The 51685-nt window shown below is 57.6% G+C and carries 36 protein-coding genes and 5 pseudogenes; 26 read left to right on the top strand and 15 right to left on the bottom strand.

The features are described 5' to 3' along the window. Positions 1-288: 288 nt before the first annotated feature. From AC0L2X_RS28070 to AC0L2X_RS28010, 13 genes and pseudogenes are all read left to right on the top strand, one after another. Positions 289-966: pseudogene (locus AC0L2X_RS28070) on the top strand (transposase); the annotation flags it as partial. Between the two features lie 336 nt (positions 967-1302). Next, positions 1303-1782: a hypothetical protein gene (locus AC0L2X_RS28065; protein ID WP_473600747.1), complete on the top strand. Its 480-nt coding sequence runs from the start codon at positions 1303-1305 to the stop codon at positions 1780-1782. Between the two features lie 134 nt (positions 1783-1916). Continuing rightward, positions 1917-2162 (top strand): hypothetical protein, encoded by a 246-nt coding sequence (locus AC0L2X_RS28060; protein ID WP_473600746.1) that lies wholly within the window; start codon positions 1917-1919, stop codon positions 2160-2162. Positions 2163-2288: 126 nt separating this feature from the next. Then, positions 2289-3098 carry a tyrosine-protein phosphatase gene (locus AC0L2X_RS28055; RefSeq protein ID WP_473600745.1) on the top strand — a complete coding sequence of 270 codons (810 nt, stop codon included), beginning with the start codon at positions 2289-2291 and terminating at the stop codon, positions 3096-3098. After that, positions 3098-3886, top strand: a complete 789-nt coding sequence (locus AC0L2X_RS28050; protein ID WP_473600744.1) for a polysaccharide biosynthesis/export family protein — start codon at positions 3098-3100, stop codon at positions 3884-3886. The genes AC0L2X_RS28055 and AC0L2X_RS28050 overlap by 1 nt, the downstream gene beginning before the upstream one ends. Before the next feature lie 46 nt (positions 3887-3932). Continuing rightward, complete coding sequence (locus AC0L2X_RS28045; RefSeq protein ID WP_473600743.1) at positions 3933-6317, top strand: GumC family protein; 2385 nt, start codon at positions 3933-3935, stop codon at positions 6315-6317. Beyond that, the gene (locus AC0L2X_RS28040; RefSeq protein ID WP_473600742.1) at positions 6205-7461 is read left to right on the top strand and encodes a tetratricopeptide repeat protein; all 1257 of its coding nucleotides are present in this window, start codon (positions 6205-6207) and stop codon (positions 7459-7461) included. The genes AC0L2X_RS28045 and AC0L2X_RS28040 overlap by 113 nt, the downstream gene beginning before the upstream one ends. Continuing rightward, positions 7458-8780 (top strand): O-antigen ligase family protein, encoded by a 1323-nt coding sequence (locus AC0L2X_RS28035; protein WP_473600741.1) that lies wholly within the window; start codon positions 7458-7460, stop codon positions 8778-8780. The genes AC0L2X_RS28040 and AC0L2X_RS28035 overlap by 4 nt, the downstream gene beginning before the upstream one ends. Before the next feature lie 335 nt (positions 8781-9115). After that, the gene (gene cysD / locus AC0L2X_RS28030; RefSeq protein ID WP_473600740.1) at positions 9116-10021 is read left to right on the top strand and encodes a sulfate adenylyltransferase subunit CysD; all 906 of its coding nucleotides are present in this window, start codon (positions 9116-9118) and stop codon (positions 10019-10021) included. Between the two features lie 2 nt (positions 10022-10023). After that, on the top strand, positions 10024-11961 hold the full coding sequence (gene cysN / locus AC0L2X_RS28025; protein WP_473600739.1) for a sulfate adenylyltransferase subunit CysN: 1938 nt from the start codon (positions 10024-10026) through the stop codon (positions 11959-11961). A gap of 10 nt (positions 11962-11971) precedes the next feature. Further along, positions 11972-12760, top strand: a complete 789-nt coding sequence (gene cysQ, locus AC0L2X_RS28020; RefSeq protein ID WP_473600748.1) for a 3'(2'),5'-bisphosphate nucleotidase CysQ — start codon at positions 11972-11974, stop codon at positions 12758-12760. 785 nt (positions 12761-13545) lie between these two features. Continuing rightward, positions 13546-14742 carry a carboxylate--amine ligase gene (locus AC0L2X_RS28015; RefSeq protein ID WP_473600738.1) on the top strand — a complete coding sequence of 399 codons (1197 nt, stop codon included), beginning with the start codon at positions 13546-13548 and terminating at the stop codon, positions 14740-14742. Beyond that, complete coding sequence (locus AC0L2X_RS28010) at positions 14739-15605, top strand: metallophosphoesterase family protein (protein ID WP_473600737.1); 867 nt, start codon at positions 14739-14741, stop codon at positions 15603-15605. Before AC0L2X_RS28015 ends, AC0L2X_RS28010 begins: the two co-directional genes overlap by 4 nt. Here the strand turns inward: AC0L2X_RS28010 and AC0L2X_RS28005 are convergent. From AC0L2X_RS28005 to AC0L2X_RS27995, 3 genes and pseudogenes are all read right to left on the bottom strand, one after another. Further along, positions 15537-15767 (bottom strand): GDP-mannose 4,6-dehydratase, encoded by a 231-nt coding sequence (locus tag AC0L2X_RS28005; protein WP_473600736.1) that lies wholly within the window; start codon positions 15765-15767, stop codon positions 15537-15539. The two genes, AC0L2X_RS28010 and AC0L2X_RS28005, sit on opposite strands and share 69 nt — an antisense overlap. Continuing rightward, the gene (locus AC0L2X_RS28000) at positions 15719-16702 is read right to left on the bottom strand and encodes an IS630 family transposase (RefSeq protein WP_352491739.1); all 984 of its coding nucleotides are present in this window, start codon (positions 16700-16702) and stop codon (positions 15719-15721) included. The genes AC0L2X_RS28005 and AC0L2X_RS28000 overlap by 49 nt, the downstream gene beginning before the upstream one ends. A gap of 54 nt (positions 16703-16756) precedes the next feature. Beyond that, positions 16757-16972 (bottom strand): annotated as a pseudogene (locus AC0L2X_RS27995) (transposase); the annotation flags it as partial. A gap of 16 nt (positions 16973-16988) precedes the next feature. On the opposite strand from AC0L2X_RS27995, the pseudogene AC0L2X_RS27990 reads away from it, so the two are divergent. The 4 genes and pseudogenes from AC0L2X_RS27990 to AC0L2X_RS27975 form a co-directional block, all read left to right on the top strand. Further along, a pseudogene (locus AC0L2X_RS27990) lies at positions 16989-17209 on the top strand (IS5/IS1182 family transposase); the annotation flags it as partial. A 260-nt stretch (positions 17210-17469) separates the two neighbouring features. Next, positions 17470-18498 (top strand): GNAT family N-acetyltransferase, encoded by a 1029-nt coding sequence (locus tag AC0L2X_RS27985; RefSeq protein WP_473561301.1) that lies wholly within the window; start codon positions 17470-17472, stop codon positions 18496-18498. Between the two features lie 98 nt (positions 18499-18596). Further along, on the top strand, positions 18597-19487 hold the full coding sequence (locus tag AC0L2X_RS27980) for a polysaccharide deacetylase family protein (RefSeq protein ID WP_473600735.1): 891 nt from the start codon (positions 18597-18599) through the stop codon (positions 19485-19487). 535 nt (positions 19488-20022) lie between these two features. Beyond that, complete coding sequence (locus AC0L2X_RS27975) at positions 20023-21732, top strand: calcium-binding protein (protein WP_473600734.1); 1710 nt, start codon at positions 20023-20025, stop codon at positions 21730-21732. 82 nt (positions 21733-21814) lie between these two features. Here AC0L2X_RS27975 and AC0L2X_RS27970 read toward each other — a convergent pair whose 3' ends face one another. From AC0L2X_RS27970 to AC0L2X_RS27955, 4 genes are read right to left on the bottom strand one after another with little or no spacing between them, the layout of a single operon-like run. Further along, positions 21815-24550, bottom strand: coding sequence for a glycosyltransferase (locus AC0L2X_RS27970; RefSeq protein WP_473600733.1), 2736 nt, complete (start codon positions 24548-24550; stop codon positions 21815-21817). Continuing rightward, the gene (locus AC0L2X_RS27965; protein ID WP_473600732.1) at positions 24519-25697 is read right to left on the bottom strand and encodes a glycosyltransferase; all 1179 of its coding nucleotides are present in this window, start codon (positions 25695-25697) and stop codon (positions 24519-24521) included. The genes AC0L2X_RS27970 and AC0L2X_RS27965 overlap by 32 nt, the downstream gene beginning before the upstream one ends. Continuing rightward, on the bottom strand, positions 25633-26838 hold the full coding sequence (locus AC0L2X_RS27960) for a glycosyltransferase (RefSeq protein WP_473600731.1): 1206 nt from the start codon (positions 26836-26838) through the stop codon (positions 25633-25635). The genes AC0L2X_RS27965 and AC0L2X_RS27960 overlap by 65 nt, the downstream gene beginning before the upstream one ends. Next, positions 26838-28187 carry a polysaccharide biosynthesis/export family protein gene (locus tag AC0L2X_RS27955; RefSeq protein ID WP_473600730.1) on the bottom strand — a complete coding sequence of 450 codons (1350 nt, stop codon included), beginning with the start codon at positions 28185-28187 and terminating at the stop codon, positions 26838-26840. Before AC0L2X_RS27955 ends, AC0L2X_RS27960 begins: the two co-directional genes overlap by 1 nt. Before the next feature lie 465 nt (positions 28188-28652). Here AC0L2X_RS27955 and AC0L2X_RS27950 point away from each other — a divergent pair, with 465 nt between their 5' ends. The 3 genes from AC0L2X_RS27950 (at position 28653) to AC0L2X_RS27940 (ending at position 33307) form a co-directional block, all read left to right on the top strand. Next, positions 28653-30647, top strand: a complete 1995-nt coding sequence (locus AC0L2X_RS27950; protein WP_473600729.1) for a GumC family protein — start codon at positions 28653-28655, stop codon at positions 30645-30647. 74 nt (positions 30648-30721) lie between these two features. Further along, the gene (locus AC0L2X_RS27945; protein WP_473561288.1) at positions 30722-31876 is read left to right on the top strand and encodes a glycosyltransferase family 4 protein; all 1155 of its coding nucleotides are present in this window, start codon (positions 30722-30724) and stop codon (positions 31874-31876) included. Positions 31877-31903: 27 nt separating this feature from the next. After that, positions 31904-33307 (top strand): O-antigen ligase family protein, encoded by a 1404-nt coding sequence (locus AC0L2X_RS27940; protein WP_473600728.1) that lies wholly within the window; start codon positions 31904-31906, stop codon positions 33305-33307. An 845-nt stretch (positions 33308-34152) separates the two neighbouring features. Here the strand turns inward: AC0L2X_RS27940 and AC0L2X_RS27935 are convergent. From AC0L2X_RS27935 to AC0L2X_RS27925, 3 genes are all read right to left on the bottom strand, one after another. Beyond that, a complete protein-coding gene (locus AC0L2X_RS27935) occupies positions 34153-35514 on the bottom strand; it encodes a phenylacetate--CoA ligase family protein (protein WP_473561284.1) in 1362 nt (453 codons plus the stop codon). A gap of 16 nt (positions 35515-35530) precedes the next feature. Next, on the bottom strand, positions 35531-37099 hold the full coding sequence (locus AC0L2X_RS27930; protein WP_473600727.1) for a lipopolysaccharide biosynthesis protein: 1569 nt from the start codon (positions 37097-37099) through the stop codon (positions 35531-35533). 175 nt (positions 37100-37274) lie between these two features. Next, positions 37275-38432 carry a CapA family protein gene (locus AC0L2X_RS27925; protein ID WP_473600726.1) on the bottom strand — a complete coding sequence of 386 codons (1158 nt, stop codon included), beginning with the start codon at positions 38430-38432 and terminating at the stop codon, positions 37275-37277. A 46-nt stretch (positions 38433-38478) separates the two neighbouring features. On the opposite strand from AC0L2X_RS27925, the gene AC0L2X_RS27920 reads away from it, so the two are divergent. Continuing rightward, positions 38479-38808 (top strand): hypothetical protein, encoded by a 330-nt coding sequence (locus AC0L2X_RS27920; protein ID WP_473600725.1) that lies wholly within the window; start codon positions 38479-38481, stop codon positions 38806-38808. 320 nt (positions 38809-39128) lie between these two features. Here AC0L2X_RS27920 and AC0L2X_RS27915 read toward each other — a convergent pair. Further along, positions 39129-39960: pseudogene (locus AC0L2X_RS27915) on the bottom strand (IS256 family transposase); the annotation flags it as partial. 710 nt (positions 39961-40670) lie between these two features. Between AC0L2X_RS27915 and AC0L2X_RS27910 the strand changes: the two are divergent. Next, on the top strand, positions 40671-42107 hold the full coding sequence (locus AC0L2X_RS27910) for an MBOAT family O-acyltransferase (protein WP_473600724.1): 1437 nt from the start codon (positions 40671-40673) through the stop codon (positions 42105-42107). Then, on the top strand, positions 42082-43050 hold the full coding sequence (locus tag AC0L2X_RS27905) for a hypothetical protein (RefSeq protein ID WP_473600723.1): 969 nt from the start codon (positions 42082-42084) through the stop codon (positions 43048-43050). The genes AC0L2X_RS27910 and AC0L2X_RS27905 overlap by 26 nt, the downstream gene beginning before the upstream one ends. 306 nt (positions 43051-43356) lie before the next feature. On the opposite strand, the gene AC0L2X_RS27900 is transcribed toward AC0L2X_RS27905, so the two are convergent. Beyond that, positions 43357-44943 carry an adenylate/guanylate cyclase domain-containing protein gene (locus AC0L2X_RS27900; RefSeq protein WP_473561274.1) on the bottom strand — a complete coding sequence of 529 codons (1587 nt, stop codon included), beginning with the start codon at positions 44941-44943 and terminating at the stop codon, positions 43357-43359. 308 nt (positions 44944-45251) lie between these two features. Between AC0L2X_RS27900 and AC0L2X_RS27895 the strand changes: the two are divergent. Continuing rightward, positions 45252-45428: pseudogene (locus AC0L2X_RS27895) on the top strand (inositol monophosphatase family protein); the annotation flags it as partial. A gap of 165 nt (positions 45429-45593) precedes the next feature. After that, complete coding sequence (locus AC0L2X_RS27890) at positions 45594-45827, top strand: DUF6429 family protein (RefSeq protein ID WP_473600722.1); 234 nt, start codon at positions 45594-45596, stop codon at positions 45825-45827. A 339-nt stretch (positions 45828-46166) separates the two neighbouring features. Here the strand turns inward: AC0L2X_RS27890 and AC0L2X_RS27885 are convergent, their stop codons facing one another. From AC0L2X_RS27885 to AC0L2X_RS27875, 3 genes are all read right to left on the bottom strand, one after another. Beyond that, a complete protein-coding gene (locus tag AC0L2X_RS27885) occupies positions 46167-46715 on the bottom strand; it encodes a class I SAM-dependent methyltransferase (protein ID WP_473600721.1) in 549 nt (182 codons plus the stop codon). Between the two features lie 124 nt (positions 46716-46839). Then, complete coding sequence (locus AC0L2X_RS27880) at positions 46840-47670, bottom strand: PA3715 family protein (protein WP_473600720.1); 831 nt, start codon at positions 47668-47670, stop codon at positions 46840-46842. 819 nt (positions 47671-48489) lie between these two features. Beyond that, entirely contained in the window at positions 48490-49584 is a 1095-nt protein-coding gene (locus AC0L2X_RS27875; protein ID WP_473600719.1) for an autotransporter outer membrane beta-barrel domain-containing protein, read from the bottom strand. Positions 49585-49984: 400 nt separating this feature from the next. On the opposite strand from AC0L2X_RS27875, the gene AC0L2X_RS27870 reads away from it, so the two are divergent. Further along, positions 49985-51454, top strand: coding sequence for a caspase family protein (locus tag AC0L2X_RS27870; RefSeq protein WP_473600718.1), 1470 nt, complete (start codon positions 49985-49987; stop codon positions 51452-51454). The last annotated feature ends 231 nt before the right edge of the window (positions 51455-51685 follow it).

The following is a 51685-nucleotide window of genomic DNA, read 5'->3' as shown; positions in this document are numbered from 1 at the left end:
GCCAAGACCGGCGACATCATCGCCCCGATCCGGGATACAACGGGGCTGAACTCCCGTCTCGACGACGCGGGCGTCGCCGCCGTTGCAAAGGCGGTCGTCGCCATCCGCTCGTACTTCATGCCCCAGCGAGTCAAAGCGGCCCGCATCTGACCCTGCCTCTGTCAACCAAGGACAGCCGTGTGGTGCTCGTGACGCTTACCCTCTGTCGGTGAGGTGGCTCGGCCTAGACTGCGCGTCCGCGGGTTACTTGGGCGGTCCGAGCCGATCCTCATCACAGGAGGACGAGCCATGGCAGATTATAGGGAAGCATTTGTCGGAATTGATGTCGCGAAGCTGAGGAACGCCATCGCGATTGCAGACGCCGGCCGGGAGGGAGAGGTTCGCCTCTTCGGGAGGTTGATGCGACGGACACGAGCATACACCGCGTTATCCAGCGGATCGCCTCCAGATTTGATCGAGTTCATTTCTGCTACGAGGCAGGCCCGACCGGTTAAGGTCTCTATCGGCTGATCCATTCGTTTGGCGACGAAATGCACCGTGCTAGCGCCGTCGCTGATACTGAGAACTTACCTTGGTTTGGCTTTTTGACGAGAGTCACGAGGCCATGCGGGATTTCGTCTGCGCCCGGGCGGCCGCAGTTGAGACGCCTCGTGTTCACCGCCAGCACATGAGTTCCTTCATGCTCAAGCATGGACGAAATCTATCCTCGCAAGAGGGCTGGATGATGCGCTGTCTCTGCTGGCTGCAGGCGCAGCAGTTCGATCATCCCGCGCATCAGATCGCGCTCCAGGAGATGGCCGAGGCGGTTAGCATCTCGAAAGAGCGGATCGAGCGGCTAGAGCGTGTGATCGACGAGTTCGTTCGAGTCTGGTCGCAGGCGCCGATCATGCGGGCGCTGCAGACATTACGTGGTGTGGATCTATTGCTACCGAGATTGCCGACGTGCGCCGTTTCGAAAGCCCGCGCGGCCGAGCGCGCCGATCGCCATCGCCGACCTTTAGCCGACCTCTAATCGAGGACGGCGCTTACCCCACAACACGTCACCGCTGTTGCGGCGAGGAGAAGTGCTGGAGGCGGCACCTTCGCAGCCGCCAATTGTGGCCAACTGTAAATTGGTGGATTACGGCATTCTAATGTGGATTACGGCATTCTAATAGTGTGTTCCCTCAACCACACCGAAACCAAAAATTATCTCGCATGTGCGAAATGAGTTGGAATTGGTGCTGAAAGCTGTTACGCGCTTTTGAGTATTTTGGCGGTTGGGTGGGCCTCAGGTAACGTGGGACAGAAGGATTGATGCGGATGAACCTAGTTTTGAAGAGTGCGTTGGCCGGAGTTGTTGTGTTGGCCGGCTTCGCCCCGGTGTCGTCTTTCGCGCAGGATGGATCGTGCACCTGTGCGACCGCCTATAACGGCGTAAATCCGATTGGATCGCTCGGCCACGTTAATGGCGACGTAATGATCTCGCAGGTGGCTGGCTATGGCCCGGCGAAAGCAGGCGGCGCGCTGGATTTCGGCAGTCGTGTCGTGGTTGGCGCCAAGGGCTCGGCTTCGGTTCAGGTCGGTGGCTGTAATCTGAGCGTCCCGGCGAATTCGACACTCGATATCTCGCGCGTTGACAATAAGATTTGTCTCAATGTCTTGGGTTCTGAGAAAACCGCCCAAACGGAGAATTCCAACAACAACAAGAGCAAGGTGCCGCTTTTCATTTTTGGCGGCATGGCGCTTGGGGCAGGTATTTTGGCGGCAACGGCGGACAAAGATCACGGCGTCAGCAACTGAGCTGGCTGTAGACAGCGGGATAATGCCAGCGGAGGCGCAGAGTGCTTCCGCGGTGTTTTTGTTGCTGACGGAGTGTCTTGGGCTAAACGGTGGTGCAAACGTTCGGAGGGGCTTAGGTCCGAGGCGACGTGCGGATGGCTGAGGCCGGCGGATTGTCCGCAACCGGGCCGAAGTATTCGGTTTTGCGGCGTGTCGGCGTGAATTGCAGGCTCGACAGTGTGGCGACTATCAAAGTAGATCCAGTAGTAGGCGGCATGAGCGGAGCGCTGGATATATTAGGCGTAAGGCTTGGTCTTGGTCCAGTTCGGTTGGGCAGCGCTGATATCGGTGGTGCGGCGGTGATCATCGGCCTGCATGATGACTACTCTGTCAGCCAGTAGCTGGGATCTGGCATTTACCCTATTCCATGAGCTTGATAAGCGAGTCGCTCGCAGCCCAGCGGGTGATGCATTTGCGGTTTTTTGCTATGGCGCCGCCAAGTTGCTTCGTTGTAGTCACAAACGCCCATGATCGATCTGCATTCCCACATTTTGCCCGGCCTGGACGACGGCTCACCCAATCTTGCCGAATCGCTGGAAATGGCTCGACTGGCGGTGGCCGACGGAACGACCCACATGGCGTGCACACCGCACGTGACGCCCGGCGTATACAAAAACGAAACACCGAACATTGTTCGGGCCGTTCAAGAGTTGCACCAGGCGCTGCGCGACGCTGCCATACCACTTGCTCTCTACGTCGGTGCAGACGTTCACGTAGCGCCGGATCTTCCGGACCAATTGGGGGCGGGCAGCGTGCCGACCTTAAATAGGTCCCGCTATTTTCTGTTCGAGCCGCCACATCATATTCTACCTCCACGAATGGAGGATCTTGCTCTACGCCTGATAAATGCCGGTTTTGTCCCGATTCTCACTCATCCAGAGCGTTTGACCTGGATCAAAACGAATTACGACGTTATTGAGAGATTGAATGCAGTCGGATGCCTTATCCAGCTTACCGCAGACTCGATTGTTGGTGCTTTTGGACGCACGGCGCTTTACTATTCGGAAAAGCTGATTGACGAAGGCAGGGTGGATATCATCGCATCGGATACTCATAGCGCTACGCGCCGGCGTCCTGGGCTTTCGCAGGCGGTTGCTGCTGCTGCCAAGCGGTGCGGGGAACACGAGGCCCGCAACATGGTGTTGAAACGTCCAGGCGAAATATTGGCGAACCGGCCCATCGAGCCGGTTGGAAAAGGGCGTCCTAAAAACCCAGGCGCCGGAAGCGTCGGCCGTTTTGGAGGATTGGGCCGCCTATTCAAGGGCGGGACAGCGTGATGGGCATTGTTCGTTTCGTAGGAATCCATATCGGCACGGTATTGGTCCTGCTCTCCTCACTCGCAATGTCGGCCTGCACGAGCACATCGTCGACGACACCTTCATCCGCGAGTTCGGTCGATGCACTGCAATTGACATCATCGTCGACGCCACTTGCGGGCGGTGGTGCTCTGCGAGTGGTAAAGGACCTACCTGCTCCGCAAAACACCCAGAACGGCAGCGAGCAGCCTTTGTCTCCGAACGATGTGCTCGAGGTGAATGTGTTCCAGGTCGATAATTTGAACCGAACCGTTCAAGTGGATTCCGGCGGGCAAATTTCGCTTCCGCTTATTGGGACCGTCACCGCGGCAGGAAAAACCGTCCGCCAGTTGGAGCAGGAAATCGAAACTGCCTATGGCGCCAAGTACCTGCAATCGCCGGACGTGACAATTTTCGTCAAGGAATCGATTGGACAGCGCATAACGGTCGATGGCGAAGTCAACAAGGCTGGCATTTATCCGGTGTCGAGCAATTCCTCTCTCATTGATGCGATCGCCCTTGCTGGAGGATTCAATACTGTTGGGGATGCAAAGAAGGTCTTTATCTATCGCAATATCGGTCCAAACACCTTGGTTGCAAATTACAACGTCGAGGAGATTCGGGGTGGCAAAATCCGCAATCCACGCATCTATGGCGGCGACAAGATTGTAGTGTTCGCCTCGGCATCGAAAATTGCGATGAACAATCTTAAGGACGCCCTCGGTGTCGCGTCAAGTGCAGCCCGGCTTGCTGTGGTCCCTGGGTTGTAGTTCACGGCCGGTCAGAATGTAGACGAAGTTAGGATGATCTCCCGTCATGCTCGATCGCAACAGGCAACATCAAATAGCAGGTCCAGGACACGGCCAAGCCCTGTCTGCCGACCTCTATTATGACGGCGCGCAAAATTATAGCCCGTATGGTCGCGACTACTCCGAACAGGATGAGGGCTTTAACCCGCTAAAGCTGCTCTTTTACGTTGTCCAGTACCGCTGGCTGATCGTCATAATGGCGGCAGCCGGGCTTGTCGCCGGCGTCGTTGTTACGATGATGCAAACGCCAAAGTATCAGGCAACGACGCAATTGGAGGTGCTGGTTCCTTCGGCCAAGGTCTTCCAGGACATTGAGGTGGTTTCTGAAGACAGCGACGTACGAGCCTTCCTGACGGCTCGTGAAAAGCTCAAGAGCCGTGCATTAGCCCAGCGCGTTGTGTTTCAATTGGGACTTAGCGAAAAACCGGACTTTCTGTTTCCCACGCCGAGCTTTTCCCTCAGCAATATTTTCTATCGCGCATTTGGAATTTCAAAATCACCGTCCATCCAGTCCAAAACGCCCGAACAACGTGAGGCAATTGCTATCGGGCGCATTCTAAATGATCTCAGCGTCAACCTGGTCACCAATACGAGCCTGCTGTCGATCACGTTTGTCGATCAGAATCCCAAATATGCTAGTGACGTAGCCAATCAGGTTGCTCAAAGCTTCATCGATCAGCGTCTTGACCAGACCAGCGAAACGTCCGATCTGGCACGGCAGTTCATCCAGGAACAGGTTCTGCAGGTAAAGCAGAAGCTCCAGAAATCAGAAGAAGAGCTGGTCGCCTATGCAAAGGATGCCGGCATCACCATAACCGGCGACGACAAATCGCTGATAGGATCGAACATCGAAGCCCTGAATACTGCGCTGGCGACCGCGATCCAGGACCGTCTCGATGCAGGGCGGGTGGTAGATCAGATAGATAAAGGCCGCGGTTCGAGCTTGGCCCCCGTGCTGGAAAGCGAAGGTCTGCAGAAACTCAGCGAAAAGCTGGCGGATTTGACCAGCCAATACCAGCAGAAGCTAGGCATTCTCAAGCCCGGCTTTCCCGAAATGCAGCAGCTCCAATCGCAGATTAAGGAGCTGCAGCGAGTCTACAATAACGGCGTCCTTGCTATAACGGACTCTCTGCGATTGAAATACCAGGAGGCACAGAACAAGGAGGCTGATCTAAAGGCCAAACTTGCCGAAATGGAAAAACAGCAGGTCATATTCAACGACAAGAACATCAAATACACGATCCTAAAAAGGGAAGTTGATTCGAACCGATCGCAATACGACAACTTGATCGCCAAGCTGAACGAGGTCGGTGTCAGCTCTGAACTGAAGACACAAAGCGCGGCAATCACGGATTTTGCCACACAACCGGATCGCCCATATTCGCCGCGTCTGAGTGTCAATCTCGCAGTTGCGCTCGCATTGTTTCTGGCTCTGAGCGCCTCTGTTATTTATATCATAGAATTATTGAACAACACCTTCACCAATCCCGAGCAGGTCGAAAAAGAGCTGGGCTTGGCTATGCTCGGTATCTTGCCTCTCGTTGATGAGCGCGAACTCACAAGCAGTATTGCCGATCAAAAGTCCGGCTTGTCCGAGGCCTACCGTTCACTTCGAACATCGCTGCAGTTTTCCGGTGCGGAAGGCGCCCCACGATCGCTGGTTGTCACGAGTTCGGAGCCTTCGGAAGGCAAGTCGACCACGTCCTTTAAACTCGGGCAAGATTTTGCAGCACTGGGCGCAAGGGTTCTCATTGTGGACGGCGATCTCCGGAAACCGAACCTTCATCGCCTGTTTGGACTCGACAACACAATCGGCCTAAGCAATCTGCTGACGAACACCGTCCGCAAAGAGGATTTAGCGAACATCTTCAGGGCGACGAAATATCCCAACGTGACGGTTTTGACGTCAGGAACGATTCCTCCAAATCCCGCGGATCTGCTTTCCTCACCGAAGATGGCCCTGATCATCACCAACCTCGGCAAACGCTTCGATCTTGTTATCATCGACGCACCGCCGATCGTCGGTCTTTCGGATGCCCCCATCCTCAGCCGGCTCGCTGAGGGCACATTAATGGTCATTTCCACAAATCAGGTGACGCGCAAGTCGGCCAAAACGGCGTTGAAGCGTCTACGAGCTGCGGGCGCGAACGTAGTCGGAGCGGCGATGTCCAAGTTTGCGGTAAACAAGTTCGATTACAATTATGCCTACAAATACATGAACTATCAGTACTACAACTATGGCACGGACACGAGTACTCTAAGGGTTGAGGGCAAAGTGCATGATGGAGCAGGCCAGCCCGCTTATGCAAAATCTGCGGCATTCAATCGTTTGGTTCGTCGCATCCGTTCTAGTGTTGGTGGCTTCCTCGATCGGGCTAAGTCGATTTCTTGAGACCGAAACGCCAGCGGTTTCTATTGCGCTTGACCCATTCAACGCGGATGCGTTAGTAGCCGAAATCACCAGCGACCTGAACGATACGAACAGTCCTCCCGATCTCGATGCCTTGCTGGCCAGGGCCCGAAGAGCGCTCGTCTTTGATCTGGCGGACGCGCGCCTCTATAGCCTGCTCGGTGAGATCAAATATCGGCAGGGCGAAAAAGTCGAAGCCTATAAACTCTTCGACCAAGCCCGAAAACTGTCCAAAACAGAAATTCATGCGCTGCAGAGATCCATTAGCCGCGCAGTAGAAACGGATGATTTGACAAGAGCCGTTGGCGAGATCGACATTTTGCTGCGGAGATGGCCAGGCGAATTTGCAAAGATCGCCGACGGTATGCCGGCAATTCTTTCTAACCCGAATGGATACCGGGCAGTGCTGACGGCCATCAGGGCGGAGGCGCCCTGGAGAACCAGTCTTTTGTTCGCTCTCACTGGAACCTCTGAGGGCCTCGATTTGGCAAATCGGCTGCTACTTGATTTGACCGGATCACCAGCGCCGCCTAAATCGAACGAGCTAACCGCCGTGATCAACGGCTATATTCGTCAGAAACAATATGAACCTGCGTATCGATTGTTTCTCTTCAGCCTTTCTGATCAAGAGCAGAAGTTGGTTGGATATATTTTTAACGGCTCGTTTGAGCCCGTCACTGTCGGCAAGCCGTTCGATTGGCAAGTTCGCGATCAATCGGGCCTGGAAGTTACATTTGCAACATCCAAAGATGCGGTTGAGGGCGAGGGAGGCGCGACAGTCCGTTTTTTAAACACGCCGGTTAAGAACACAGCCCTTCAGCAATACATTTCGCTGCCTCCAGGTTCGTACAGGATATCGCTGGTTGCATCGGCAAGAAACCTGAAGCTTCCCAAGGAATTGTTCTGGTCAATCAGCTGCCTGGGTCCGGTCGGTGAAATTGCCCGGTTCAACATTCCAGAGGGCACATACAACCGCCTAAATCTGAATCAGGATTTTTCGGTTGGGGCGACCTGTTCCTTGCAACTGTTGACGCTGCAGACCGCCGCCATTGCCGAGAGCTGGCGATTTCGATATGTCGGCACATTGGTAATGCACAAATTGAGCGTTGAGAGACTTCCATCTTGAGCGTCCGGCCGTCGGAATGGGATAAATATCTCCTCGGCACGGTCTTGTTTGTGTCGCTGCTGATCGGCGGTGGTACTGCGAGTGGCCTTTACACGGACACTCTGATCGAGATCGCTGCAATATTTTCGGCCGCGGCCGTTTTTTCGCAAACCCCCGGCCAGGACCAGAGAATCCCCCGGCCTGTTCTGTGGCTGCTGGTCTTCGCCGTGGCGTTGATCGTTCTACAAATCGTCCCGCTGCCGGCGGCCATATTCAACGAGTTGAGGCCGGAGTTGCTGCTCGGAGATCCCTGGGTGGAAGAAAGCCGATTTCGCTTCGTCAGCGTTGGCGTCGGCCGCACGATCGAAAGTTTGCTCTCCCTTTTGGCCGCAGCAGCATTTTTTTTAGCGGTATTGCGTTTGCGTGCCGAGCAGGTCAGCGCACTTCTCCCATTTTTTTTGATGGGGGTGATCTGCAACAGTCTGGCAGGAGCCATTCAATACTCGCTCTCGGACAACGTCGCAATCGAGGGATTATTGCCCTTTACGATAAACGCAGGGCTCTTTGCCAACCGGAATCATTTTGCGGCCTTACTTTTTGTCTCCATTCCCTTTGTCGTTTATTACAGTCTGTTTCGCGGGCATCTTTTGTCGGGTTCGCTCGGCTTGATCACGCTTTTGCTGCTTCTTTTAGCCGCCGGTTCTCGCGCGGGAATTCTGATTGGGTTGGCGATTACTGTCTTGTCCATCGTCTTTCTTTCGGCCCGCTCCAGGGCGAGTGGATTGAGCATCCTTGCCATTTTCATAACACTCTCGGTCTATACGATAGGCGCGTGGACGAAAATAGACGTGGAGGCAATCGATCCCGCGTTCGGGCGAGGAGAATTCGCCCGAACCACCATCGAGGGGATCAAGGACAATTGGGCGACAGGTGTCGGATTTGGGAATTTTCAAAACGCCTACCAAATTTATGAAAGGGAGGGCATGATTTTCAAGCAATACGTCAATCATGCCCATAATGACTATCTTGAAATAGCTTTCGAAGGAGGAGTTCCGGCTATCCTGCTGATGGCAGGTTATTTTGTACTGCTATTCGCTGCATTAGCCAGGGTTCGCCGTGACCCGCTTCAGAAGGCCGCATTCCTTTCGGTATCGTTTCTTCTCATTCATTCTCTGGTCGATTATCCGCTGCGAACCGAGGCGCTGGCGATCACCTTTGCCTATATGAACGCCATCATTTTTCACAAAGGATTTGCGGAACGCTTGGGCCGCAAGAACGAGATGATCGAGATCGACCACAATGGTGACAAGCTACTTGTTCCCATCGAAACTTCGTCCTAGGGACCCAGTCGCTGCGCCGGCGTCGCCTGAACGAGGCGGCCGACTCTCAGGAGAGCGCTCCTGGCTCTCGCGCTCAAGCCGACCCATATTTGCCTGTCTTACCCAAGCGCAACGGTTTGCTGAGCAGAAATTTCCCGATTTTGCCTACGGCATGGAAAATTCATTCCCGAACCATTCGGCTGCAAGCCTGTCTTGCATTGTTCTGGACCGGAACGATCTGCTAGAACGCCCGCACGAGGATAGATTGTCCGGAAGTGCAGTTTGAATCGGGCGGCTGAAGGTCGCCTCCGATGCAGGCCCTTCCGTGGATCGGTACGAAAGAACGCTCGCAGTCCATGAACATCGCACTTACGCACCTTCAGCGGCTTGAGGCCGAATCCATCCATATTTTTCGCGAGGTGGCCGCAGCCTTTGCCAAGCCGGTCATGCTCTATTCGGTCGGCAAGGATTCGTCCGTGCTCATGCACTTGGCTATGAAGGCGTTCTATCCGGCCAAGCCGCCCTTTCCCTTTCTCCATGTCGACACGACCTGGAAATTCCGCGAGATGATCGCCTTTCGCGACCAGATGCAGCAAAAGCTCGGTTTCGACCTTCTGGTCCATGTCAACGAAGACGGCGTGCGCGACAACATCAATCCGTTCGACCACGGCTCCAACACCCACACGCATGTGATGAAGACGGTGGCGCTGCGGCAGGCGCTCGACAAATACGGGTTTGACGCAGCCTTCGGCGGCGCCCGTCGTGACGAGGAGAAGTCGCGCGCCAAGGAGCGCATCTTCTCGTTTCGCAATGCCCAGCATGCCTGGGATCCGAAGAACCAGCGGCCGGAGATGTGGAAAATTTTCAACACCCGCATCGCTGCCGGTGAATCGATCAGGGTGTTCCCGTTGTCGAACTGGACCGAGCTCGACATCTGGCAGTACATTCTCCAGGAAGACATCCCGATCGTGCCGCTGTATCTGGCCAAGGAGCGGCCGGTCGTCGAGCGCGATGGCATGCTTATCCTGAGGGATGATGAGCGCATGCAGCTGCGGGCTGGCGAGACAGTGGAGAACCGGATGGTGCGGTTCCGCACGCTCGGCTGCTATCCGCTGACCGGCGCGATCGACTCGGAGGCCGACACTCTGGAGGCGATAGTCGGCGAAATGCTCACGGCGCGGACTTCCGAGCGGCAAGGTCGCCTGATCGACCGCGACGAATCCGGCTCGATGGAAAAGAAGAAGCGCGAGGGGTATTTCTGAGTATGCGCCACATCATGGCCAAAAGCCTCGCCCCGACCGACGGCGTCCGCGACTATCTGGCGGCGCAGGAACGAAAGTCGCTGCTGCGCTTCCTGACCTGCGGCTCGGTCGACGACGGCAAGTCGACGCTGATCGGGCGCCTGCTTTCCGACACCAAGCAGATTTTCGAGGACCAGCTGGCCACCCTTGAGCGCGATTCGCGCAAGCACGGCACCACCGGCGACGACGTCGACTTCGCGCTACTGGTCGATGGCCTCGAGGCCGAGCGCGAGCAAGGCATTACCATCGACGTCGCCTATCGCTTCTTCGCCACGCCAAAGCGCAAGTTCATCGTCGCCGACACACCCGGCCACGAACAATACACGCGTAACATGGCGACGGGTGCATCGACGGCGGATCTCGCCATCGTGCTCATCGATGCCCGCCAGGGCGTACTGCGCCAGACAAGGCGGCATTCGATCATTGCCTCGTTGCTTGGTATTCGCCACATCGTGCTCGCCGTCAACAAGATCGATCTTGTCGGCTTCGACGAGGCGGTTTTTGAACGGATCGTCGCGGATTACGGGCAGTTCTCACGTGAGCTCGGCTTCCAGACGATCGTGCCCATTCCGATGTCGGCCCGGTATGGCGACAATGTTACCGGCCGTTCCGACACGACGGACTGGTATTCCGGCCCGACGCTGATCGAACATCTCGAAACCGTCTCGGTCGACGAGGCCGCGGTCGAATTGCCGTTCCGGTTTCCCGTCCAGTATGTGAACCGTCCCAACCTCGATTTTCGCGGTTTCGCCGGCACCATCGCCTCCGGCTCGGTTGCGCCGGGCGACGAGGTGGTCGTCGCCAAATCCGGCAAATCCTCCCGTGTCAGGCGCATCGTCTCGCATGGCGGCGATCTTCAGCAGGCAATCGCCGGCCAAGCCATCACCCTTGTCCTCGACGACGAGGTCGAGGTCTCGCGTGGCAATATGCTGGTGTCGCCGGCAGCGCGGCCGCAGGTCGCCGACCAGTTCGCCGCCAACATCGTCTGGTTCGACGAACATGCGCTGCTGCCCGGCCGCTCCTATATCCTGCGCACCGAGACCGACCAGACCAGCGCAACCGTCACCGACCTGAAGTACCGGGTCAACGTCAACGATTTCGCCCATGAGGCGGCCAAGTCGCTTGAAATGAACGAAGTCGGCATCTGCAATATCTCGACGCGCTCGCCGATCGCGTTCGATCCGTTTGCCGAAAACCGCACCACCGGCGCCTTCATCCTGATCGACCGCATCACCAACGCTACGGTCGGCGCCGGCATGATCCTGCATTCGCTGCGCCGCGCCGAAAACATCCACTGGCAGTCGCTCGATGTCGGCAAGCGCGCCCGCGCCGATATGAAAAACCAGCGGCCGGCGGTGTTCTGGTTCACCGGGCTTTCGGGCTCGGGGAAGTCGACCATCGCCAATCTGTTCGAAAAGAAACTGTTCGCCACCGGCCGCCATACCTACATTCTGGACGGCGACAACGTCCGACACGGCCTCAACCGCGATCTCGGCTTCACCGACGCCGATCGTGTCGAGAACATTCGTCGCGTCGCCGAAGTGGCGCGCCTGATGGCCGACGCCGGGCTGATCGTCATCGTGTCGTTCATTTCGCCGTTCAGCGCCGAGCGGCGCATGGCGCGCGAACTGATGGCCGACGGCGAATTCATCGAGGTGTTTGTCGACACACCCTTCGAGGAATGCGCCAGGCGCGATCCGAAGGGTCTCTATGCGCGGGCGTTGAACGGCGAGATCAAGAATTTCACCGGCGTCGATTCACCGTATGAGGTGCCGGAAAAGCCCGAGATCCATCTCAAGACACTCGGCAGATCGGCCGAGGAGATGGTGGACGCCCTGGAACACTGGCTGAACGAGCGGGACATTGCCGAAGACCAATATGACAGTGGCGGCGGTATCTGACGACGAAGCGATGCTCGCCGTCTTCGAGCACCTTGCCTTGACGGCAGGGCGCGAGGTAATGCGCGTCTATCGCGCCGGCTGTGCGGTCGACAGCAAGTTGGATAGTTCGCCGGTGACTGAGGCGGATCGCGAGAGCGAGAAGATCATCCTTGCCGGGCTGCGTGCCGCATTTCCGGAGATCCCATGTGTGGCCGAGGAGGAAGCCTCTGCCGGCATCATGGCGCCGGACCTCGGCGACGCCTTCTTCCTCATCGATCCGCTCGACGGCACCAAGGAGTTCGTCAATCGCAAGACCGATTTCACTGTCAACATCGCGCTAGTTCGCCATGGCGTGCCTGAGATCGGCGTTGTTTTCGCGCCTTGCACCAGCCGCTTCTTTTCCGGCCGGCCGGGCAAAGCGGAAGCGATTGAGATCAATGACGACTATGAGATCGTCGATCGCCAGCCGATTTCGGCGAGGGCCGGTATGGTGCCGCTGACCGTTGTTGCCAGCCGCTCCCACAACACGCCGGAAACCGACGCCTATATCCGCGCGCTTGGCGCTGCCGAGATCGTCTCGGTCGGCTCCTCGCTTAAATTCTGCCTCGTCGCCGGCGCCGAGGCCGACGTCTATCCGCGTTTCGGACGCACCATGGAATGGGATACTGCTGCGGGGGACGCGGTGCTACGCGCTGCCGGCGGCATGACGCGCACGCTGGATGGTGAGCCGCTCGCCTATGGCAAGCGCAACCAGAGTGACGACGAGGATTTCGCCAACCCGCATTTTATCGCAAGCGGCAAGGCTGCTGGATCTGGCTAGACGATGACTGCGCAGTTCCAGACTCGTAGGAAAGTGCGGGTGTACCAGCGGCTTATGGAAGCGACCTCAGATACTGCTCGAGATCTATAAACACAAAGATACGATCCCCATCCGGCCTAAGTCGGGTCGGCGTGGCCGATTCGCCTCGTGGCCGCTTGATGCTGGGTGGCATTCACTCGGTGTATCGGTGTATCCAAATTGCTATAAACCGATACACTGATACACTTGAACGGCTATACGTTCGAGTGATGGAGTGATGGCGTTCCGCACCAAGAATCCCGAGACCGACGCGCTGGCCCCCCGGGTTGCCGCGCTTTAGAGGACTGGTTTGACAGAGGCCGGCCATGCCGCGCTCAAGCATGAGCTTGAGCGCGAACAGGCCAGAGCGTCCCTGGTGGAGATCGGCGTCAGGTTCTGCCGGGATCTGCGAGCCCAGGGCAAGCCTGATCAAGGCAGACCCGTTCCACGGTCGACGTTGGCCATGCAGCGTTGGAGTGCTGGCCGCGGGGGCTCCGGACCAGGGGTGCTGATCCGACGCGTGTCGCACCCAGGGAAGGCGGTCGGGCGTTTTTCCAGGGGCCTCGACAATAGCACAAGTTGTGGCCAAAGCGACGATGTAGGTGCATTTGTCCAGGAAAGACTACCAGCACGTACCACCCCGATTGTACCATTACCAAGTGTGCTTCACGGGTGTACACTGTCCTGAGGGTTCGGCGGGTCGTAGCTGCGCAAACGGAATTGGAATGCATCGCGCTCGCGTTCCTCAATAGACAGGAGGAGCTCCTGTGAATGGCACGTCGGTCGTCGGCCCGATGGCTTGCGTCATGGGCGATATGAACTTGGTCCGGCCTCTCGGACTCGCCGGCGTTTCTTGCGCGGTTGTGGTGCCGCCTGGCAACCCGGCCACCTATTCGCGGTTCGTCCGGGCGGTTCTCCCCTGGGAGAGCTTCTCAAAGAACCTGGACGGTTTGGCGGATATGTTGCTGCGCTTCGGCACTGTACAGCAGGAGCGCCCCGTCCTTTTCTTCGAAGAGGATTCCCATCTGCTGTTCGTGTCGCGATACCGCGAGCGGCTGGGGCAGGCCTTCCGTTTTATCCTGCCCGAAGTGCCGCTGGTGGAAAAGCTCGTCGATAAGGCTCGTTTCCAAATCTTGGCCGAACGCCTGAGCCTTCCCGTTCCGGCATCGCGAAGGATTCGCCCACGTCCAGGCTCGACGCCCGTTTCCCTTGATCTGCGCTTTCCGGTCGTCATCAAGCCCCTCAGACGCCGATCACCTTGGGACCAGATCGCAGGTAGTCACAAGGCAATCGAGGTCGCCACAGAGAAGGCATTCCGAGAGCTGTGGCCCCGCTTGGCCAACAACGAGATGGACCTTCTCGTCCAGGAGATGATACCGGGGCCGGAAAGCCGCATCGAAAGCTACCATGTCTATGTTGATCATCGGGGCGAAATTGCCGGCGAATTTACGGGGCGGAAAATACGAACGTATCCAACGTCATGTGGTCACAGCACGGCATTGGAGACTACGGATGCAGCGGATGTCGCGTCACTCGGCCGCACGCTGGTTCAGAAGCTGGATCTACGAGGCGTCGCCAAGTTCGATTTTAAACGGGATCCAGACGGTGCACTTCACCTTCTGGAGGTTAATCCGCGCTTCAATCTTTGGCATGTCTTGGGTGCACGCGCAGGTGTCAACATACCAGCGCTGGTCTATGCGGATCTAACTGGCCAACCCCGCCCGCTTCCTGCAAAAGCCCATCCGGGTGTCCGATGGTGCACTCTCCCCAGCGATTTCATTGCTGCCCGCTCCACCGGGGTATCTCTGCTGTCGTGGTTGCCCTGGGTTATCGGCTGCGAGACGATTTCGCATTTGAACTGGGATGATCCGGTCCTGCTCCGAACTGCGTGGCACCGGGGCATCTCGAACGCTAGCAAACGACTTTCTCATCTTGTGCAATCCGCAACACGGAGGGCAGCATGAGGCTGGCGATCATCTCCGATGTTCACTCCAATCTCGAGGCACTCCAGGCGACTCTCGACGACATCTCTACGCAAGGGGCGGACCGTATCATATGCCTTGGCGATATCGTCGGCTACAATACAGACCCGGCAGAGTGCATAGCCCTGCTACAAAAAAACGGAGTTGTATGCGTAGCTGGAAATCACGACAGGGCCGTCTGCGAACAGATCACCACCGACGATTTCGGTTTTGTCGGCGCTCGCGCGATCCTGTGGACACGCCGGCGACTCGGTTCTGAAGCTGTATCATTTCTTGCCGGACTGCCTCTTAAGGCCGAGATTAGTGACGGGTTGATTGCGGTTCATGGCGCGCTGCACCCGGAGAAAGGTTGTGAAACCGTTCGATTAGACGATGACCAACGGCGCCGACAAAGTTTCGAGGCACTCATGAATCACCCCTCTGGCATCCGGATCTGTGCCTTCGGACACACACACCGCCTTGGCGTCTTCGAATGGCAGGACTCCGTGCCACGACAACTTCCCGGCGACGAGATCAGCCTCAAGGAGGGTGCCTTCTACCTTGTCAATCCGGGAGCGGTCGGGGAATCGCGAACCTCAGATCCACGCGCCACCTATTTAGTTCTCGATACCGCACGCCAAGCCATCGAGGTGAAGCGCGTGTCGTATGACTGGTCTGTTTCATTGGCAAAAAAGCGGCGAGCGGGTCTGATGCCCCCCTTGGCTACTCTCCCCCAGCCGCTCCGGGCAGCGCTGAGACGATATCTTGTTGTTCTCGGCCTCTATGACGCCGTAAGACTAAGGTGGCAGGTAAGCAGCCTGGGCGAACGCTTCCGCCATTTCATCCGCTCCGATCTTCGACGCTGAATAGGGAGATCGTCCCTGCAAAGCGTTCGATTCACAGATCGGCATCGCGATCGCCGTCCTATGCACCTCTCTGGTCGAGGTAACAACCACGCGCTCCGCGACCTTAGAGTCGTTCACGTTTTGACGGAAGCGTATCCGGCGTTTGCGAAGTAGTTCTTGCATTCGCCGGGTTCGATCGTCGCAACGAGTTGGCCGATGTGGCGCCAAGTGTCCTCGACGGTACGTTTCTGAGCTTGGCGCATCCAGTGTTTGATTTTGGCAAAGGCCTGCTCGATCGGATTGAGGTCTGGGGAGTAGGGCGGTAGGTACCAAAGCCTGGCGCCGGCAGCCTTGATCATCTGCCTGATGGCCGCCGACTTGTGACTTCCCAGATTATCCATGACGACGATGTCGCCGGGTTTCAGCACGGTGATGAGCTGCTGCTCGACATAGGCGCGGAAGCATTGGCCGTTGATTGGCCCGTCGAAGACGCAAGGTGCCGCGAGCCTATCGCTGCGCAGCGCGCCGAGGAAGGTCAGCGTGCGCCAGTGGCCGTGCGGAGCCAAGCCGCGCAGCCGCTTGCCCTTCGGCCCCCAACCGCGCAGCGGAGCCATGTTGGTCTTGATCCAGGTCTCATCGATGAAGACCAGATGCTGCGGATCGAGGCCGGCCTGCCAAGAGCGCCATCGCTGACGCCTGCGGGCAATATCGGCGCGCGCCTGCTCAAGGGCGAACAGCGTTTTTTTGAAGCTCAGGCCCTCGCGCCTCAAGAACATCCAGACCGCGTTGTGCGAGACCTTGACCCCGCGTGCGGCCAACTCGTCCTTCAAACCGTGCAGCGTCAGATGCGGTGTCTCACGTATACGCGTCTCGATGAAGGCACGGTGCGGCTCCAGCAACCTCTTGCGATGTCCACCCATCTTGCCCGGCGCGACCGAGCCGGTCGATTGATGGCGCTGCAACAACTTCACTGCCGTCGAAACCGCAATGCCGAACCGTTTGGCGGCCGACCGGCGGCTCTCGCCACTCATAACCGCCGCCACCACCCGCTCGCGAAGATCATTGGAAAGAGGTCGGGTCATCCGATGCTGGCCTCCACTCCAGCCAGCATCTTGAATCACAAAACAGATAAATCTGGAATCCCCTTTGATTCCGTCAAAGGCGGAACCGCTCTAGGAGCCTGACTCGAAACTCGGATCACACATGACGCGGATGGACGCGATAAAGATCCACGCCTCAGCGCTGGCGATGGTGGCCTCGAAATCCTTGGCGAGCCGGCGACTGCGTCCCAGCCAGGCGAAAGTCCGCTCGACGACCCATCGTCGTGGCAGGACCTCGAAGCCTTTGGTGGCGTCCGAACGCTTGATGATTTCGAGGGTCGACGTGCCGAGATGAGTCAGAGCGCTGGCCACCGTCCTTCCCGCGATCGGGAGCTCGATTGGCGCCAACCTCTCCAAGATCTCGCCGATGCCGGTTATCGCGGCCACAATGCACCGAAGGACAACACCCTCAAGGTTTATGTCGCCGGCTGCAAGCGTGGCCTCACCAAGGCCGTCAAACGAGCGTTGCGCCGCCTCTCCGCCGTCGAGCCCGTCATCGGCCATCTCAAGAGCGACCACCGCATGGGTCCACGACCGCCCGCAATGAAGTCGACCCTCTGCCTTCGCTCCCGGCAGGAATGGCTCGATTAACGCATCCCGCTGCCCCGCACGGCAATATTGCCGGCGGGTGGCCTCCGTCAAACCCATGTTGTGACCTCGCTCAAGTCTAGGCAACTCAAGCGAATCACAACGGACGGGCCACTCAACCAGTTCCCGCACAAATCAGAGTTTCGAGTCTCCTGGACCTGTCGTATCATGTAACCGGCGGTATGGTGATGGGCGGGATGAAGCTGGAACGGGAGGTCTATAGCGGCGTAAATTGGCCGCTCCTCGATTCTTTCAGCGACCGAACTTTTTCGCAGCGAAAGGCATGGATTGATTTCGTTTGCGAGACCCAGGCCGGGGATCCGGTTGTGGCTCGAATTGAAGACGCGGGCGTGCCCGTTGGATTTTTTGTAGGTGTCATCGTCCGGCGGATGGGTTTCCAAATACTAGGAAGTCCATTCCCAGGCTGGACAACCCCGTATATGGGATTCAATCTGCGGCCAGACGTGTCCAGAGCCGATGCAGTCGACGCGCTCATCGGCTACGCATTCTCTGAACTGGGCTGCCATCATCTGGAAATTTCAGATCCTTATCTGACCGGGGAGCACTTCCGAGACGTCAGAGTCAAGGCGCAGCTCGTCCGTACCTTTCGATCAAACCTTCTGATGACAGAGGACGAACTTTTCGCCCGCATGGACGGAGCGTGCAGGCGCTGCATCAGGAAAGCTGCCAAGTCCGGAGTCGTTATCGAGGAAGCCGCCCCGGATGGGTTTGCGGGAGAGTACTTTACTCAGTTGGAAGACGTCTTCGCCAAGCAGAACATGCGCCCAACATATGGCATGAATCGAGTGGAAGCCCTTATCAGGCACATCTATCCAACCGGCGATTTACTTCTCTTACGCGCGCGCGATCCAGACGGGCGGAGCATTGCCACAGGTATATTCCCTGGATTTAATGACATTTCCTATTTCTGGGGAAACGCCAGCCTTCGTGAGCACCAGAACGTACGGCCAAATGAGGTGATGCACTGGTATGCGATGAAGTACTGGAAGCGTCGAGGTGTACATTGGCACTATTGGGGCGGCGGCGGCGCTTACAAGGAGAAATATGGTGGTGATACAGTAATGTACGAGCAGTTTAGAGCATCCAGGAGCGTTGTAGTATCTATGCTTCGAGATGCCGGGAGAATGTTGCACGACGCGCCGCGCGGCTGGAAACGCCGGATCTTTAATTTGAGATCACGGGCCGATCCTTCGATCGCGCGATGACACGGGTTTCGTGACATGATCTAGTAGTGGCCGACGCGTTCGAGGACGAAGTGATGTCTTGAATGGAAAAGCTATACTGGCCAGATGGAAAGTCCTTCGTGTTCACGGTGTTTGACGACACGGACCTTGCAGTCCCTGGCAATTTTGAGAAGGTTTATGACTGCCTGCGTGACTATGGCCTTCTCACGACGAAGTCTGTTTGGCCAATTCGCGGATCCCAGAACTCCAAGATGGGCGGAGCTACCTGTGAGGATCCGGCTTATCTGGCGTATATCCGTGAACTTCGCCGCGATGGATTTGAGATAGGCTTTCACGGCGCGACCTACCATAGCTCAGAGCGAACCAATATCGCGCATGGCCTTGAATACTTCCGCGAGTTGTTTGGCGGCTACCCTCGAACCATGGCTAATCATGCCAGTTCCGCTGAGAATATCTATTGGGGAGATGCTCGGCTGAGCGGGATCAGGAGGCAAGCATATAAGCTTCTTCTGAAAAGACAAAGCTTCTACGGTCATTGCGAAAAAAGTCCTTACTTTTGGGGAGATCTGTGCCGCGATCGTATAGATTACGTACGCAATTTTATTACCGGGGATATAAATACGATGAAGACCTATCCTCTCATGCCATATTACGATCCCGAGAGGCCCTTCGTGAAACAATGGTTCTCATCATCTGAGGGGCCGAACGTCGATTCGTTTAATCGTACCATTTCGGAAGCAAACCAGGATCGCCTGGAAGCTGAGGGCGGTGCCTGCATCATGTATACGCATTTCGCTGCCGGTTTTCAGGATACGGACGGAAATCTCAATTGGCGGTTCAGGGAACTCATAAGGCGCCTCGCCTCGAAGAATGGCTGGTTCGTACCGGTTGCGACGTTCCTCGATTATGTTCGGCAGCAGCGTGGCGAGAACGTCATAGACTCTAGAGAACGAGCAAGGATGGAGCGCCAGTGGATCAAGCACAAGATCCAGACTGGCGGAGTATCGTAGCGGACCTCTCAGCCATTTTTGGCTAGAGCGAAAGAGCGCTCCATGCGGTTGCGGGGAGCGTATCTGGGCTTGTCGACGGGGCGCTGAATCTTCCGGTTCGGCTTTGTCGAGATTGCTGCTTCGACGCCGCATCGGTTGAGATCATCACGGATGGCACCGCCGTCGTTGCTCTTGTCGGCCGGCATTCGGCCGGATTGGGAGCAGGCCTCCTGGATCAGTTCCTCGCACGAGGCTTGGCCGGACGTCAGGCAGGAACCGATGGCGAGGCCCTGCGCACGCGATCCGCGTCGCGTTGCTGGAATTCGGAGCTGTCGGCTGGGGCCTGGCAGCCGCTCGAGCTGTCCTCCCATGGAGATGACGCGCCTCTTCGACTTTCTGTGGAATTTTGGATGCGGACAAAGTCTTGTCGCATTAGGCGTCCAATCAGCCCCGGCACTCTCGAAGAATCGAATCAATAACTAAACGCCTTTGAGGGAATTACAACTAAACTATAGGTTGTATTAACTAAGGCAATAAACCTACAAGGAGAGACAGAATGGCGTCTTACTACGTGTCCCCCAATGGATCAGACAATAATGCTGGTCTGTTGGATACACCATTCGCATCGCTTCAGCATGCGCACGATATCGCAAAGCCCGGCGATACGATCTATATGCGCGGAGGTGTCTATGAACTCACATCTGAAGTGCGGCTCACGCATGACGGCACGAGTGGCAATCCGATTACGGTGACAAACTACCAGAATGAGGTACCCGTCCTGGACGGATCCTCAATGAGCGGCGGCTATGTCGTCGACATGGAAAGTGTGTCGTGGAACCACATCAAGGGTCTTGAGATCAGGAATGGGCCTGAAGGTGGTCTCATGATCGAGGGCCAATCGAATTCCAACACGATCGAGCAGTTGAACGTCCATCACAACGGATGGAATTCCGAGTGGGAGGGAAAGGGGATTGTGTTGTTCGGCGCAAGCTCGAACAACCTGCTTCTCAACAACGACTCACACCATAACCAAGATCTGCATCGCGACAACGCGGACGGCTTTCAAGTCTCCACCACAGGCACGGGTAACGTGCTGAGGGGCAATCGAGCATGGGCCAACTCGGACGATGGCTACGATTTTTTCAATGTGCATGACAACACGCATGCTGCCCCCCTTGTCATCGAGGGCAACTGGGCCTTCGACAATGGCTACGCCAATGATGGCAGCGTGGCTGGTGATGGAAATGGCTTCAAGCTGGGCGGCGCTCGCGCGGGAACGAGCAGCACCTCCGGTGGCCATATCGTGAGCGACAACGTTGCGTGGGGGAATCATGCGAACGGTTTTGACGAGAATTCCGCCTCCAACCCAATAACGCTCCAGAACAATACCGCGTACGACAACGGCCTATACAATTATGGATTTTGGGAACAGGAGCATACCTTCCGCAACAATCTTTCGGCCGGAATCGGAAGAGTGGCGGCGTCCGGATCGAGCCAAGACAATTCTTGGACCTTACCTGTAAAGGTGGACTCCAGCGATTTTGTGTCGTTGAACGACAGTACGGCGCGGGGGCATCGTGCAGCCGACGGCTCACTCCCGACCACGGAATTCCTTCATCTCGCGAACGGGAGTGATCTTGTCGACAAAGGAATCGACCTTGGCCACAACTATGTGGGATCCGCGCCAGATCTGGGCGCATTCGAGCAGCCCGCGCTGTCTGGGGGGGTGGTCCCATCTCAGCCCGCGCCTGTGCCTGGTCCCGTATCTGGGCCCGTGTCTGGAAATTCATCCGGGCTTGGTCAGGTTCCCATCGGCCTACCCGACTACGGCTCTTACAAGGAGATCGACGGCAATGGTGGCGCAAACAAGATCGTCGGAACCGCGGCTGCCGAGATGATCGATGGCAAATCCGGTAACGATCACTTATTCGGCGGGGACGGCAATGATATCCTTGAGGGGGGCGATGGGGCTGACCAATTGACGGGGGGGCACGGCAACGACTTCCTTGCCGGCGGCAAGGATGCCGATGTCTTTGTCTTCCATGAAGCCAGTTGGGGTACGGATGTGATAATGGACTGGCAGGCTGGGATCGATCGAATCGACCTGCACGGAACTGGTCTGCATTTTAACGACCTGGCGTTTGTCACCGCCGACATTGATGGGGATGGCGCCAAGGACGACGTATTCGCAGCCACCGACCATGGCAACATTGGGTTCCTAGACATGCATTTATCGCAGATCCATTCTTCCTTTTTCTTAGTGTGACAGATTTGCCAGCGCGGACTCCGTTCGCGCTGGCTTCCTTGTCCAATGCAGGACACACTGCGTTGCGTAAGCGTGTCGTGCCTCAATCGGCGGGCGCGCGGGTACTCGATCCAGCTTCTCGAAGCAGTTTGACTTCATCGCCGGTCAAATGCGCATGGCAGCCAGCTCCCGGACCACCAAGGCCCGACAGAATGGATCCAAGTTGCCGCCTGCTAGCCTCCAACGCTCCCGGGTTTTGCGTCCAGCTCCTCCATGAGGCCCCAACAGTTCGCGCGATCTCCGCACCGATTTCGCCGCAACCCTTTCGCTTGAGGATCTCGATGAATTCGTAGTCCTCGACTCCGTCGCGCAGCCATTTGAGCCTCATTGAGGGTACGACGCCCTCCACCCCGACGGGCTGCCCCGGGTAAAGAAGCATTCCCTCGCCCGGATAATCATTACCTCCCGTCCGATAGGTCTGCACGTCGTTCCAAGGATCGTTTGTCCAAAGGTCGACGCGCCAATACAACAACCCGGTCAACTTGAGGCTCTGATTGATGAATCCGGGCTGGATACGAAAGTTGATCGGCGAAAAATCTATCTCCCATTTGGGAGAATATTCGTCTTGAACGAGCGCGTTGTATGACCAAACCGCATCACCCTTTGCCAGAACCTGAGCAATCCGCTCCGGTGCGCTGTCATACATTTTGGGAAGAAGCACCCAGATATCGATCGCAGAACGCCCGCTTCCAGTGCCATCGTCAAAAAGCTCAGGGGCAGGCGTCATGGTAACCAGATTGTCGATACCTGCCTCATGCAGGACGCGTGCCCAGGCTTTCATAGTCCCATAGAGGCTTTTGCAGCGGTCGATTTCGTCGGCTGTGTAGTTGAAGAGATGGAGGGCGGGATGGTGTTGAGCTGCCGCCCCTTGCACCTCTTCGAGGGATGGCGGCGGCTTCATCGCGCATTGAGCCATGCTGGCATTGCTCCACAGGCCGAGATTGGTGGATTTTAGTCCGAACCTGTCAACGAAGGAGGCTTGGTTCTGAACACGCACGTTACGCGGCATTAGCTTATGCTTCAGTAACTCCGCCTGGGCCTGCGGAGTATTCGCGTCCCAGATTAGGAAAGCTGAGTTCAACGACGGGGTAAGCGGGAGTGTGAAGTCCCACACATGAAGCACGACTTCGCCGACAGCATTGCCCTGATCACTTGACACCCTCACGGTGCCGCCATAGCGGCCGGGTGGCGTGCCGGGTGGAACGGATATGTCGACCCAGATAGGCTGGTTAGCGCGCGAAGGGACCGAAAAGCGGGTTGCAGGTCGGGAATGGCCCTGTGCCGCTAAAGTGAATCCCCCGGCATTCAGTGGTATCAGCCCATCAGCGTACCATCCCGGGCCAAGCGGTCGGTTCGACCCGTTCAGGTCGGGACTGGATCGCGCCACATGGACGTAGTGTTCGCGGTAAAGCGTCACATTCTTCGCAGCGATACGGGCTCGGTCGCCTTGGCTGACCAGATCTTGGACCTGAATCGTCAGGTTGGTGAGGGCGGTGCCCGGCGCACGGATTCCAACCTGGAACGACTCGGTTTCACCACGAGCTGCATAAAGCTCGATCTTCAGCCGATCGCCGGGGGCAGCGTCTTGGCTGATTCGTTCCAAACTAGGCACGAGCCATATGACCGGTTCTCCCTGCCCAGCACCCGAAGGCAGCAGGAAGTAGAAGATGCTCAGCCCGAGCAAGAGGGCCAGCGCGGGGTGAAGCCAACGCCAGCTACCGGCTTTTCGAAAGCCGTGCAAGGCGAGTCCGCAAAGGGAACCGCATCCATAGCTCAAGTGCACCGCCGCCAGCACCGCCGGGAAGAGGAGCAGATGCATGCCCGGCGCTGTGTAAGCGGCCTGCAAGGTAGCGCACAGCAACCCAACTTCGTAAAGTAACAGCATGCCTGCTGCGGGGAGCAGCGCGGGCGGCCAAAATAAAGAAACCGCAAACGGAATTGACAGGCTTGCTACCAGTGCGAGCGGAGCGAGATGTCGGAGCCGCAACGCGCGCCAATTCTCGACCCACGCGAGGGCGCCGCCAAATCCGTTGCCAAAATATTGCTTGCAAAGTGCGGGCAGGGTTTCCCGGGGCTGATAGAAAGCTCGGATGTCCGGAGAGAGATAGAGACCATAGCCGAGCCGACGTATCCGTTCGTTAAAGTCGTTATCCTCAGCACGCCAAAGATCTTCTCTCAGTGGGCCGACTTGGTCTACGATGTACTTCCAATAGCAGCCATTCCAGACCGTGTCGGCCCATCCTGACGCGTTTTCTCTGCGAAATTTGGCAACTCCGATCCCAAAGGGACTCCTATGTGCCGCCACGATTGCACGACCAACCAGCGATTGCGAAGGCAATGGACGCGCGATTGCTCCCACCCCTCCCGCACCTGTGGCGAGCAGCCCTGAGACGCTTTGCCGGACGACGTCGGGTTCATAGTGGGCATGGGCGTCAAGACGTAGGAAGACGTCCGTCCGCATGCGAGGAACCGCCAGATTGATGGCAGCCGCAGGGCCGCGCCCCGGACTCTCGATGACGCGCGCTCGTGGGTCGCGCCGCTGCATCTGTTGCAGCATCTGTAGCGTTCCGTCGGTTGACCCTCCGTCAACGAACCAGATTTCGGCAATCGCGGGATAATCCTGACTGAAAAGGTTGGAAGCGAGTGCACTAAGATGTGCGATCTCGTTGCAGACCGGGATAACGATGCCAACGGTCGGCTGCTCAGGGATGCGCGCTCCCGGATAGTCGGCGAGCGCCGACCGGTATTCAGGCGATCTTTTTTGAGAAGACTTCGGCATGAAGAGCTCCAATCATCCGTTCGCGATTGGCTTCCATGGTGTTGTCGACCATCAGCGCGCGCCCATTGCTGCGCAAGCGCTCCCGTAATTCGGGGCGGCATACCACTTGCTCGATCGCAGCTGCCAGCGCAGTGACGTTGCCTGGCGGAACAAGCATGGCTGTTTCATTGTCTTTCAGGAAAAGCGGAATTCCTCCCACGGCCGTCGCGATCGTGGGTAGACCAATGCACAGCGACTCATTGATGACCTGCGGAAAGCCCTCCGTGAAGGATGGGAGCACGAGCGCTCCGGCTTGCTGGTAAAGTTCGAACAAAGCCGGCCCGTATGGCACGAAACCGCGGAATGTGACGTTGTCACGTAGGCCGAGAGCGGTTGATCGAGCCTTGAGCTCCGCCTCAAGCGGTCCTGTTCCAACGATATCGAGGTGGGACGACACCCCGCGCTGCTTGAGGTGCGCTAGTGCTTCGAGAAGCACGTGATGTCCCTTTTCGGGAGCCAGCCGGCCAACGCAGATCAAGCGCCTTGGATTGGGCCCGGAACACATTTCTGCAAAGGTCCTGAGCTGCGCGTCCCTCATCAGACAGGGCATATGGTCGTGCACACGGTTGCTGAAGCGGCCGTACTCCCGAGCAAGGTCTCGGCCCACAGCGAACACTGTTCGGTTACGCGCAAGCCGCTTGAAATGCCAATCAAGTGCTTTTGCGGCCGCCATGGCAGCGAGGCGTTTCAAACCCCGATGGGTGCCCATCTGCTGGATCAGGTTCTGGCGAACCACGAGGCTCACCGGCACACCGAGTGAAATGCACTGCATCGCGATCATCTGCCCGATCGGATTTGGACCGCCAATTAGGATCGCATCCCAACTCCGCGCCTGCTCGGAAATACGGCGACGTATCTCCAGGAACGTACTCGGGCTGAGGCGCCACAGCTGATACAAGTTCGGATAGTAGGGGAGCGAGCATAGCGTGATCCCCGGGTGGTCGAGCAGATAGGGCCCGCGCCCGGCTTGCCTTGCCTCGCGCCCGATGAAGATGATCTCGTCGACCGACTCGATGAAGCTAGCCGGAAAAAGGATGTAGGGCTCATCCGTCGAAAGAGTGTCGCCGTCGCGCCAGAAAACCTGATCGACGAAGATGGCGAGTCGCATGGCCAATCCCTTCTCTTGTGTCGGCGTCGTTCCCCGCCGCGCATAACGTCCAGAGTTGGCCAGTCACCGATTTCGGCTGGAACTTCTGCTCGATCCAGGTGCGCGCAAGGGTGCCGATCTCGCGCCGCATGCCGGGGTCCGATCCGAGGCGAAAAACATGGCGCGATAGTTCGTCCGGTTCGGGTTCGGCTATGATCCCGGTTACGCCGTTCTGGATGAGGTCGGCGACGCCGTTCACTCGCGTGGCTATGCAGGGCACCCCCGAGGCCATGGCCTCCAGCACAACATTGGACATGCCTTCATAGTCGGAAGACAGCAGGAAAATGTCGGCGGCGCACATGAGTTCTCGGGCATCAGGGACGCTGCCGAGAAAACGGACTCTATCGTCAAGTCCGAGACGCGCCACTTGGCTCCTCAACTCGCCGAGGCAACCGAGGTCTTGTCCGGCAATCGCGGCCTGCACCCTGCGGTGCCGACCTACTCGTGCGATCGTATCGATAAACCGGTCGAAGCGCTTCTGCGGCGCTAGTCGGCCTACCCCAAGCACCAACACTGCGTCGTCGCGCAGATCAAGCCGCCGACGCCACTCGGCACGCCACTTGGCTATCTGATCAGATGGGAAAATCTCGACCACGTTGGGCACATAGACGACAGACCTTTTTGAGCCGAGGCGGTGCGCGAGCTGCTCTTGGGTCTCTCGGGAATTGCAAACCGCGACAGAGATGCCGGCCACGCTCATCCAAGACCACAAGCCGCGCCATTCTGTCGGCAGATCAGCAAACAACGTGTTGCGGAATGATCCGATGCGTCGGATGCCCAGCCCGGTCAAGGCGAGCGCGAATACATTGGTATAGGATGACCAGGAAAAGAAGCATCGTGTTTTGCGGGCGACGCATGCCGCACGCAATTGGCGCATCTTATCCAGGCGGCGGCCCTTCAACAGCACCACAGGAATGCCGAGCTTGCGTATCGGAGCTTCCCAGAACCCGAGCTCGCCCGACACGTAGACGGTGGGGGCCCAGCGGGTAAAATCACAATGGGCGAGAAAATGATAGAGTTGCCGCTCTGTTCCGCCTTGCCCGAGCTGTCCGACGACCACGGCGATCGCCTCCGCTTGCCTCGAACCGGGTGCCGCGCCCATTAGTCAAACTCGCTTTTGGAGGCGTCCTTTGCACTTGGGGTGTGCCGGTCTTGTTTTGGGTGCGTCTGGACCGCAGCGGATTGTTCGGCAGGCTGGCGGCTTTGCGGCGCCTTATCTATTTCCCCGGTCACCGCTGCGGGACCCGGCATCTGGTTGGAAGGGAGCAAGACTTTGACGATGTCGCCGGGCAACAGCTCGGTATGCTCGTCTGCCGGGACGCGGAGCCAATCCTGATCGACTTTGCGCATGATCGTGATCACGGGCGCCGCAGCCGTTCCGAGCATTTCAGAGGGTGAAGTCGTCCCGCCAGGGCGAAGCTTCTCACTGGCGGCCCTCAATCGTAACTCCGCACCGGCCAGTCTCTCGCTCGTCTCTCTAATGTCTTGAAGGAGTCCGATCCGACGCGAGTTTGCAGTCTTGTTGAGAGTCTGCGCTGAGGCCTCCCGTCCTCGCTGGATTTCCATCTTGTTCACAATTGTCTGAAGCTGGCGCGTGGAAGACAGCAGCACCGCGCGGCGTGCCTCCGAGACGCGCGTAGCTTGCACATTGCCGGCCTCGAACAGCGCGGTAAGCTTTTCAAGCTCTTGTGCGTCAGCCTGTGCTCCGCTTTGTTCCTTCTCTTCCTGTTGAGCGAGAATTGCGATCTGCCCGTCCGCTTGCTTCATCGCGGCACGAATTGAGGCGATTTCCTGATGGTAGCTTTCTTGTGAGGTTTTCAGCAAATTCAGTTCAGACTGAATGAGGTTTGCCAGATTGGCAGCGGGAATCAGCTGGGTTGCCGGAATATTCTCTTCGAAGCTATCTGCATCGTTCAGTTCGGCTTGCAGCCGTGACAGGTGCACCGTTTCTCTGACATATTCCAACGCGTGAAGATTGTAATCCTCGCGCAAGTCCACCAATTGGTTAGGATCAGCCGTGGCATGGCTTCCCCGTATGGTGCTGTAGCCCCCCGAAAGGGCAACGGCCTGTCCAACCGCCATAAGAGGCCGGAACGCATACTGGCCTGGCGTCAAGACGTCGCCATCGACGTAGATAGGTCGGTATTCGGCAACGCTTGCCGCAATATCACTTGGGAGAACCAGAACGCTATATTCGCGGCCCTCGGGAGTCCTTTCCCGGAACAGTCGTGTCGGCAGGGCGGCTGCGATTTTGTTCCGCATTTCTGCGGCCGTCAAACCTGCGATTTCGATAGTCCCAAGCGTCGGCAGAGATATCGTTCCATCGAACTCGATGGGGACACGGTGATGCCACTCCGGCAATCCTTCGATCGTGACCTCTATCGCGTCCCCTGGCGCAAGTTTGTATTCCGTTGCGGCTGCATTGCTCACGAGAGTGAACAGGAGTGGCATCCAGCCGACGCTTAGCATTTGGCGCCATAGGCCTAACCTTGCTGTCTTCATGACGTCCCCGACGCGTTTGCTCGTGAATCGGTTGGCTCGGCCCGACGGAGCATGGATTGATCCTGAAGATCTCGATCCCACTCCTCAAAGTCTCATTCTTTTGTGCCTGCCGACACCATCTGAACGCATGAAGACGCACCTCCGCGGTCTCCTTAGGAATTGAATACCGGTTTCCTCCTGACGGCGCGGCATCGGAGGCCAAGCATGCCATCCACATTTCCGAAGTTGTCCTGACGAAATAGAAGGCCGCAAGTCATGGAACGCGTTAGGGTACCAGGCGGGAGATACTCTCGAATAGACGGTTCGGCGCCTTCGGATTCGCGACCGGATCCAGGAGTCCAATTTTCCAGACTCACCGACATCGTGAGGCGGCACACGGTCTTAATCGCTGCCATAGCAGGATTCGGTACTTTCGTGACTTTCATTGCCGCCTTGGCAGTCCCGCCTTCGTACACGGCAACGGCTCAGCTCATGATCGACCCTGGCCCGCGCGATGCGAACTCAACTCAGTCGACCATATTCGAAACCGTCGATCCGACCGTGATCGATACGGCCATCGCTCTTCTAACTGCCGAAGATCATATCCGCTCGGTTCAGGCCAGCCTCTACGACCACCCTGACTTTCAGTCCGAAACGCCAGACGAAACCTCGGTATTGAGGAATTCCATCAAAACATTACGGGCACGGCTCCGGGCGTTGATTGGCTCGATCAAAAGCATCTTTCCCACACCGGATTCGGAAGCCGAGGCTGGTGATGCTCGGCCAGGTGTTCCCACCCTCGGGGAACTCAGAGCTGGCGTAAAGGTCAATCAAGAGCGCCGCTCCCGTGTCATCTCCGTGAGCTACACCGACGAGAGTCCTGAAAAGGCCGCAGCCATAGTGAACCAATTCGTGGACCTCCACATCAATGAGCTGCGTGATCGGAACCGGCGGCAGGCCAGACGTTTGCTGGCTTGGCTGGACCAGAGACTGGTGGAGGTCAAATCCGAGGTTCATCAAGCGGAAGAGCGGATGGAATCGTTCCGCATTGTTCACGGAATGAGCAATGTCGAGGCTGATACAGAACTGATCGCCCAAACAAGGCGGCAGCTTGCACGTGCGAGATCCGAAATAGCCGTCAGAGAGGCTGCTATCGATAGGCCTGTTGGTACCGCAGCCACAGGTGAGGAGCAGGTCAAGAGTCACGACATGCCGGCTCCAGAACCAGGTGCAGTAAGCGACCCCGAAAATGAGCGTTCGCAGGCTCGGTTGAAGAACGAGGCCGAAGTAATTCGCTCACAAGCCTCGATGCTAGAGCAAGATCTGAAGTCACTGCAGAGCCAGGCCGCCGACCGCCTCGCTTCCGAAGCCGAACTTCGCTTTCTCGAGCGCCAAAGCGCATCCGCCGCGAACCATTACGACGATCTTCTCCGGCGCAAGCAAAATTTGGCCGAGGAGCAGGACGCGACAGTGGCGGCGCATGTCCTCACATCTGCCCGAGCGCCGACGCGCCCAAGCTCGATCAACCCGATCCTCTTTATTCCGGCCGCCCTCATCGCCTTCTCGGCTTTCGGATTGGCTATCGCAGCTATTCTCGAGCGCATGGACCGCAGCCTGCGGAGCGAACGTGACATAGTTGACGCCCTTGGAGTCTCGTGCATCGGCCTTGTCCCTGACATTCGGTGGACTCACCGCCGCCAGAGCGACCGCTATTTGTTCGATGGGCTATCATCGGCATACGGTCAGGCCATCTATTCGATCGTGGCAGCAATCCTCCAACCTGCTGGCCCGAGTGCCAAGCCGATGATCATTCTCGTGACGTCCAGTGTGCCTGGCGAGGGCAAGACAACGCTTGCGGCAAGTTTCGCGGCCTGCGCGGCGCGTCTTGGCCGCCGGGTTCTCCTGATCGACCGCGACCTGCACGAGCTAAAGGATCCGTCAACTACAGCTGCATTCGAAATTGCGCGCCGGAATGGCGAGCACACGCTTTCGCCCGAATATACGAGCGCTGGTCCCATTAGCCCGATCCCAGATCTGGATTGCGACCATCTTCTGGTGCGGCGGACAGGTGCTGACCAACCTTCGCTTTTTGTGGCTCAGAAAATCGTTGATGTCTGTCAAGGGCTGCGCGGACGCTATGATTGCGTCATCATTGACGCCCCGCCGACATTCGCACCGGAAACCCGCCTCCTTTCCGCCGTAGCCGACGAGGTGATTTTCGCAGTGCGGTGGGGAAGTACCAGGCGCGAGGTCGCCGGCAATGCCCTCCAGCAGTTGCGTTGCTCCAATCGGTTAGAAAGCCTGACCAATGTTCATGCGGTGCTGACGCGTGTCCATCTGCGCAAGCATGCACGGTACCGATTTGGGGACATTGGTGAATTCCTTCAGAAGCACCGAAAAAACTATTCGCGCTCCGGTCTTTGGAATTAACCCGAACCGGCGCCCTCCGGTCAGAGGTCACGACCAGCACATAATGCGTTTTCGCCATAGGTGGGAGTTGGACGTTGCGGTGGTGCTTTGTTTCTCCTGGATATAGATCGACTCAGGTCCTTGCCGGCGATAGTCGCTCATCGGGCGGTGCTGAAGCACAGATAGCTCATCTTGCCGCGGCTCTCGCGGGTCTGGGGCACGAGGTAAGCCTCATATATGGCGACGGGCAAACGCAGTCCCTCGGCAAGATTGCGGGGGTCAGCTGCATCGCTGCGGCACCGGCGTGGCGATTGCCTGCAAGTCTCCCAGCATTCTGGCGTGCCATGGACACGTTGCGCCCGGATGTTCTCTATGCGCGCCTCCCAACAGATTTTATTTGGCTGATGGGCCTGTTTGCCAGATCGCGCCGCGATACGCGCTTCATATATGCTCTGGCCAACGATGTTCATTGCACGCCCTGGACCGCTTACGATCACAAGAAATGGTTCCACGCTCCGCTATTCAGCCTTGGCATGCGAAGTACCGACGTGATTGCGGTCCAGCACCACCAGCAATCGGCTATGCTCAACCCGCGTTTGTGGGAGCGCTCGGCATATGTGCCGAATCTGGTGCGCTCGGTCTCCGAATATCCTCGCGTATACGACACGACCACCATTGATGCGATCTGGATCGCGAAGATCCGAACAAGCAAACAGCTCCATCTGTTCCTGGATTTGGCGGACGCGCTGCCCCGCCTGCGCTTCGCAGTGGTGGGCGGATTCGATCCCACAGTAAGCAGCACGGTAAAGGTGGCGCTGGAACAGCGGATCCGCAAACTTGATAACCTGATCTTCTACGGCCCGAAGCGCGACAACGAGGTCATGGCGCTGCTGTCGAAAGCCAAGGCTCTGGTAAATACATCGTCCGTCGAAGGGTTCCCAAATACCATGCTTGAGGCATGGAGTATTGGGGTTCCGGTCGTGTCACTATCGGTGGATCCTGGAGGAGTGATCGAGCAGAAGGAGATTGGCTTCGTTAGCCGAACCATGACTCAGTTGGTCCACGATGTCGATACGATCGTTCGAACGAAGTCGCTCAATCAGCGGTGCGGAGAACTCGCGCTTTCCTACGTTCGCCGGCAGCATAGCCTCGAGGCAGTGTGCCGAGCCTTGGAAAGGGCGCTTCCGGGAGTGCAGTTAGGCCGGGGCCGGACCTGGAACGTCGCGACGCCATCTTTGGATCGCAGCTGAATCGGATTGAAGGCAGGGAGACGAGCGGTGTCGAATCTTTCTCCTGATATACCATCCCCGATAAGCCTGATGTATGTGAGCTCGGCTGTCCTGCTTGCCATCCTGACGGCTTTGGTGCTGATCCTGTGGGGCGATCCCCGGGCTCCCATCTTGGCCGTCGGCGCCGCCGGCTGCGCCGCCATCGCTCTTTATCTGGTCCAACGGCCCCTGAGCGCCCTTTATGTCGCGATCTTCCTTGCGCTGATGCCAATGGGGCTACGGTCCGGGCTGGTCTACGACGTCGCCGCTAATTCGGCTCTCGCGTTAGCGCTAGGGGCGTGGCTGCTTAGCATCGTCGTTCAGCGGCAGCACATTCAGTGGAACGCCGTATGCGTTCTAATGGCCCTCTATCTTCTCTGGGCGGTCGTCACCCTGCTTTGGGCTCCCGATCTCATCCTGGCCCGGAAAGAACTTGTCGCCTATGCCAGTGGATTCATTGTGCTGTTACTCATTTCTGCGGAGGTCAGATCGATCGCAGCCATAGACGGATTGATGCGCGTCCTAATGTTGGTGGGCTGGATGCTCATCCTGGCTGGATTGCAGGCAGTATTCGCAGGCGGTTACCAGCTTGGTGAGAGACTGCAAGTCTTGGAAATGAACGAGAATCTTTTTGGTGTGACCCTGGTCCTGACGCTTCCCGGCCAGATTTGGCCAGTATTGCGCTCCTCCGGCCTGACCCGCGCATTCCATCTGGTCCTCAGTATTTTTTTCATCCTTTGCACCTTGGGCCTCGTCGCCCTCAGCGGGTCCCGGGGAAGTTCGATCTCGCTCCTGCTCGTGCTGCTCGCGTTCTTCTTCTACAAGCCCATGAGACCGTTCGGCATCGTCGGAATAATACTGGTCGTTTCCCTGCTTGCGATTGCACCACTCGCCACTGATGTCCTCGTGCGACGCTTCGAGGAAGGTGAGGGCGGAGATCTGGGGGGGCGCGTTGTGCTGTGGTATGCCAGTCTGCAACTTGTACGGGACCACCTGTGGGGCGGGGTGGGGATTGGCAACGGCCCCTCCGAGCTCTACCAGTATGTCGCTCCCCTGACGAGCAACTACGCTGATCGCTCTAGTGTGCCGAGTCACAATCCTCTCCTCGAGGTAGCAGCAGAGACAGGCGTGCTCGGCGTTGTTCTGTACGCTGGTGCAGTAGTTCTCGGGGTATGGCAATTCTTTCGGTACCGCCGCAGATTGCATAATTACGATGAGCTGGTCGCAGGCTATTTTCCGCTGGTGTTGGGCGTGTCCGTAGGCTACTTCGCCTCGTGGTTGAAGGGCGGAGGCATGGCTGCCCATCCGACTTTCTTCATACTTCTCGGATTGCTATTGTTTCCTGTTTCCGGCCCGATTGCTAGCATCAGGGAGGATTTGCTGACGCGGGCCAATCACCGTTCGCCGGCGTAGGCGATTGCCAAGAGGTGGCTGCCGCACTTGCCGAGTATCTGGCCTTGAACGATCTCTCCAGGGACCGGTGAAGGGCTATCAAAAAGCTCCCGCCAGCACACTCTCCGGCTGGTGAGACTGGACGAGCCGCACCGCGCCCGATTGGGCAATATGTGAATCGGCGTGAACAAAAATTGGACCCCGATCTGGAGTGCGCCCTGAGCGGGCAGATCGGGATGGGGGATACGCCGCGGCGTTTGATGGTGTGCGAACCGATCCGGTCCGCAACTCGCCGTCGGCCCCCCTTGTGCGCCACAATTTCGCGGCATGCGCACGCTGTCGGAGCTGTGGAGTGCCACGGCGCGAGCAAACGATGTCGGCCGCGCCAACAGGCACGGGATTACGCTGTACCTGCCGGTCGACAGTCGACATCCTTGGGACATGACCCGACCTCAATCGCGCGTTCTATCGAGGTGCGTTCGCCTTTCCTAGACTATCGCGTCGCGGGACGAATGGAATGACTTCCTCGAAGCCTTCGTCCTTCGTCGATGACCAGGTGACCAGGTGACCAGGAACTCATCGCTCGCATCAAAGCGAAATAGCGAAATGAAATCTCCGCGGCAACAACCGGGCGGTTACCGTCGTGGAGTGGGCCGCGAGGTTGTGCGGCATTTCTTTAACACTCGTAAGGGCGAACTCCCCCTGCAAAAGCCGGCGGAGCCGCTGTTGCCGATGCAGGCAGCGCGGCAGCAAGCGTGGCTTTGGGTGCTTGGCGCCTGGTTCCAGCGTTCCAGCAGCCGAGTGGGGCTTCTGCGAACGGAGGGGCTGCCGCGCGTCGCGCGGCAGCCAGCGCGAACTTCAGCCACTTACTGTATAGCGGATGTGCTGTGTGGTGGACGAGAAACGAGCGACACCGTATAGCGGTATTTGCCTGAGGCCAGCTTCGGAATGGCATCGACGAACTCGAAGGTAACCTGGCATGCGGGTCCCGTAACACGCTGCAGCGAACCGCGGATTTCCTCCAAGGCACCTTCCGGTGGCGGCGCTGCCGTGACCATCTTAATCAGAATCGAGTCGTAGTTCTGCTGGATGATCTGGGTCTTCTTCAGCCAGTCGGATTTGTGCACCACACCAAGGAAGTGGACGAAAAAAGCACCGGGGATGGTCGAGCCGTCTTCGCGCACGAAGGCATCCATCATGCGTCCGGTAACCGTCTCCAGCTTTTCAACGGAGGGCGTCGGGGTCGAAACCGCGGCTCCGACCATCGCGCGGTCGCCGATCCGGTAGCGAATAATCGGCATGGCATAGTTCGTCAGGCACGTGACCAGCACTTCGCCTTCTTCGCCCGGCCCACACGGCTCGCCTGCCTCATCCACGACCTCGACAAAATGGGTATAGGTGTAGATTTTCAGCCCTGCTCCGGCCTCGCGCTCGCCGGCGACGCTGCCGACCTCTCGTGTGCCGTAACGATTTAATACCGGGCAGTCAAAGGCACGCGTGACCTCTTCACGAATGAAAGGATACAGAGTTCCGGCGCTGGTGACGACGCTCCTGATACGAGGCAACTTGATTTTCTCGGCATTGATGTAGCGCGCAAGTTCGTAGATGCTTTCGGCGTAAGCTTCGATGATGACCGGACGCACACGCTGAATTACTCTGGCGTAGTTCTGCATGTGTTGTCTGCTTAGATCGAAGGAGTTGAGGAACGTTTGGTTCCGGATGAAGTTGCTGAGCTTGTTACGCCATCCTACCGTCCCAAACATTATGTCGCGGTCCGACCCCCAAAGTTTGACAAAGGGTTCGCCCGAGGCTCGACCAGCCCAGGAATAGTGCATCTGGGTCAAGGCCTGCCCCATGTCGTTGTAGTATCTGTCCTGCAGCAACGTCACCGGTTCTCCACTGCTTCCGCCCGAGCTGCTCTTGTACCACGCCCTCGAGGCCAGATCATCGCTCTTCAGAAGGTCGAATTTCGTGTGCAACATCTCCCTGGTAAGCTCCGGCACCTGCCGAAAGCGTTCGAGGTTCACTTGATCGCCGTGCACCACACCAGTAGCGGCCAGCACATCACGGTAATGCGGCACGTTGCGCGCAGCGTGCCGCAAGAGTTGCGAAAGACGCTCGTGCTGCTCCTCTCGCTGCCGTGAGACCGGCCGATTATGGAATTCGTGCAAAAAGGAACAATAGCCGGGGATCGGATTACGGGAAATCCGTGTGTCGTAGACCTTCAAGACCGGTGCGCGCCAATTAAGCACGGGCCCTCCCATCTAGAATGCTCCACAGCAATTCGCGATCTGAGCGATTTAAACACAAGAAATAAGCAATTATACTGTACAATACAGCTATTGTCACGGCCATTGCGCCGAGAGCCAGCCAATTAGGTGGCCACCAAAGCTGTGAGATGAACCTGCCGGCGAAGCCGATAGCTAGCGTGCCGAGTGCCCCGGCCGTCAAGGGCGCATAGAACGACCACCAGGGGAGACGCAACAGGGTTGCGCAGTAGCTGGACATGAACAGACAGTTCTTGATCGTCCACACGATGGCCGCGGCAGCCGCGACCCCGACTACTCCCCACCCGCTCCAGCGTGCAAGCGCTATCGCCAAGCCGATATTCGCCAAGCCGAGGGCTAGGGTGAGCAGCCCTTGCACTTTGACCTGGTTGTATGCCGTCACTACGTAGAAAAGCGGCCTGACGGCTAGGTTAACAGCCAAATGACCAACCAGAAGGATCAGCAGCACGTTAAGTTGAGCAAACTGCGGGCCTAGCCAAAGATGCAGCAAAGGTGCGCCAAAGCCGCACAGCAGGCCAACCGGCAGGGCTAATGCAACACTAAGGAGCTTGACGGAATGACGAGCGATCCGACGCATTCCGTCGATGTCGCCTGCGGCGTAGCGCGCCATTATTGCCGGACTTAACACCGTGACGACCGCCTCCGTGAGCGTATTGATCAAAGCAGGGAAGAGCAGGACGGCAGCATATCGTCCGGTCATCTCGGCACCGAACATGGCGTTCACGATCAGGAGGTCCACCTGCATCAGCAGGAGTGCGCCGGTCTGATTGACTGCCGACCAGCCGCCCAAATTCGCAAGCGCCCGAAAATGATGACGGTCGATGCTTCGGTAATTGAGTTGCAACTCCGGCGTCAAGCGCCTCCAGACGACTACATCCCCCGCCAGCCCGACCATAGCGGCGATGACGAAAGCCGCTGCCACGTGCCAGAGGGTTGCAGGCCAGACCATGAAACAGAGTGCTATGATACCCACCCGGGTCAGCAACGTGAGCGAGTTTACAATATTTCGCAGGTCGAAGCGATGCTTGATCAGGCTTGCAACACCGAAATTGCTGCTCAGAATTGTCACGAGGAATGCAGCGCCGACGCTTGCAAGCAGAAACTGGGCCGCGCGCTCCAGCCCGGCTGGGACATTGAAGAGCGCCGGAAGGAAATAGGTCAGAATACCTGCCGGGACCAGCAGAGCGCTACAAGCAACTACCGAAAGTGCCAAGCCTGTGTTGAAGGTCCCGTTTGCGCTGACTGTGTTCCCCCTATTCAGGTCTATCGCCAAAAAACGGCTAATGGAAACGTTTAGGCTGGTTCCCACAAGGGCTCCATACATGACCAGGGAATTTGCTAACGCAATCATCCCGTATGCTGCTACGCCGAGATGATTTACCAGAAACGGGACATACCACAGCATGATGGTTGTGTTCAGAACGATGTAGCATGCATTGGCAGCCACATTGCTGACGAAGCGTAATCTCGCTACGTCAGCCATCGGCGTTACGGGTGACGCCGCGTTCGACATGGCATTCGACATGGCATTCCCCCATTCTGCTGCCCCCTTGGAGCGCTGCCGGGCCGACGAAAGCAATCCAATTATCCATGATACAGCGCGCAGCTCTATGCGGCGCCAAGATCTCAGCAAAAAACCCCATAGCTTGAGTTTGACGCGCAAAACCGGATCCCGCAAGTCGTTTCAAGTCGGACGCGTGTCACGTGATGAATGTATCGAAGCGCCGCTTAGCCTCGGCTTCAAGCACAGTCACCGAAGCTTCACGATGCGAAACGCACCTCAACGCGTTTAGCCCACCTAGCAGCGATTTGCTGGGGAACATAGGAATCGGCCAAACGCCGCGCTGGGCCATCCCCTCTTGAAACTCCGAGATCAAGTTGTTCAGCCGCAAGTACCTGTGTCGTTGCTGGAGACAGAATTCCTCCCAAAGCCTGCCCAGGTGAGATGAATCTGCGAGAGCCATGTTAAGATTGTCGAGACAGGAGAATTCACGTTGAGCTTCTTGCTTGGAAAGTATGCGAACACCATCATCAAGCGAGTACCGGTGGACAAGCGGCTCACCGATGATTCGTTTATGTTCGACGTCTAGAACGAGCGATGCAGCCATTCCTGTATTCCAATCGGCTCCCTTGTTGGGCCAATAGAAAAGGAAGTTTCCAAGCCCATAGAATATTGGTTTGCTCTTGTAGCTCTCGTATGCGCTTATCACGTGCGTATGGTGATAGATAACAGCATCTGCGCCAAAATCAGCATAGAGGCGGGCTCTTTGAATTCGTTCCGGAGAAGGTAGCGGAAAATATTCGGCACCTCCGTGAATGATAACGATTACGAAGTCAGAAACGGTCTTTTCCTCTACTATCCAGTAATACATTGATGCGATATCTTCTTTTACCACACCCACACGCCCCGCCTCAACGACGCCAAATTCTTGCTCCGCGACATTGATGAACGAAGCAGAAGTCCCTTGCGCGATGTAGCGAAGCCGGTGAGGTGCTTCTGCCCCTTTCATTCCAGCACCCAGATGCTCGATATTGTTTTCATCGAGGGCATTTAATGTATCCTCAAGTCCGGAGGTGCCAAAATCCATCATGTGATTATTAGCGAGTGTTGCCACGGCCAATCCGCTCTGAGCTATAGAGGGCAGGAGATCCCTATTCCCCCTGAGCGCGGGCCCCACCTTCTTTTCGCTCGTCTTTTTAGAAGTTATTGGTGACTCGAGATTGAAGATATTCAGGTCTGCGGCGCTCAAAAATCTTCTCGTGGAGCAAGAAAAGATGGCCGGCGAACCGGGCTGTTTTGCAAGCTCGTTGATGGGGTCCGTCAGCACGAGATCGCCGAGTACATTGATTTTGATCATCTTAGATTGGCCTATATCGTCAGCTATGGGATCTTAGGGATAATACTTGAACCTTCCTGATGTAACGAACAATACTTTAAGAGTCCGTTTTGAAAATCAGGGATGGGCACTGCTTGATCAGGCTTGCAACACCGAAATTGCTGCTCAGAATTGTCACGAGGAATGCAGCGCCGACGCTTGCAAGCAGAAACTGGGCCGCGCGCTCCAGCCCGGCTGGGACATTGAAGAGCGCCGGAAGGAAATAGGTCAGAATGCCTGCCGGGACCAACAGAGTGCCACAAGCAATTGCAAGCTTGTCGGGGTACTGGCGGACGACATTTCTCAGGTGATCGAAGGCCGCAATGTTGGTAAAATCGACGCCCAATCGTTGAAATAGGCGCAGTACGGGGCCACCCTGGTCCAATGCGTATTGACCAATTATCGGAGGTCGTTGTATGACAATCCACCGCTAGATCCTGATCTGCGACTTGTGTTCCCAACTATGCCGAAGACATGAGTTGCCTCCGCTAAGATTAGGGTCACTTATCGCCCCCGCCCCAATCTTTTCATCGATCATTCTGATGATGCCGGGTCTTCGCTCACGCGCGTTGGTTACGCGCTTCTGTGGTAGGCGTGAGGCGGCGAGCAGATCGTGTCCCGCGGCGTGGTGTAGCTGACGGCATTGGTCGCCGTGCTCTCCGGCCTGGGCCGGGCTGATCAGCGTGCCACGGCTGGCAGGCTGATCAGGGGATCGTCGCTCATCTGGCGGATCGTTTCCAGAGTGATATATCTGACCCGCTGCACTGCCCATTCATCGTTCTGTTCGAGCAGCGCCCGACGAGGCGCACGATCGCGTCGTCGTTCGGGAAGATTCCGACGACCTCGTGCGCCGCTTGATCTCGCCGTTGAGGCGCTCGATGGGATTCGTCGAGTGCAGCTTGGCACGGTGGTCCTTCGGGAAGGTCATGTAGGCAAGCACGTCGGGCTCGGCGTCGTGCATGCTTGTCGCCGGCTTCGGCACCTTCGGCCGGATCTGGTCGGCGACGGCGCGCCATTGTACGGACGCGGCCTCGGGCGTTTCCTGGGCGAAAGCGGCGGCGATGAAGGCTGAGACGACCCTGCACCCACTCTTGCCGGCATGGGCCAGCACGTTCCTCATTGAGTGGACGCGGCACCTCTGCCATGTCGCGCACAGCACCTTGGTGACGGCCGCCTTGATGCCTTCGTGGGCATCGGAGACGACGAGCTTGACGCCGCGCAGGCCGCGCCGTGTCAGCTTGCGCAGGAACTCCGCCCAGATCGGCTCGGGCTCCGAGGTGCCAATCTCCATGCCCAGCACCTCGCGCCGGCCGTCCGCGTTGATGCCGACGGCGATGATGACAGCGACCGAGACGATCCGCCCACCGCGGCGGACCTTCAGGTAGCTGGCGTCGATCCACAGGTCTGGCCAGTCGCCCTCGATCGGCCGCTCAAGGAAGGCCTTGACCTTGCCGTCGATCTCCTCGCAGAGCCGAGAGACCTGGCTCTTGGAGATGCCGCTCATGCCCATGGGCTTGCCCAGGCTGGTGTGAGTTCTCAGCTCGATTATCCAACCAAGCGGCCGGTCTCCTGCCTGTCGCACAGCCTATGAGCTTCATCGCGGCGCCATAGGAACTCGCCGCGCTTCAAGGACCTCGTCTTCGTGATCGAAAGCCAGCCAAAGGCAGTAGGTCTGCCCAGTGATCTTGACGAACACCCGCATCTACGTGCCGTTGCCATTGTGGCCCGGGGGGCATCCCTTGTGTCCGCTTGCGCCGGATCTCGGCGGCAGATATCGAGCCCAGACGGGTCCACCAGTACCGGATCGTCTCGCGGAGGCAGCCTGCGCGTTGTCGTTTGAATGAACGAAGACAAATTAGGGCCACGCCTTAGCCTGCACGTTGATCTAAAGCGCGCCTCGCCGATCTTCTGCATATTTCAGCGTATAGCCGCCCGGCGGGACAGCGGGAAAGTGGGGAACAATCGATATCGTCATGCTGGGGCCCCCGACCTGCCAAGGGAGACAGCTTTCCTGGAACAACCCTTGGTCGCCACGTCGCTGACCTTGCACATGAATGGCTGGCAATCGGGGTTGGTCACGTCAAGACGGGATGAGCCGTCGTGGAAAGCCGTGATCCCGCGTCGCCAATCTCCTCAAGCGTCGCCTTCAAATCACGGCGTTCTCTGCGCCTTCGAAGTTAAAATATTTAGAAGGTCCCGCTTAGATAATTTTGGGAAGCCATGGTATTCAATAGCTGGCCCTTCTGGATATTCTTCTCGTTATTTATCCCCGTTTACTGGGCGCTTCCATTTCGCGCTCAGAGACTATTTACCCTCGCCGCAAGCTACTTTTTCTATGGCTGGTGGGATTGGCGATTTCTCCCACTAATCGCTTTCTCTACGATCATGGATTTCTGCCTGGGCAATCTTGTGGCGGCGGCTCCGGCAGGCCCACCCCGACAACGATACATCTGGATCTCTGTCTTTGTTAACCTGTTGCTGCTTGGAGTATTCAAATACTATAATTTTTTTGCCAGCCAACTCGATTCTACTCTTTCGACGTTGGGAATAACAGTATCTTTACCTTTGCTTAACGTTATTCTGCCAGTTGGTATATCATTCTATACGTTCCAGAGTATGAGCTATGTCTTCGACATAGCGCGTGGCATTGCAAAGCCGGCTAGCAGTTTCTGGAATTTCGCCCTTTACGTCTCCTTTTTCCCGCACTTGGTCGCGGGACCTATAATGCGCTCCGGTGCCAAGGGGCATGAGGAGCTAGGCCGCGGACTCCTAAAACAGCTTGAGGTGCCGCGCGTCAGTCGTCCTGACGACTTCAGCCTCGGCCTGTACTACATACTTTTAGGCCTCTTTAAGAAGGTTGTTGTCGGCGACAACATGGCCTCGCTGGTCAACAGCATTTTTGGTCGTGAGGCCGATCAACTTACCGGGCTCGAATGTCTCGTCGGTGTGTATGCATTCGCATGGCAGATATATGCCGACTTTTCCGGCTACAGTTCCATTGCGCAAGGTCTCGCCAAGTGGATGGGCATCGACTTGATGGATAATTTCAAGATACCTTATTTGGCCATCTCGCCCAGCGATTTCTGGCGACGCTGGCATATCAGCCTTTCGACATGGTTGCGCGACTATGTGTACATATCTCTCGGCGGTAGCCGGGGTAGCACGCCAATAGTGTATCGAAATCTCATGATCACTATGGTTCTGGGCGGCATATGGCACGGCGCCAGCTGGACTTTTGTTTTATGGGGTTTATTCCATGGATTACTGCTTTGCATTTACCGTTTCATGGGCTGGGAGGGCAGAGCGCCTGTCTCCTCTTTCGGCCGTGCCTGGCGAATTGTTCTGATGTTCCAATTCGTATGCTTCGGCTGGCTTCTGTTTCGGGCTGAGAGCATAAGTCAAGTAGGAACCTTCCTTCATCTCATAGCCACTGATTGGCGGATCACGGCTGGCGCAACGGCTATGCTAGGTCTCATGGTTTTCTACACTCTTCCTCTATTCCTTTTCGAGTTCTGGCTCGATCGTCGTAAGAAGAACCTTCTCGCACTTCCGCAGGGATCGTGGTCAGCTCGCGCCGTTGTGTACGCTTACATGATCCTGATGTTGATTTTCTTTCCATCACCGAACGCCCATGAATTCATTTATTTCCAATTTTAGGACGGAGTCCAAGGTGATTGCAGCCGTCCTGCTTTTGCTGGCGGCGGTGGAGTTTTGTCTTTATCTGGGTGAGTCCTGGCTTTCTGCCGACGTACGGCACATCCGGCAAATACCAAGAATCGTTGAAGATCTTAGGACGGCAGAGCCTCCGCGCGTCTTATTTCTTGGAAATTCGCTCACACGCGCCAGCATCCAACCTGATCTTGTCGCAGACACATTGGCTAGCGCTAACCTTCCTAGGGTTAACCCTGCCATGATCTTTCCGGACGATACAACGATCGTCGATTGGCACTACTTATACCGCAACTTTATTCAGCCAAAAAACCCCCAGCTTAATTTAGTCGTGATTAGCTTTGCGTATGGTCATCTGGATGATCATCAGCCGCTCAATGTCGAACGCCTGGGTGGCGAGTTTGCAGGACTTTCCTCTGCCCCGGAGGCGTTCGCGCACGATGTCCTGTCACCTAGCGACCGCATTGAATACCTGCTTAGTTGCGCTTTCCGATTGTGGGCGGACAGAGTACGCGTGCAGACGAGGGTTCTTGCACTGATCCCCGGCTATACAACGCTCGCCCAGGTCATCAACAGAACTCTTAGGGGCCAGAGCCAACACGACCTTCCTGATCCGCCCGTGACTTATCATCGACTCGCGCGCTTCATCGGGATGGTCGTGGAGGACGGCAACAAGCTCGTCTTCGTTGCCATCCCCGTTCCTCGCCGTTACCCTCTTCCACAGGAACTTCGCAATACGATCCGCAACGCAGGAGCAGAACTTATCGATCTTCAGGGGGTGATACCCTTTACCCCTGCGGACTTTCCAGACGGCTATCATCTTTCCGCCCCCGCAGCCCAACAGTTTTCCAAGGCGCTGGCCCGAGCCATGGCCGATAATGACTACGTTCGTTCTGCTCTCGATCAGCGCGCTACCAAACCATACAAATGAGTAGGCCGAGAAGATTGGATGTCATGTTCTGAAGCCGGGCGACCAAAAGCTCCGCGCCAGCGCCCGTCGCTTCACCCGCCCAGCAGGACACAGCCCACGCCGGGGGGCAACGTCAGCGACCCACATCAAGCCAAAGGCGTCTGCAGTATGGCTCGAACCAGTCATGCTCTGGACCAAGTCCCTTGCGGGCTTCGTCGTGCTTTTCGTGACACCAGCCGAGTGCGTCAGTACCGGCGGCGCATGAGAGGGCGTTGAACCCGACTTGATGTGATTTGCCACGGTTCACATTGCGTCACGTTCAAGAACCTAAGATGCGGCAGGCTTGCTTCGGATGGATAAGGCCAGGAGCGCCTCCGAAAGTCGTTTCTTCGCCCGCTCGACCCCATTCTCGTCGATTGCCTCAACGTCGAGGAACAAGTCGAGGCCAGTCGCGTGCTCGCTGATGACCTGAGGGCGCTGTGCGAGTTCACCCAGGAGGCCCTCGACTTCGTAGGGGACAACCTCCCGGCTGATCCCCTTCATGGCAATCGGTGCCAACGGACGCGCCCGGACAAGGTCGCGCACGAGCGCGTAAGTCTCATAGCTGAGGCAGATGCCGCCGGGCTCGGCAATCGACTGCAGACGGGCCGCCAAGTTCGCTTCGGCTCCGATGATGGTGTAGTCCATCCGATCATCGGAACCGAAGTTCCCAACATTGCAATAGCCCGTGTTGATGCCCATGCGAGCTCGGAAGGGCCGTTCAACTCCGCGGTCACGCCACACCCTGTTCAACTGCTCCACCCGACGCTGCATGTCGACGGCCATGCGCAAGCAGGCTCTCGCGTCTTCCTCGACGCCTTGCGTCTCGGGGTCTCCAAAGAACACAAGAAGCGCGTCACCGATGAACTTGTCGACAGTGCCGCCGTGTCTGAGCGCGATCGTCGACATCTCGGTGAAGTACTCGTTGAGGAGAAGTGTCAAGTCCTCGGGCTGGAGCCGTTCCACGATCGCGGTGAAGTCCTTGACGTCGGAGAAAAAGATCGTGAGCTTCTTGCGCTCGGTCGCGATGGTGACGTCCTTCTGGCCGCTGAAGATGCTTTTGTAAATTTGAGGCGAAAGGTATTTGGCGATCTTCAATGAAATCGCGGCCAGGAAGTCGTTTGCCTCCGAAAGCTCCTTGTTGATCCCCTGGATCAAGGCGGACTGCCGACGCTGCAGGAGAATGAACGTCAGGCCCGCCGCCGCCGCGAAACCGAAATATACGAGCAGATACTTGAAGGTCAGCACGTTCGCAGCGATAGGCTGATTGACTGATATCTCCTGGATCCCTCGGACATCCCCTACCTTCCAGTCCGTCTTGGGGCTGTCCGGGTGTGAGTTATGGCAAGTCACGCAGACTTGTCCCATTATTACCGGGGCGGCGGCGCGGACCTGCCGGTCAAACAGTGAGCCCGAGACTTCGATGATCGGCTCCTTCGGGTTGGCGCGCAAAGCAATGAGTGCATTCCGCTCGAACGCATCGAGCTGGTGGGGGGCGCGACCTTTGAAAGGCAGATCCGAGACGAACCGATATTTGACGGACCCGTCGTGAGCGCTGATGCGCTTGCCGAGTTCGATCGAGAGGGTTGCTGGAATAGGGATCGCACCTGGCACGTCCCGGTAGTTGTGCGTCGCAGTCACGGCGCCGTTAGCTTGCAGCACGCGTCCTACGACGTCGCTGCCGTAGAATCCGCGCATTTCGTCGATGATACGGCTGATTTCGCTGGCTTGCCTGCGCAGCATCCGTTCCGACAGGTCTCGGAGGTCGAGCCAGGCTGCCACGGGCAGACCGATAAGGCCGACGACCACTGCCGCTACCAGGAGCGGTCCCATGGTGCGCTGCTGACGCGCAATCTGTTCACCCAGTCCAGCCATTGTGCAAGCGCCCCGGCCGTCTTAGTATCTGAACTATAGCTCATTCCCGGCACGGTACCAGAGTCAGTCTTGGCTCGATGAAAACACGTCAGCCCTGCAACGTCGGACCGACCTTGAGCGGTTCTTGCTAAGCCTCGACCTTTACAGCGGATTTCGCATTCTGGCGCTGAAGGGGCGGTGAATCAGTGAAGGGGATGTCGCAAAGTCCGTTGTGGCCCGCAATGCGCTCCGCGATAACCGCTCAGGGATCAAAAATTCACCTCTGGCAAGGTTGGGATTTCTGCGGTCGGAGAGCGCGTCGGAAAACGTATCCGCGTTTCGGGCGCACTATGGAATGGGACACTGCGGCGGGTGACGCGGTACTGCGCGCTGCCGGCGGCATGACGAGCGACCTGGATGATGCGCCGTTCGCCTACGGCAGAGCGACGACGAGGACTTTCGCCTATCCGCATTTCATTGCCAGCGGCAAGGCTGCCGCCGCTTAGGCACCATGATGAACTCCGATCCCGTCCCGGCTCGTCGCCCCCCAATGGCGCCGTCGCGGATGCGACGCCTGAGTAAAGCACTTATTTCAGCCGAACGGTCGTGGCAGGAAATAACCATCCGGTGTGGATCGTGGCAGAGGCCCTTTCGCGTGTTAGACTGCTTGCATGGAGATCGACACCGACAAGATCGACGATGCCGTTCTGGGCCTGCTTTGGCTGACGCTGCATGAAGAGGGGCGCGCCTGGAAGGGTTTGGACTGGAACGCTCTGGATCGCCTGCACGTGAAGGGGCTAATCGCGAATCCGGCAAACAAGGCGAAGTCAGTGGTTCTGACGGATGCAGGACTGGGGCGTGCTGAGGAGTTATTCCGAGCTCTGTTCACCCGCTCGGCGCCATGAGCCAAAGCGCTGGACGGGCGCCCAGGAAATGATGGCGCACATGGTCGATTTCGATACCGGCGGCGCGCTGACCGCAGGCGGGACGGCCAGTGCTCCGCGGTGACGGCCAAATTCGTATTCGTCACCTACGCCAACGGGCGCATCCAATCTGTTAGGGCAGTGGCAGAGAACATCACAGCCGCGACCGTCAATGTCAATGGCATGGGCGAGGTCCAGCCCCGAGATGCTTCTCCCGGCGAATGGGCGCTCCCGGGCTGAGTTGCAGCCAGCAGCGGGTCGGGGCCGCTGCTAGCACATGGCATGTTAGTGGGGCAGGTTGCCACTGGCGATGCGAAATCTCTATGGCCGCGGATTTCCGAAGGCAGGTTTCTCAAGCACCAGCACATGACTACCAAGAGGCGACGTGTGAGTGCTCTTGACCTGGAAACCTTCGTCGGAAAGCGTTTCGATGAATTCGCCATCCGTTCCAGGCGGAACGCGGGCAACAACGTTCGAGGTGCGCCTCACAATATTGGAAAGCACCCTTCGCGCCTTGCCCGGGCCGATGTTGCGCTGCATGTGCTGATAGACGGCCAGCAGCAGGACGATATCGTATTTGGGTAGAAGGATATTGCCGAGGCGCCGGCTGCCAAGATTCAGGCGATCGAACCGGGCATGTACCGGGGAGCCGCTCAACAACATTTTCGCAGTCTCTATATGCGGCTTGGCAATGTCGATCCCGTGGATCGAGCTGGGTTTCAGCTTGGATATCTCATAGGCGACAACACCCATATTGCAGCCAACATCGAGAATGGATTTTCCGGCGTAGTCGACCTTTGCGGAGAATAGTCCGTCCAGTCTGTCGTCCCACGTTCCGGCAAAACCCCTTTTGAATCTTGACCACCACAAATCATCAGCTCCTTCGAGAAGAGCCCCCTTGCGCGCCTCCTAGCACGAGAGAATTAACGGTCGATACCCATTCAACTGGAATTGATGACATTGACGAACCAAGGCAGGGACTTGTGCGGCCGCGTCACAACCCCATCACCTTGAGTGCCGCGGGAACCGCATAGCGGCTGCCGTCATAGCGCAGCCGGTAGGTACGCTTCACAGGCTTGCCGGGATGGGACTGGCATTCGCCGTTCTGGTCGGGGGAGGGACTATCGGTATTCGTCCGCTCAACCGCGGTGATATCGTGATAGCCATGATGCTGCCTCGCCGGGCTTATCACCAGGCTGACCTGGCTGGAATGAAAGTATCCGGCGCAACTACCATCGCTGTCACCGCCAGAGCCGGCCACCACGAGGCCGTCGAGCACCACGCGTAGCGTATCGCCGGTGAGAGCGTAGAGCCGCAGGTCGGTTTCAGTGAACGGGGCGGTCAGCGAATGGTGCGCCATTTCGATGCGCAGGCCGAATGCGCTGACATCGGGAGCCAGTGCATAACGGCCGGTGTCGAATTCCACCTTTTCAATGACAATCATGTCATCGGTCATCAGACCGGGCAGGAGCAGGCGCTGGCGCACCCGGCGGCTCTTCCTGTCGACGACCAGAAGCTCGATGTCGCCGACATGCAGGTGGTCGGCGCTCGCGCTGTCGATCAGCGGCACTGCGACCAGTAGCAGGTCGTCATGGGCTGGCCAGGTCTTGCAGGCCAGGCCGAATGGTGCATCGCTCGTTGAGACGATGCTGGTAGGGGGTTCAAGCGTGAACGAGGTGCCGTCGGCGCTCTTTCGGGCCTTGGGATAGGCCTGCCGCACCAGCGCGGCGGCATCGCCGCAATCGCCCGCCGCGGCCCGGGCGGGCGACAGGCTGGCGGCGACGAGCGCTAGGAAAAGGAAAAGGGTACGCGACAGCATTCGCATGGGATTCTCACCTCGCAGCGCCGAATGCCGGCAGGCATGTCTACGCGAGATTGCTGGCGGCGCACAGGGGCTAACGGAAGCCGCGGCTAACGCCACGTCGACGACATGCTGAGAGAGCTCGTTTGAAACTTTAAGGCCGAAATTCTGAAGGCTAAGTGCCGTACGACGGCCGGCCTACCGCAGACCCGATTTTCCGCGGATCGAGAGGTGTCTCTTGGGGGCCCCGGATCAAGCTCCGTACCGCCGTGAACCGTTTTCGGATCGGCCCACCCTTCAAGCCGGACAGGCGCGTCTTGCTCAAAAAAATGAAGTGTAGCGCCGGCAGCTTTCAAGAAGGCAAAGGCGCTCGCTTCCTCTCGAAGATGTAGGAGCTCGGCCTCCATACCCCTTCGACCGAATTCCGTTACCGGGCCAGGGCGAGGGCGCCAGCTTACAAATGGGGTGCGGTGAGGGTTCGCAGCGACTGCGCGGCACATAAAGGCCTGCATACTGGCGACCCTAAAGCGCCTTGGAAAAGCAGCACTGCCTCGGCGCGACCCCGGTTTGATCCGTCGTTGTGGCTGGGCTGGTTGCCTCGTAGGTTTCGCGCGGCCGACCGAGCGGAGCCACCACCGCGATGACGAAGATTGGCCAATCTGCATTTCATCCCCAGCGGCAAGGCCACCCTCCGCGCTTAGGCACCCTGCTGGACCGGCCCCGGGGGCATCGCCCGCGCTTTTGACCCAGCCGCATAAAACGCATCCCGCCGCTGAATAGCTGATAGTGGCGATGATCAGCGCTTTTGCTGGCCAGCCCAATTACCGGATCCCAATCCCGAATTCAAAAGGCGATCTTCACACCCAGCTTGCCGCTGACGGTTGAACTGTCTTGAGACCACTTACCGCGAATTTCGCTGCTGAGCATTATCGATTGAGACATTTTCAGGTTGAAGCCGGACGACAGTGCAGCCGAAAAGTCCGGGTCGTCAAAGTCACTCTCTCTACCGTCTGCGCTTGCCGTGTTGGAATAGCCGAAGCGCTCCTGGATATCCAAACGCGCATAAGGGCTGATCACCATGCCATTGCCGAGCAGAAAATCACCGTAAACTCCAGGTTCGAATTTGACTGCGCCAAACGACAACCGGCTCTTTCCATAGACAGTGTCAAAGCTGTCTGTGTATCCATCGCCGGTAAAGATGACGCCCAACAATCCGCCACGGATGTCGAGTCGCACCCGATCGGTCAGGTTGAAGATGCGACCAATTGAGCCTGTCAGTGCATAACCCTGTGTGTCGTAGCTGCCGAAAGTGCGTCCCGTCCTTTCGATGTCGGTGTTCCCAAGGAACGCAGATGCTGCCACGAGCGCATAGCTCGTGCCGCGTCGAATGAGCCCGTAGCCGCCGAACATCCCACTTCTGTTGGTTGCTTCACCCTCCCCGATGAACCCGAACGCATCGGAATCGACTTTGGCCGATGCATACCCGGCGAACAGGCCGAGGTTCAGTCCATGCTCGCTGCCGAATCCAAAATGCTTTGCGGCATTGAAGTCGACGCTGATGGCAGCGGAGAATTCATCGACGCTGAAGCTCGGCCCATCGAGCACGCCCAAGCTATTCGAAATCGAGAAGCCGTCATGTTCCGTGCGAGCCAACTGACCGGGAGCGAAAACACCGAACGGCGTCGACTGAGCGAGCGGAACCCCGTTCGCGAGGCCGACGTCCGCTTCGACCACGCTGTCAACTACATCACCAAGCGCCCCCAAAGACGTGTCGACAATTACGCTGTTGGTAGCACCTCCAAGATAGCAGTTCGTGTCCAGAAAGACGCCTTCACTGTCGACAATGCAGGCGCTTGCTTGAGAAGGCAGTAAGATCAATGCAGCGGCAAACGAGAACATGCCCGCTGCGCACAAGCGCCGAGCGAAGCTTTCCTTCATTGTCCTTTCCCCTCTTAACTACAAAGCCAATGTAATAAGGGATGCGATACGCAGAAGAGTCTCAATGCAATATCTGGCTGTGGCAGCGTGGGTGCAACATATTGCACCGGCGCTGCCAAGAGTGTAGCAGGTTCTCGCCGCGTGGGATATGGGTTTCGTACATTGCTCGATTTCTGCTTGCTAGAACCTGCGGCGGAGCTTGCCGACCGGATTGTCGATTGCACGCGCCAGCGCTACTGTCTCGGATGAGCACTGCGTCAAGAAAGCGGGCTAGCACCACCCTTGCGCTTTCTTTGAGGTGATTTCTGGTGTAGAAAAGCCGCTGCACTCCGAGACATAAGTTTCACGCGCAAGAGTAGCGTGAGCCGGTTCGACACTTCGACGACTCTGAGATTGTCGCATGCTGAAACGAGCCTGTTACAGGACCCACAGCCCGTTCCTGCGCATCATAATGGTTCTGCTGGTGGCACTGGTTGGATCGGTACGCGCTCAAGCGGCGGTCGAAGATGAACCAACGCCACAACCAAGCAAGCGGCTCGCCATTGTCCTCGGCAACTCCGATTACCAGAGTGTTCGTCTCCCACACTTGCCCAATGCGGTGAACGACGCCACAAGGCTTTCCGAAAGCCTGAGAAGGCTGAATTTTGATGTGCTGCTGGGAGTAGATCTCTCCCTTGCCGGTTTCGGCGAGCTCTTTCGCCAGGCCGATGGCAAGCTTGTGGGCGCCAGCGCGGTACTGATCTTCTACGCCGGCCATGGCCTGCAGCTTCAGGGCGAAAATTACCTGCTGCCGGTCGACACGCCCGATCCTGAAACCATCGGGGAACTGACTGCGAAAGCAATCAAGCTTAACGACCTGATCGCACGATTCTCAAGTCGGGAACGGCAGACCTTCATTTTCCTCGACGCGTGCCGAAACAACCCGATGGGCAAAGGCCCAAGCGTAATGAATGGGCTCGCGCAGGTCGAAGTGGGCGAAAACACGTTTGTTGCCTTTGCAACCCAGCCAGGCAACATCACGGCGGACGGCTCGGGAGACAACAGCCCGTTCACTTCAGCCCTGTTGAAGAATGTCGAGATCCCAGGGCTCAGCATTTCGGACATGATGATCCGCGTGCGCAACGAGACTGAAGCACTCACTGCCGGTCGTCAGGTCCCGTGGGATCAGTCCAATCTTCGCGAGCAGTTTTACTTCACCGAGCAGCAAGTGCTCGACCCGGCTCAGTTGAGCGCCAGCCTATCGCGTATCCTGTCGGATCCTGTCGCGAAGCAAAGACTGCAGGTAGAACTTGCTTCCAACGACTTGCAGACTGCGGTGATTATCGTGGGACAGACTTTACGATCGCTGGACGCCTCGGCGCCATCCGGCGCTTCAGCCGATGCGGTCGGTACGGAGACTGCCAGCCTCGAAGGGGCCCGGAAAAGTGTGATCTCCGGTCTTGAAACATTGATCGTTGGCACGCAGGCTGGTGCAACGAAGCCTGAAAAAAAAGCCGAGCTCGTACGCAGTGTCCAGACAGAATTGCGCCGCCTGGGTTGTTATCGCATGACCGTCGACGGAGAGTGGGGCAAGGGCTCGCTCCATGCTCTCAGCACGTATTACAAGAACACCAAGCGAACACCGTCGGCCAGCGAGCCGACCGTTGAGCTTCTGGGGGAGCTCTTTTTGCACTCCGGCCGCATCTGCAAAGACCCCGTGACCGTACTGCAGAGGCCCAGGCGAGCAAGTGTGGCCTCAGATGTCGCCCCCGTGCGGAAAAAGGGTGCTCCCAGCCGAAAAAATGCCAGAAACTCGCAGCCGCAATCCTCGCCTCCCGCAGCGGCTCCTCCCGATATCAGTGGCGGAATTGGGATTGGCGGCGTTTTCTAGAGAAGCCATTGTTCCACGCGTACCCTTCCTGGCACGCGACCACAGCATGGCGTGGTTTGGGCCCGCCTGCCGCATTTAAGCAACCTGGCTCATACCGATCGCTGTTCCGACGATCCGTTCGGCGTATATGAACGATTGTCGGGTGAGGTGCGCAGTACGCCTCCGGCGAAGGCCGCCTTGCGAGAAGATGGCACGGTAGCGAGGCTGCGCTCTTAAGGTCGTCCTTACGAG

Source organism: Mesorhizobium sp. WSM4828, from assembly GCF_055811175.1.
The sequence above is the reverse complement of the archived record's forward strand: the minus strand, read 5'-3'. Positions and strand labels throughout refer to the sequence as shown.

Bases quoted from the DNA above. Each gene is read 5' to 3' on its own strand.
- cysD (WP_473600740.1), top strand. From the start codon at position 9,116: ATGAACATCGCACTTACGCACCTTCAGCGGCTTGAGGCCGAATCCATC.
- AC0L2X_RS28055 (WP_473600745.1), top strand. From the start codon at position 2,289: ATGATCGATCTGCATTCCCACATTTTGCCCGGCCTGGACGACGGCTCA.
- AC0L2X_RS27880 (WP_473600720.1), bottom strand. From the start codon at position 47,670: ATGCGAATGCTGTCGCGTACCCTTTTCCTTTTCCTAGCGCTCGTCGCC.
- AC0L2X_RS27955 (WP_473600730.1), bottom strand. From the start codon at position 28,187: ATGCCACTCCTGTTCACTCTCGTGAGCAATGCAGCCGCAACGGAATAC.
- AC0L2X_RS27870 (WP_473600718.1), top strand. From the start codon at position 49,985: ATGCTGAAACGAGCCTGTTACAGGACCCACAGCCCGTTCCTGCGCATC.
- AC0L2X_RS27925 (WP_473600726.1), bottom strand. From the start codon at position 38,432: ATGATCAAAATCAATGTACTCGGCGATCTCGTGCTGACGGACCCCATC.
- AC0L2X_RS28050 (WP_473600744.1), top strand. From the start codon at position 3,098: ATGGGCATTGTTCGTTTCGTAGGAATCCATATCGGCACGGTATTGGTC.
- AC0L2X_RS28010 (WP_473600737.1), top strand. From the start codon at position 14,739: ATGAGGCTGGCGATCATCTCCGATGTTCACTCCAATCTCGAGGCACTC.
- AC0L2X_RS27960 (WP_473600731.1), bottom strand. From the start codon at position 26,838: ATGGGCGCGGCACCCGGTTCGAGGCAAGCGGAGGCGATCGCCGTGGTC.
- AC0L2X_RS28060 (WP_473600746.1), top strand. From the start codon at position 1,917: ATGGCTGAGGCCGGCGGATTGTCCGCAACCGGGCCGAAGTATTCGGTT.
- cysQ (WP_473600748.1), top strand. From the start codon at position 11,972: ATGCTCGCCGTCTTCGAGCACCTTGCCTTGACGGCAGGGCGCGAGGTA.
- AC0L2X_RS28040 (WP_473600742.1), top strand. From the start codon at position 6,205: ATGATGGAGCAGGCCAGCCCGCTTATGCAAAATCTGCGGCATTCAATC.
- AC0L2X_RS27875 (WP_473600719.1), bottom strand. From the start codon at position 49,584: ATGAAGGAAAGCTTCGCTCGGCGCTTGTGCGCAGCGGGCATGTTCTCG.
- AC0L2X_RS28045 (WP_473600743.1), top strand. From the start codon at position 3,933: ATGCTCGATCGCAACAGGCAACATCAAATAGCAGGTCCAGGACACGGC.
- AC0L2X_RS27890 (WP_473600722.1), top strand. From the start codon at position 45,594: ATGGAGATCGACACCGACAAGATCGACGATGCCGTTCTGGGCCTGCTT.
- AC0L2X_RS28065 (WP_473600747.1), top strand. From the start codon at position 1,303: ATGAACCTAGTTTTGAAGAGTGCGTTGGCCGGAGTTGTTGTGTTGGCC.
- cysN (WP_473600739.1), top strand. From the start codon at position 10,024: ATGCGCCACATCATGGCCAAAAGCCTCGCCCCGACCGACGGCGTCCGC.
- AC0L2X_RS28005 (WP_473600736.1), bottom strand. From the start codon at position 15,767: ATGCAAGAACTACTTCGCAAACGCCGGATACGCTTCCGTCAAAACGTG.
- AC0L2X_RS27970 (WP_473600733.1), bottom strand. From the start codon at position 24,550: ATGCCGAAGTCTTCTCAAAAAAGATCGCCTGAATACCGGTCGGCGCTC.
- AC0L2X_RS27985 (WP_473561301.1), top strand. From the start codon at position 17,470: ATGAAGCTGGAACGGGAGGTCTATAGCGGCGTAAATTGGCCGCTCCTC.
- AC0L2X_RS27900 (WP_473561274.1), bottom strand. From the start codon at position 44,943: ATGGCTGGACTGGGTGAACAGATTGCGCGTCAGCAGCGCACCATGGGA.
- AC0L2X_RS27965 (WP_473600732.1), bottom strand. From the start codon at position 25,697: ATGCGACTCGCCATCTTCGTCGATCAGGTTTTCTGGCGCGACGGCGAC.
- AC0L2X_RS27975 (WP_473600734.1), top strand. From the start codon at position 20,023: ATGGCGTCTTACTACGTGTCCCCCAATGGATCAGACAATAATGCTGGT.
- AC0L2X_RS27930 (WP_473600727.1), bottom strand. From the start codon at position 37,099: ATGTCGAATGCCATGTCGAACGCGGCGTCACCCGTAACGCCGATGGCT.
- AC0L2X_RS27905 (WP_473600723.1), top strand. From the start codon at position 42,082: ATGAATTCATTTATTTCCAATTTTAGGACGGAGTCCAAGGTGATTGCA.
- AC0L2X_RS27910 (WP_473600724.1), top strand. From the start codon at position 40,671: ATGGTATTCAATAGCTGGCCCTTCTGGATATTCTTCTCGTTATTTATC.